The sequence below is a fragment of the Chondromyces apiculatus DSM 436 genome (assembly GCF_000601485.1).
Classification (GTDB): Bacteria; Myxococcota_A; Polyangia; order Polyangiales; family Polyangiaceae; genus Chondromyces; species Chondromyces apiculatus.
Genome location: NZ_ASRX01000017.1, coordinates 115,343 through 173,013 on the forward strand (window position 1 = coordinate 115,343; position 57,671 = coordinate 173,013).

A 57,671-nucleotide genomic window follows, 5' to 3' on the forward strand; every position below is an offset into this window, starting at 1 on the left:
CCTTCACGGCGGTCCGGGGCAAGCCTGCGGCAGCGCCCCTGGTCCTGCGAGGCAAGCGGAACCTCCTCGGCGGAGACGATCAAGAGCTCGACGACGTCCTGGATCTCGGCTCCCGGGTCTCCCCCGCCGACCTGGGCGCGCCCATCCTCGACGAGGAGGGGCGGGTCGTCGGCGTCCTTGGCCGGGGATGCGCTCCCAGCGACGGAGACAAGCCCTGCTCCCCGGTGGCCTTCGGCGCGCCCATCCACGCCATCCGCAACTTCCTGCGCACGGTCCCGCCGACCGCCGTCCAGCCCTCCGGGTGGCTCGGCATCCAGGGGGTTGGTGAGACTGGCACGCTCGCGAGGGGCGTCCGGGTCACGGGCGTCCACCCCGGCGGACCTGCCGACGAGGCCAAGCTCAGAGGCGGCGACAAGGGGATGGCCGACATGATCCTCGCGGTGAACGGCACCCCTGTCACCACACCGGAGGCGCTGTCGGAGGCCATCCGGATCCACGCGGTCGGAGAGAAATTGCCCCTCATCGTGTTCGGTAGCGATGGCCGTTACCGGCAGGTCACCGTTACTCTGCGCGCTGCACCCGATGCCAAGGCCGCTGCCGCCCAGAACCCGGCTCCTCCGGCCGACCCCCCTCCCGCGAGCGCCCCGCGCCGGAAGGCACCTGCCGCCCGACCGCGCTGACGCTGGCAAATTCTCTATCTGGCACTCACAGACAAAGGAGTTTTGCTCCCCGAGCGCGATCCCGTTGACACATTGGCGCTGTAACCTCCAGGATGACCGCTGGAGCCGCCGGCTCTAGCCGCGCTTTCAGGCGCGAATCTCCGGGCCCGCCGTGATGGGCTCGCTTCCGGGTGACTCGTGGCTCAACCGTTCCGCATCGAAGTCGCCGGCGAGACCAACGTCGGGCGCAAGCGCAACCACAACGAAGACAACTTCGGCATTCTGGTTGAGTATGGCCTGTTCATGGTGGCCGATGGGATGGGTGGCCACGCTTCCGGCGAGGTCGCCTCGAAGATGGCCGTCGACTCCATGCAGGAGTTCTTCGCGGCCACCCAGGAGGACCCGGAGCGCACCTGGCCATACAAAATGGACAGGACGAAGGGTTACGAGGAGAACCGGCTGATCACCGGAATCAAACTCGCGAACCTCCGGATCTACGAGACCGCCCAGCGTGAGGCGCGCAAGCGGGGCATGGGGACGACGTTCGTCGGCATCTTCACCGCCAACGACGGCATCTACATCGCCCACGTCGGTGACAGCCGGGTCTACCGCTTCCGCGACGGCAACCTGGAGATGCTCACCGAGGACCACTCGCTCCTCAACGACTACATCAAGATGAAGCGCCTCACGCCCGAGGAGATCGCGAACTTCCCTCACAAGAACGTGATCGTCAGGGCGCTCGGCATGAAGGACACCGTGAAGGTGGACACCCGCTTCGAGACCCCGAAGCTGAACGACGTCTACCTGCTCTGCTCCGACGGCCTCTCGGGCCCCGTCTCCGACGAGGAGATCGCCGAGATCCTCGGCAAGTACTCCGACATCCAGACCGCGACCTCGAAGCTCATCGAACGCGCCAACGAGAACGGCGGTCCGGACAACGTGACCAGCGTCCTCGTGCGCTGGACGCAGTAACTCCCCGCGTTCCCCTGAGGCGACCAGCGCCGGCCCTTGCCCGGTCAGCGCTTCAGGGGAGGGCGCCTCCGCCCCACGGGATCAGCACCAGCAGGACGAAGGCGATGAGCACCAGCATCAGGATGCTGGTCGTCAGGTAGACCGAGCGCGGCGAGCGCGTCGTGCTCCATCCATCCGCGTAGAACTTCCCGCGCGAGCGGTGACGGATCCGCCGCTGCACCCCGCGGAGCATGTCGCGCGGCACCTCTGCCGGAGGCTGCAGCGCGCCGCGCAGGAGCTCGCGCACGTCGACCTCGTCGAGCATCGGCTCCTCGTCCATCACCTGGTCCTCGGGCGAGGACTGCTCCTCCTCCATCGTCGGGGACGCGGGAGGCAGATCGCTGGAAGGCGGGTCCCCCATGTCGCCTCCCGATCGGCCGGGCCTGGGCTCATCCGTTGTGCTCATCTGCCGCCCTTCAGCTTCTCACCCATGGCCTTCTCGACAAGGGCCTTGAGCTGCGTACGCGCCCTGTGGATGCGGCTCTTGACCGTCCCTTCCGCCAGGCCGGTCACCGCCCCGATCTCCTCGTACGAGAGGTCCTCCACGTCGCGGAGGATCAACACCTCGCGGAACTCCGGATCCACCTGCGCGATGGCGCGCTTCACGACCATCTCGAGCTGCATGCCCTCCACCAGCTCGTCGGGGCGACTCACGTCGCCGACGCTCACCCCCTTCGCGGCGGAGAGGGGAGCCCGATCCACCATCGCGTCGAGGTCGTCGGTCGAGCTGGCGTAGCGGCGGGACAGGTACTTCGAGCGGTTCTTGCAGAGGTTGACGGCGATCCGGTAGATCCACGTCGACAGCTTCGAATCGCCCCGGAACTGGTCGATGGCCTTGAAGACCTGCACGAACACTTCCTGGGACAGATCCTCGGCCTCCTCGCGCCGACCGAGCATGCGAAACACCAGGCCGTACACACGGCGCTCGTAGAGGACCACGAGCTCGTTGAACGCGCTCTCGTCGCGCGCCACGAGCCGCGCGATGAACTGAGCCTCCTCCTCGTCGACCACGCCGTCCGTGCCTCCGGAGCCCGGTGCCCCCTGCTCAGAGAGCACCGTAAACAACCAGGGCTCGGGCGCGCTACTACCTCGTCGCTTCTCCTCTGGAAACCTCCGGCGCGCCTCGTCCCTGGACCCCGCACGCGGGGCAGGGTCGCCTGGTTTCCGGGGTGCTCCCCCCAGGCGAGCCAGCTCGCGGAAGAGCGGATGACGATCGCGCGGGTCCAAGACGACCGCTACGAGTCCGCGGGGGGCCTTCTGGTTCCGGCGCGTGGATTCGAACCACGATTAGGGGATTCAAAGTCCCCCGTCCTGCCCTTGAACGACGCCGGAGTAGTGCCGCTTGCCTGCGGTGCGCCGGCACCTTAGCGCGAGTCAGCGCGCTCCGCACCAGCCGCGTCGGCCCTCCGACCGCGGAACCGATCGGCGTGACCACGCCGCAGCCGGTGCTGACCACGCTCCGCGCAGCGCGGACCGCTCTGCGTCACCTGCTCCCCCGAAGGAGCCGCCTCGACCCCCACCACGTCGGCTGAAGCGCCGGAGTCTCCGCCGCTCACATCCTCTCCAGCAGGCGCCGAGGTTCCCGACGTCACATCGGGAGGCAGCGCCGCGGACACATCCAGGGCCAGCGCCTGCGGCGGCTCCCAGGTCTCTGCCAGGGCAGCGCCGATCGCCACGCCAGCGAGCGAGAACCCTGCAGCGACGAGCACTGCGTCCCGCCGACGCCCGAGCCGGGCCGCGAACCGCTGAAGCCTCGAGGCGCGCACCGGGGACAGCTCTTCCGGCAGCCGCGCCGCCCTGTCCACGTTCAGGGGCAGCTCCTCCTCTCCGCTCGCAGAGGCGGCTCCCACCTCTCGCTGGGCGCCGGAGGCGCGCGAGGTGGCAGGGGGAGGTGCCACCGGAAACGACGTCGGCAGCTCCAGAGAGATCGGATGTGACAGCGCCCGCTCGGACAGCTCCGGCGTCTCCGAAGGCGAAGGCTCTGGCGTGGACACCATGGTCGGCAGCACGGACCGCTCCTCGCGGCTCCCTCTGGAGACTTCGCCCTCGTACCCGTGCGCCGGATCGACCCCTGCCCAGTCCCGCACCGGGCCCAGCTCCGCGGGGGTCATCCCTGCGCTCACCAGCGCCGTCGCCGCGTCGCCACCGGCGGCCTCCTCGGACCTGTCCAGCCGCGACACCGTCCACCGCAGCTCCCGCACCTGACGGGCCTCGGTCCAGCACTCCAGGCCCTCGCGCCACACCCGCGTCTCGGGAGGCAGCGCGCCAGACTCCAGCGCCTGCCACAGCGCCCCCGAGCTCATCGCCTCGAGGGCTTGCCCCCGGTCGACGCACCACGGCATCGACCTCGGCCCTTCCCCGCACGCCTCCTCGACCGCGCTGTCCACGGCCGGCTTGACGCAGGGCATCGTCAGCGCCTCGGAGGACGAACCTGCCCGAGCCGTGCTGCTCCGCGGCAGCGTGCCCCCATCGCCATCCTCTCGCACCCTGTCGTACGCCGCGTATTCCATCGGCACTCCGCTCCGCGCCAGGGATGCTCGCCGCAGCGCGACGTCATCCCGAGCTTGATGCGCGCCCGCGAAGACCACCTGCGTCTCCTGGACGTGCCCCGGTGAGAGCGTCGTTAACCAAGGTCGCCCGATCGGGCCAAGAAACCACCACGGCCAGGCAGCCTGCACCGATGGTCAGGTGAGCCACAAACTGCCGCCCTATTTGCCTTGTTGTGGGCCCTTCGCTGCCCGGGCCAGGCGTCACTGCCCGTGGTTCGTCAGCGCGAGGCGTCACCGCCCGTGGCCCCTCAGCGCGAGGCGTCACCGCCCGTGGCCCCTCAGCGCGAGGCGTCACTGCGCGCAGAGCACTGCGTCACCGCGCATCGTCGAAGCACCAAAGCACCGCGTCAGGGTTCGCCAGAGCGCTGCGTCATCTGCTGAAAAGCCCCAATCGCGCCGCGGTTGCGCTGTCTCACCCGTGCGGGGGCCTGTGACCAATCTGTCGCGCGATCTGACGCGCATTCGCTCACAGCGCATGAATGGTTGGATCTGACGTGAAGCTGTCGCGGGGAGGGTGCTTATCTGTTGCTGCAACCGTCGAAATCCGGAACGTCTCGGAATACCGCTGCTTTGCCGGGCGTATCGCTGATCGTGGCGGGTGTGGACATCACCGAAGAGCTCTGTACGGGAGGACGTTCTCTGTCCCATCCGACGGCTAATTCAATGGGTTTGGAGTGCCATCCGTGTTAAGACCGGAACACCTAAAACGCAGGATTGAGCGGTCGCCACGTCGTGGCGCACCGCGACGCAGAGGAGCATCCCATGGACAAGATCTCGCTGACGTACTTCGTGGACTTCGTGCTCAAGGCCGGAACCCCCAAGCTGGCCGGTGTCCGTGAGTGGAAGGAGCGCAAAGACGATCTGAGCTTCGACTTCTACCGGCAGATCCGCGAGGCCATCGTGGACATGCACCGCAACGGCAAGCCCGACACGGTGCTCGACGAGTTCCTCGCGGCGCAGCGCGACGAGCGCCGGCGCCGGGTTTACCCCTCGATTGTCGAGGGGTATCGCAAGCTGCAGGCCTCGTCGAAGATGACCTGGTTCGAGCCCCCGGTCGGCTCCTGCAAGCTCGGTGACGTGGAGATCAACATCAACCCCGACCTGGGTCTGGTGATCGACGGCAAGCCGCACCTCATCAAGATCTACTTCCGGGGTGAGCCGCTCTCGGCCAAGCGCACCACGGTGGTGCTCAACCTGCTCGCGGGCGGCCTTGCCGAGAGCAACCCGGGCAAGGTCCTGGCGCTCCTCGACGTGCGCAATGCCAAGCTCCACACCTTCAAGGCGCCGAATCCCCGCCTCGGCGTGCTGCTCCGCGGCGAAGCTGCCGCATTCTCCACGATCTACGCCGCGCTATGACCTGATGACCCCCGGCGCTGCAGGGGCACACCCCCTGCAGCCCGGCGTCAAGGTCACGGCCAGATCACGTCGAATTCGCACGTCGTGGCGCCCTTGAACCGGCACGCCACGTGTGTCGAGCGGACGCCCAGCGCGCCTGCGCTCCGCAATGCCCGCTCCTGCCAAGCCGGCACCCCCACCGCGCAGGTCACCGGTCCAGGACCACGCTCCACGGAGCGCGGCGCCGTGAGCCGGAGCAAGAAATGACGGGGGCCACGCTCCACCGGCTCCATCACGCCCACATCGAAGTAACGCTCCCACAATGAGCTGGCACGGCGCAGCACCAGCGCCGGCGATCCCATCTTGAGCAGCACCTTGAAGAAGGTATTCAGGTCCGTCTCCGCAACCTGCTCGGCAACCTGCCGAAAGCTCTGCGGATCCCCTCCCCCGAACTGCGCAATGTAACGGTCGACCAGGTCATTCCAGAGTCGCACCGGATACCAGGAATTCGGCAGAATCAACCCGTGAATGGCCGCGCCCTGCTCGGCGTCGAGCCCCGAGGTCCAGCGCTTCATCCCGGAAGCGCCGTACCTCTGGCCCACGACCTCCTTGAGTTTCCCCAGCGCGCTACCCTTGACATTGCCCATGCGTGGCGGTCCCTGCAGCGCATCCTACCCGGAGGCGCTACGCGGAGGAGCCGGTCACGTGGGGAAGTTGTGCTTGAAGACCTCGGCGAGCACCGGGTGGGCCTCTGCCCGCTCCGCAGCCGCGACGGCCCGGGGTGCCACCGCACGGATCCGCGCGCGACCCGGCCTCCAGCGGGACATCGCCGACCCGTAGACATCGAGCATGGTGAGCTTGTCACCGAGCAGGTACTGGCCCGGGGAGAGGTTCTCCTCGATGTTCTTCCAGCAGCTCAGCGTCCGCTGCACCGTCGCCTCCTTGAGCCTGTTTCCGGCCTCCTCACCCTCGGCTCCCCACCGCGCCGGGTAATCACCGACGGTGTACATCGGGTAGATCGCCGCAACGAAGTAGATGAGCCAGCGCAGGAACACGGGGCGCCGCGGATCACCGGGCGGCGGCGCGAGATCGGAGCCCGGGTGCCGTTCGAGAAGCCACAGGATGATCGCTGCGCTCTCCGTCATCACGGTCCCGTCGGGGAGCACCACCGTCGGCACCTGCCCCAGCGGATTCAACCTGAGCAGCGCATCGAACGCTGGCCCCGGGGCCCCCGGCTCGACCTCGTGCAACGTGTACGGCTCGCCGACGAGCGCGCAGGCCGCTTCGACGATCACCGAGCCCCACCCTTTGAAACCATGAATCGCCAGCACCGGTTCGGTCATGAGCCGACCTTTCCTGCAGGCGTCCTCCCACGTCAACTGGACCCCCCGTACTCCGGGCGGCGTCACCCGGGATCACCCATTCACGCAGGCGCAACGGAGCCCAGAACCGAGAGCAGCTCGGTCGGCTCCACCGGCTTGGCCAGGTGCATGTCGAAGCCCGACAGGAGGGCCCGCGTCCGGTCCTCCACCCGCGCGTAGGCGGTCAGCGCCACCGCGGGCGTGCGCCCACCCTGCTCCGGCGGCAACGCGCGCACCTGCTCGATCAGGCTGTAGCCATCCTGGCCCGGCATCCCGATGTCGGAGACGAGGATGTCCGGACGCACCTTCTGCAGGGTCTCCAGCGCCTCGGCCGCGGAGCTGGCGCAGGTGACCGCCATCCCGTGCTCCCCGAGCACCGCGGCGATCAGGTCGCGCGCATCCGGCTCGTCGTCGACCACCAGCACCCGCAGCCCTGAGACGCCGTGTTCGCTGCTCGCGAGGGGCTCCACCGCCGTCCCCTCCGGCTTTGCCCGCAAGAGGGGCGCCTCCGTGAGCAGCGCCAGAGACAGCGGGAGCTGCACCTGGAACTGCGCCCCCTGCCCTGCGCCTCCACTGAGCGCGGCCACCGTCCCGCCGTGCAGCTCGACCAGATGCTTGACGATGGTGAGCCCCAGGCCGAGCCCCCCGTGGTGGCGCGTCGTGCTGGTGTCGGCCTGCCGGAAGCGCTCGAACACGAAGGGCAAGAAGAGCGGATCGATGCCCTTGCCCGTGTCCTCCACGGCGATCTCGGCGGCGGATGCGGTCTGGCGCAGCACGATCCGCACCCGGCCCTCCCGCTCGGTGAACTTCACCGCGTTCGACAGGAGGTTCCACACCACCTGCTGCAGGCGCTCCGCGTCTCCCAGCACGCGCCCCATCGCCGGATCGATCTCCGCCTCGAGCCGCACGCCCTTGGCCTCCGCCGCGGGCCTCACCGCGTCGAGCGACGCCTCCACCACACGCGCGAGATCCACCGGCTTCACCTGCAGCCGCAGCTTGCCGGTGGTGATCCGGGTGATGTCGAGCAGGTCCTCGATGAGCTGGGTCTGCATCCGCGCGTTGCGCTCGATGGTCTCCAGCCCTCGCTGCCGCATCTCGTCCGAGAGCTGCCGGTGCCGCAGCATCGACGCCCACCCCAGGATGGAGGTCAGCGGCGTGCGCAGCTCGTGGCTCACCACCCCCAGGAACTCGTCCTTCGCCCGGTTCGCCTCCTCCACCCGCCGCCGCTCCGCCTGCGCCATCTCGAAGAGCATCGAGCTCTCCACGGCCACCCCCACCCGGCGCCCCAGCTCCTCGGCCAGGGCGAGGTCCACCTCGTCGAGCAGGTGCCGCGAGGCGAGCGTGAGCACGCCCAGCGAGCGCCCGCGCGCCAGGAGCGGTGTCACGATCGCCGAGCACAGCCCCAGCCCTTCGAGCAGCCCGAGCACCTCGCTCCCCGCCCCCAGGCTCGCGTCGACCTCCCGCCGCTCCTGCACGATGAACGGCCTGCGAGAGCGGTGCGCCCTCGTGATCGGGTGCTCCTCGGTGAGCGCGCGGAGGCGGCGCTCCTCGCGGAGCCTGACCTCGACCACCTCGTCTTCGCAGGCCACGTGCAGCTCGGGAGAGAGCGCTTCCTCGCTCGCCGCGAGATCGATCAGCGCGACCGTCGCCAGGTCCGGCAAGAGGAGCCGCAGCACCCCGGCGAGCATCCCCCCCATCTCCGACGACGCCGTGAGCACCTTCCCGGCCGCCGCCAGGATCTCCATCCCCCGCTGGCGCCTCCGCTCCTCGGTCACCTCCTGGCTGACCACGTTGATGCCGATCACCTGCCGGTTGCCGTCGAACAGCGGGTAGAAGCTCTCCACCCACGTGCGCTGCACCCCCGGGCGGGCCAGCGTCTCCCCCCGCAGCTCGATGTCCAGCACCGGCTCCCCGGTCGCGAGCAGGTGGCGCAGCTCCGGCTCGGCGCGCTCCACCACCGTGGGGAGCAGCTCGCGGATGCTGCGGCCGATGTGTGCCGCGGAGGGCAAGCCGTTGTTCTCGGCGAGCCGGTGGTTGATGCGCACCCACCGCAGCTCGGTGTCGAGCACGCACAGCCCCACGGGCGCGTGATCGTAGACCGACTGTAGCTCCACCATCTGCCGCAGTGCCAGCGCCTCGCTCGCGCGCAGCGCCGCGATCGTCGCGAGCTGGCTCTCTGCGAGCTCCTCGGCGCGCTGCCGCGCCTTGACCATCTCGGTCACCTCGTGGCCGATGTACACGAGCCCGCGGACCTGCCCGGTGTCGTCGCGCAGCGGCTGGTAAATGAAGTTGTGGTAGCCGACGCGCCGCGACCCATCGGCGCTCCGGAACGAGGTCGGCGCCTCTCGCGCCGAGTAAGGCTCACCCGTCTGGTAGACCCGATCGAGCAGCAGGAGGTATCCCTGCTCGACGAGCTCGGGTAACCCCTCGGCCACCACGCGGCCCACCATGTCGCGGCCCACCGCCAGCCGGTGCGCCTCGTTCTGCAGCACGATGCGGTGCGAGGGTCCCAGCGACACCGCGATGGACGCCGGCGCCTGCATGAAGAGCGCCTGCATCTGCGGCGAGATCACCGACGTCTCCTGCTCGGCCCACGCCGCAGCCAGGACACCGGAGAGGTCACGAGACAGGTCCTTCGGAGTGGGTGGCAGCTCGGCTGGCATGACACCTTGGCTTTACCTCCGCCAGGCCCCTTCGGCCAGCGCCGACGGCTCACGATGCAGCGGTCATCACGCGCGCGATCAGCCGTCGCGCTGCGCCGTCGACCAGCACGCCGAGAGCGACGCACCGGACGCATCGCTCACCACGCCGCGCGCCGCCGCCCAGGCCGCCATCGCGCGTCCCAGCTCGCCCATCGTCGCCCAGCGCGCCCCGGGCATCTTCGCCATCCCGCGCTCCAGGATCGCCCACAACGCAGGTTCCCCGGCGAGCACCTCGGGCCGCACCGCGGGCGCGTGCAAGATCGCCGTCACCGTCTCGGGCATGCTCCCTCCCTCGAAGGGCCGCCGCCCGGCCATCGCCTCGTAGAGCGTCACGCACACACCCCACACGTCGGTGCGCTCGTCGGGCTCACCGTGCACCGGCCGGATCTGCTCCGGCGCCATGTACACCGGGCTGCCCAGCACCATCCCTTGCAGCGTCAGCCGCGGCGACGCGGTCCCCGTCGTCATCCCCACGATGCCGAAGTCGATGAGCTTCGGCGTGAGCCGCTCGCTCTCCTGCACCAGCACCACGTTGGCCGGCTTCACGTCGCGGTGCACGATCCCCTCCCGGTGCGCCGCCGCGAGCGCGCCCACGATCGGCAGGAGCATCCGCACCGCCTCCACCGGCTGCATCCGGCGCCCCTCCGCGACCCACTCCGACAGCGACACCCCGTCGAGCAGCTCCATCACCAGGAACGGCTCCCCCGCCTCCGACTGGCAGAAGTCGATCATCCGCACCGCCGCCGGGTGCGTGACCCGCGCCGCCGCCCGCGCCTCCTTCATCAGCCGCTCCGCCGCCCGCGGCACCTCCGTGTCCGGCCGGATCAGCTTCAGCGCCACGTCCACGTCGAGCCCCAGGCTCCGCGCGCGCCACACCGACCCCATGCCTCCCTCCCCGATCGGCTCGATCAGGCGGTAGCGCATGGCCAGCACGTCGCCCGGCAGGTAGCAGCCCGTCAGCGGAGGCGCCGAGTCACGCCGCCGCGAGCGCGGCTGCACCAGCGTCGCCTCCAGATCGCACGACGCCCGCTGCTCCCTCGTCTCCTCCTCCGCAACGAGCACCGGCCTGCGCAGTTCCTGCGCCTGTCGACCTTCCCCCACCCGTCGACCTTCCCCCACCCGTCGACCCTCCCCCGTCTGCTGCTTCTCCCCCACCCGTCGACCCTCCCCCGTCCGCGGCTGGAAGATCAAGCTGTAGCCCGTCGACGAGCCGGTCCTCTCTCTGTCGCTCTCCTCGGGGGTCGCAGGCTTCTCGGCCCCGACGCGCGGAACGCGGAGCCCTCCGGGCGTCTGGCGGTCATCCTTCATGCGGCGCACCATCACGGGGGGATGCGGCTGCAAGATGCAGGCCCTGCACCCGCTCGGGCATCTCGCGTCTCGGAAGCCCCATCCCGCACACCGACGGAGGTGAGCGCTCTCGCCAGCGGCAGCCCAAGCCCGCGTACCGCTGTCCGTTCCGTGGTCCGAGCCACCTCTCCACGGCCCCTTCACTGCCGCAGGGCCGCGCGGATCTCGGGACCTCTGGCCGGACTGGCTGACCACTGGCCGGCCACCGGCCAGCCGCGCCGGCCAGCCCCACACCCTGCGTCCCTGGCCGCATCCCCCCGCTCCTCGCTGCGTCAGAATTTGAAGCGCAGGTGTCCGCCCAAGGCCGCCAGAAACATCCCGTACGTTCCGTTGCCCAGATCGTGGTCCGACTCGGTCACGGTGCGCGGCAGGATGCCCTGCAGCCGCGCCTCTCCGAGGAGCGAGAAGCCATCCGTCACCTCCAGCTCCCCGCCCACGCCGCCGATCAACCGGTGGCCGTCCGGCGAGGCCACGTCGATGGTGCTGTCCGGCGACGCGGGCGACTGGTACCCCGCCGTCACCCAGGCCTTCATCCACGACGTCGCCCGGTACTGCGCGCGCGCCTCCACCCAGATCGTGTCGCTCCAGTCGCGCGGCAGCCGCACCTTCACCCGGTCACCGATCCCGAGCTTCGGCTGGGCGAGATCCGGCGAGCGCGTCTCCACCACGAACGCGTCCACGTCCGAGTAGGTCACGTACTGCACGAAGCCATCCACCCGGAACGCGTCCGACGCCTGGAAGCCCGCGCCCAGCGTGATCCGGCGCGGCAGCCGGAACGTCAGCTCCGCGTCCCCCTGGAGCAGCGGCTTGTACTGCAGCCCCTGCGACACCAGGTCCTGGGTGAAGAGCGGGTCGTTCATGTCGATGGCGAAGTCGCCCACGTAGCGCATCCGGCTGCCGTGCTGGTACGCCGCGGCGAGCGTGAGCGCGTCCGTCGTCTGCCAGGTCAGCCCCACGTTGAACGTCGCCCCGTGCGACAGCGCCCGCTTCACCGAGATGGGGCGCGACAGCACGTCGAGCTCCCGCACCTCCGTCGGCGCGTCGGGACCGAAGTCGTTGGGCTGGTTGATGGGATCGTTCGCGAACGCCCCCCGGAACTCGTCGAGCGAGGCGAAGTCCTGCAGCTTCGACAGCTCCGCCACGCCCGTCACGTACGAGATCCCGAGCCCCGCCGCGAGCCTGTCGGTCAGGCGCACCCCGGCGCTCGCCGTGATGAACGAGGCCACGATGAACGCCTCCCGGAGCTGCCACGCCTGCGCCCCGTCCGCGGGAAAGCTCAGCGCCGCAGCGTGGGGGACGTAGACCCCGAGCCCCACCGTCAGCCGCTCGTGCACCGGCACCGCCAGGAACGCGTCGCCCGTCGGCGCGATCGGCGTCGCCCCCACCTCCTCCGTGAAGCCCGTCTTGCTCGCGTCGATGTTCGCCGGATCGAGGGGCGTCTTGAACTGGAAGGTGTCGGGCGTCTGGTAGCGCCCGATGCGCTCCCTCTGGTAGGTCACCCGTCCCAGAATGAGCCCCGCCCCGAGGAGGAGCTGGGGGCGCTTCACGAACGCGAGCCCCGCCGGGTTCCACTGCACGGACGCGGCGTCGGCCGTGGTCGGGCCGGCGTCACCCGGCCCCACGATGGGCGCGTCGAGGCCGGAGGCGCGCGCCGCCGCTGGCGCGAAGGTGACTCCGCCGAGGAGGGCGGCGGCCATTGCGACGAGATTCCTGCGGCGAGCTCTCATTGCGTCAAACATCCTCCCGTGACCCTCTTCCGCGCGAGCGCGCGCGCCCTGCAATGCGTGGTGGGCGAATGGCGTGGATTCAGCGAATGCGCGTCAGCGTCAGCGCCGCCTTGTGCAGGCTCGGCTTCTCACCCGCATCCACGCGGTAGACCGCGCCCCCGTCGTCCTCGAAGAACAGCGAAGTCCCCACCGGAATCGCCACCTTCTCGTGCGCCCTGTCGCCGTCCACCTCCTCGCGCGAGGAGATCTTCTCCGCGAGATCCGCGTCGGCATAGAACCCGGGGTGCTGATAGCCATACTCCCGGACGGGGTTCCCCTCCGCGTCGAGCCGCAGATCCTCCGGCGCAATGAAGTAGAGGAAGTCCTCCCCCTCCGCCGTCTGGTAATAATAGAAATCGGCGTCCCCCGCGGTGTTGTCATTGAGCTGCTCCGCCACCCCGCGCAGCGCGCTCGGATTGCCCTGGATGTTGTCGCGGATGCTGGTGACCAAGGTCTCGGTGCTCACCCCCACCGGCACGTCGCGCACCGTGATCTCCACGTCGGCCGCGCCCTCCGCGAGCTCCCCGTCGTGGAGCCTCACCTGCGCCACCTCCAGCAGCACGTCCCAGAAGTACGACGGCGGCGGCGGCGGCTCATCGAGGACCACGCTGGGATCCACCTGGATGTCCACCCACCCCGTCCCGTCCACGCAGACGTTCACCGCCTCGAACGGCTCCTCCACCGTGCCCTGCGGCGCATAGACCGAGCAGTGCTCGGTCAGCGCCTGCGCGCGCGCGAACCCCGCCGACGCGAGCAGGTGCTCCATCTCCCACCGCGGCGTCTCCCACACCGGCGAGTTGCCGTACGGCAGCGGATCCCGCGCGTCTCCGCTCGGCAGGAACCCGTCGTTCTCGCCGATGGCCATGGTCAGCTCCCCGATCTTCAGGTCCTCGGCGAGCCCCTCCAGCGACAGCCAGTCGGGCCTGTCGAAATCGAAGATGTTCTCGATCTGACCGCCGGTGCTGTTCACGCTCGCCACCGTGGCGTTCGTCGCGTCCACCCCCTTGTAGGGCAGGGCGTTGAGGTTCACCTTCACCTTCATCCGGAAGGCGTCCGTGGCCGCCGACACCGGCGACGAGGCCACCACGAACCCCGGGTGCGCCGGCGCTCCCTCTTCCCACGCGGGCGCGGGCCCGAACCTCTCCGCCAGGCTCGCGAAGCTGTCGACGACGTCGGCGAGGTACACGGGGATCGACCCAGGCGTCACCAGGTAGAGCCCATCGGGATGGTCCACGTTCACCGGCCCGCGCCGGAATTGCGCGTTCGGGTGCGTCGCCACCACGTTGCTGAGCACCGCCTGGGCCGTGGTCTCGGTGGAGATGAGCGGGTCGTTCTCGCCCACCTGGGCGAGGTCCGCGAGGATCAGCGAGGGCGGCAGGCCCACCGCCTTGCCCACCCCGAGCAGCGGTTCGAGCCGCGTCCCGCGCAGGTCGGTGCTCTCGGCGGTGAGGTTGAGGAGCTTCCAGAGGTTCCGCGCGGGCTGGGCAAGCGCGTGCGCCTCGGCCGGCGGCAGGTACGCCACCTGCTGGAGCGCGTTCTGCACCAGCGTCGACATGTCGAGGTCGAGCAGCCACGTGTCCTGAAGCACCCGCGTCGGCAGGGCCTTGAGGTCCGTGAGCGTCAGCGACTGCTGGAACTGCTCCACGTCGAACCGCAGGAACCGCAGCTCCACCGTGCGGCTCTCGCCCACGGCGAGCGTCGACGTGGGCGGCGTCTCGTCGAGGGTGACCTCGGTGACGCAGCCGGACAGCGTGGCCGCGAGGAGCGGCGCAGCGAAGAGGCAAAGTGCACGTCGCATCATCGTTCTCCCTGACGCGCTCACAGTTCCACGCGGTGGACGTCGGCCGTGATCTCCAGCGACCCGGCCTCGGGGACGAAGAAGCGCACCTCGTACCGCGCGCCCTCGTCGTCCTGCATGTAGAGGACCGTCTCGCCCTGGGGCAGCAGGAGCTTCTCGTGCTCCGTGTCCTCCACCCCGTCGATGTTCTTCGCCGAGAGCCGGCCCTCCTCGCCGAGATCCACGTCCTTGAAGAACCCCGGGCGCTCGTAGGTGTACGCGCGCGGCGCGTCGGGGTTACTCGGGTCGGGACGCAGGTCGGACTCGGCGACGAAGTAGAGGTACGGCTGACCGCCTTCGTCGGCGCGCCGGTAGAAGAAGTCGAGCGCGTCGTTGTTCTTCCAGAACCGCCCCAGGATGACCTCGGCGATGTAGTCCTCCTGGCTCTGCAGCGCCGGCCGCATCTGCGCGACCAGATCGGGCCCGGTCAGGCCGATGGGCACCTCGTGCAGCGCGAAGACGGGCGCCGCCGCACCCTCGTCGATGTCGGGCACACCGTCGCCATCGGGATCGTGCACCGCCACCTGCGCCACCTCCGACAGGAGTTCCCAGAGGAACTGCGGCGCCGGCACCTCGAGCGGCGGCTCCCCGCTGAACTGGAACTGGTTCATGAAGACTGTCCAGCCGGTGGGGTCGGGAGCCTGTCCGATCTCCACCCCGGTCCGGCACACACCGCCGTAGGTGAAGTAGCACTTCTCGAACATCCGCTGCTCGTAGGTGAGCAGCCCGGCCCTTCCCACGATGGACTCCAGCAGGAAGGGGCGCAGCGTCCACAGCGTGTCGTTTCCTACGGGCGTGCTGGGATAGTTCCCCTTGCACGCCTCCGTCTCCACGCACGACGGCACGATCCCCACCTGCTCGCGCAGCGAGAAGCGCATGTCCATCGTCGGCGCCTCGGCCACCCCCTGAATGTCCAGCCGCTCTGGATCGAGGAAGTCGAACGCGAGCGCCGCGTCCCCCTCACGCAGGAACATGTCCCCGGCCCCCTCCGACAGATCGACGCCCGAGACCCAGCGCAGGTTCGACTCCGCCACCACGCGCATCGTGAAGGCAGGCGTGAGCGCGTCGCTGCGCGTCGTGAACCCATCGCTGTCGGGCACCAGCACCCCCGGGTGCTCCCCGTTCCCACTCCAGGGGGCCGCGCCGACCGGACCGAGCTTCGTCGCGAGCGGCGTCATGTCGTTCAGCGCATCGAACATGGTGATCGGCAGCAATCCCTCCGCATTCCCGATGGCCGGGTGCGTCCCCATGAGCTGCTGCTTCAGCACCGCCACGAGCTGATCGAGCGGCACGAACGGCGCCGTCTTCGGGATGCCCATGCTCTCCGCCAGCACGCCCCCGAAGGTGATCGAGAACGTCGAGGGGTTCTCGCTGATGAGCTTCTCGAAGTCCTCCAGCGAGGTCCCGGTCACGTCGGCGTTGGCCGGCGTCATGCTGAGCAGCCGCACCATCGCGAACTCCGGCGTCGTCTGCCACGCAGCCCCGAAGCTCTGCCCGAGCGCCGTCGCCGCGCAGTCGTGGCCCGGATTCAGGCTATCGGCCTGCCACCCCGTCCCGCAGGCGTTCTGGATCCGCGTGAGCACGTTGCCGAGCATCGCCGTCGAGTCCACGTCGAGGAGCCGGATCTCCCGCGCCGCCTCCTCGCCGAACACCTCGAGCGCCTTCTGCTTGTCCAGCTCCAGCACGATGGGTGGCGGCGGCCCGTCCTCGATGCGCAGGAAGAACCGCGTCGGCGCCTCCGTGACGCCGCTCGACGTGCTCGCCGTGCCGCCTCCCGCACCTCCCGCACCGCCCACGTCTCCCGCGCCTCCTGCACCACCGCCCGCGCCTCCCACCCCGTCGTCACCGCCGTCGCACGCGACGAGCGGGCCGCCGAGGAGCAACACGAGCGGGAGCGAAGCGAGGACCGACCAGCATTTCATCGCAAGCGACTCCCTTCGACGCGAGACCCTCGTGGCTGCGCCGACCGTTCCCCGGATGGTACTGGACTTCGCGGCGCGCGAGCCACGACCTTCGCGTCAGGCAGCCGCGTCAGGCAGCCGCGCCGGGCCCGTCACGCGGCTCGTCACCGTCCGCAGCGTTCACGGCCTCTTCGTGGGGTGCTCGCGGTGCTCGCGGTGCTTGCGGTGCGTGCGGTGCGTGCTCGGCGCCCGCCGTGCTCACCACGTCCGAGGCACTCTCCGCAGACGCCGCGCTCTCCGCATCCTCACCCTCACCCGCCGGAGCGGATGCGCTGGCCACCACCGCGCTCACCGGGACCTGGGCCCCTGCGGCGAGGTCGCGCGTCCGGTCGAACAGCGCGCGCGCGTACTCCATCCCGGGGCGATGACGCCCGGCCGCGACGGTCAGCACCTCGTCCCGGATGGCCGCGTTGATCGGCGTGGGGATCCCGAGATCGCTGCCGCGGCTGATCACCTCGCCGTTCAGGAACTCCACGGCTGGTGTCCGACCCCGCTCGATCGCCGACAGCATCGACGACCGCATCCTGCGGAAGCGCGCCCCCACCGCGAGGAGCAGCGCGTGCTTGGCGACGAGCCCCGCCGACCCGGCCACCTGCCGCTCGGCCTCGGTGAGGGCGATCCAGTCGAGATCGAGCGTGCCCGACACCTTCTCCAGCCGCACCCGCGTGGCACGCGCCACGGCCACCACCTCCGTCATGATCTCCAGCGCCAGCCTGCGGATGAAGCGGTGGCGCATCAGCACCCCCAGCCTGTCGCCGGCGATGGTCCCGAGCGACGAGATCGCGCAGTTGATGGCGAGCTTCGACCAGCGCGCGCCGGCGAGGTTGTCCGTCACCGTGGTGGGGCCGATCGCCTCCAGGATCCGCCCCAGCTCGTCGAGCCGCGGATCACGCGCGCCGTCGTGCCGGCCGAGCACGAACCCCCCGGGGCTCGTGCGCTCGTACACGCCCGGCTCCAGCATCGACGCGCCCCACGCCACGATCCCCCCGAGCACGCGTCCCTCCCCCGCGATGCGCGCCACCCGCTCCTCGCAGAGGCCGTTCTGGAAGCACACCATCGCCCCGTCCGGCGCCAGGTGCCCCAGCACGTTGCGCGCGGCCTCCTCCACCTGCGGGGGCTGGGTCGCGAGCAGGACGTAGTCGAACGGCCTGTCCTTCGCCCCCAGCGACCGCACCACGTTCCCGCGCACGGTGCCGGGCCCCGTCTCGCCGCGCACCCGGAAGCCGTGCAGGTGGATGGCGTCGGCGATGCCCACGTTGGTGGTCAGCGCCGTGACGTCGTGTCCCTGTTCGAGGAGGTGCGCCGCGACGACACCCCCGATGCCCCCGCAGCCAACCACCAGCAGGCGCGGCGGCGCGCGCCGCACCCCGTCGGAGCGTCCAGAGGTCGAATCAGCGGCGGGCACGTGGGCGTCGGGGTCGCTCATGACCCCACCCATCTACCACCCTCCCGCGGAGGATCCGAAGGACGTTCGTGGTAGCGCGATGCGTCGTACACCGCGTTCACGCCGGGACCATGACGTCGAGCGCGCGGGGCACGAGCGACACCTCGATCGGAAGGCGTCCGAGCGGCTCGCCGTCGACGTCGAGCAGGAAGCGATCGGCGACGTCCTTGTTGAGCAGCTCCATCTCGATGCGCTCGCAGCGGTGGTGCTGCACGTCGGCGCTGCGCAGGTGGCGCCCGGAGTAGACGCCCACCGAGACGGCCACGAACCGCGGCAGCGGCGAGGACCCGAGGTCGACCACCTCGAAGACGCCATCGTCGACCTCGGCCATCGGCGCGATCTGCATCCCGCCCCCGAACACCCGGCCGTTGCAGATCGCGAGCTGGCGGGTCTCCACGTCCATCTCGCGCGTCTCGCCCTTCAGGGTGAGGCGACAGCGCACCCGGCCGATGCGGCTCCCGAGCAGCCCCCGCACCGACGCGGCGAAGTACGCGAGCCCGCCGCCCGCCGTCTTCGGCATGCGCGCGACGTGCTGGTCCACGAGCCCGCCGAGGCCCACGGAGAGGATGTTCATGAAGTACGTCTCGGCGGGGCGTCCCTCGTGGTCGTGGTAGCGCACGTGCCCGACGTCGATGGTGCGGATGCGCCCGTGCTTGAGGGCGGCGCAGTACTGATCGAGCCGGTGCTCGATGCCCAGCGTGCGGCGGAAGTCGCCGCCCGTCCCTTGCCCGATGAGGCCGAGGCGCGTGCGCGCGTCTCCGCTCTTCCGCGCCTGCATCAGCCCGTTGACGACCTCGTGAATGCACCCGTCTCCGCCGACGGCGACGACCAGCTCGCGCCCTGCGAGCGCCGCCTCGCGCGCCAGGTCCACCGCATGGCGCGGGTGCTCGGTCCGCTGGACATCGAAGTCCCCGAGCGAGCGGCGAATGGGATCAGCGAGGCCATCGAAGAGCTGGCCGGTCTTGCCGCCTGCAGAGCGGGGGTTGACGATGAGGAGCGGGCGCACGCTGCATTACCTAGCGCATCCTCCGTCCTGCATGGACCGGAACCAGCACGCATCCCAAGCGCAGCCACATGCGACCCAGCAGACCGGACTGCCCAGCCTTTCCACCGCAATTTCCGCGTTACCAGACGGGGTCCCTCGACCTATCGGACGGGGTCCCTCGACCCATCGAGCAGGATCCCTCGACCTATCGGACGGGGTCACTCGACCCAACGAGCAGGATCCCTCGACCTATCGGACGGGGTTCTTCGACCCATCGGACGGGGTCCTGCGACCTATCGGACGGGGTCCCTCGACCCCTCAAGCAGGGTCCTTCGACCCATCGAGCAGGGTCCCTCGACCCATCGGACGGGGTCCTGCGACCCATCGAGCAGGGTCACTCGTCCCATCGGACGGGGTCCCTCGACCCATCGGACAGGGTCCTGCGACCCATCGGACGGGGTCCTGCGACCCATCGAGCAGGGTCACTCGTCCCATCGAGCAGGGTCCCTCGACCCATCGGACGGGGTCCTGCGACCCATCGGACGGGGTCCCTCGACCCATCGGACGGGGTCCTGCGACCCATCGGACAGGGTCATCCAGCACCCTGAGAGGAGCAAGATCGCCCTCACTGACTACGGCTGACCTGCACTTACCAGGGTGCTGCCTTACCTTCCGCGCATGACGTATGTCCGTCCTGCTGCGGTGGCTGGGTTGTTCTACCCGGGTACCTCCGCCGAGCTTTCTCAAAGCGTCGATGCGCTCCTCGGCGCCGTCAGCACGCCCCGAGAGTCCGTCACGCCCAAGGCGCTGATCGTCCCGCACGCGGGTTACATCTACTCGGGGCCGGTGGCCGCGAGCGCGTACGCCACGCTCCGCAACGCGGCAGGCCGCATCCGCCGCGTGGTCCTGCTCGGGCCCGCGCACCGGGTGTACGTGCAAGGGCTCGTGCTGCCGGAAGCCGACGCGCTGGAGACGCCGCTCGGCAACGTGCGCGTGGACAGGGAGGCGCTCGCGGCCATCCCCTGGGTGAAGCGCAGCGCGGCGGCGCACCTGAAGGAGCACTCGCTGGAGGTGCAGCTTCCCTTCTTGATCCGCGCGCTCGGGGACTTTGCCCTGGTGCCGCTCTGCGTGGGGGACGCCGCACCCGAAGAGGTGGCGCGGACCATCGAGGCGCTGTGGGGCGGGGACGAGACGCTCGTCGTCGTCAGCTCGGACCTGTCGCACTACCTGCCTTACGCAGTCGCGCGCGCCCTCGATGGCGCAACGGCGGAGGCGATCGTGAACCTCACCGAGGCGCCCCTGCAGCACGAGCAGGCCTGCGGGGCGACGCCGGTGAACGGGCTGCTCGTGGTGGCCCGCAAGAAGGGGATGCGCCCGGAGATGCTCGACCTGCGCAGCTCCGGGGACACGGCTGGAGGCAGGGCGGAGGTGGTCGGGTACGGCGCCTTCGCATTCTACGCGGCTGGATCCAGAGAGACACAACGAGGAGGCGAGGAGGCGCATGCAGACGCTGAGTAAAGAACGAGGAGTCCGGCTCGTGGAGCTTGCCAGGAGCGCCATCGCGACCGGGCTCGGGATCCCCGATGTCGAGGAGCCGCGGCCCGATCCGGAGCGCGACGGATGGCTGCTCGAACCCGCCGCCACCTTCGTGACCCTGCACCGCAACGGCGAGCTGCACGGGTGTATCGGGAGCATCGAGCCGCGCCGCCGGCTCTTCGACGACGTGCGCCAGAACGCCTCGTCGGCGGCGTTCATCGACCCGCGGGCGACGCGGCTCGACGCTGGCGACCTCGACGAGCTGGAGATCGAGGTGTCGCTGCTCGGGCCCCTGGAGCGCATCACCTTCACGAGCGAGGAGGACGCCCTCACCCAGCTCAGGCCCGGCGTGGACGGGGTGGTCTTCGAGGCGGTGGGGAGGCGCGCGACGTACCTGCCCACGGTGTGGAACTCGCTGCCGGACCGGCGGGACTTCCTGTGCAGCCTGAAGATGAAGGCCGGGTTGCCTCCGAGCTACTGGTCGCCGGAGGTGTCGCTGTACCGCTACGCGCTCCAGAAGTGGAGCGATGAGGACCTGGACCGGCCGCGACGCCGCGCTGCCGCGTCCCCCTGGAGCTGACCATGAATCCTGGGACCGAACACCCTGCGCGCCACTGGCACGCGCTCGACGACGGGCGCATCCAGTGCGACGTGTGTCCGCGCGACTGCTCGCTCAAGGAGGGCCAGCGGGGGTTCTGCTTCGTGCGTCAGCGGGTGGGCGACCAGATGGTGCTCACGACCTACGGGCGCTCGTCCGGCTTCTGCGTGGACCCCATCGAGAAGAAGCCGCTCAACCACTTCTACCCGGGGTCGAGCGTGCTCTCGTTCGGCACCGCGGGCTGCAACCTGTCGTGCAAGTTCTGTCAGAACTGGGACATCTCCAAGTCCCGGGAGATGGAGCGGATCGCGGACGAGGCGAGCCCCGAGGGGATCGCCCGCGCCGCGCATCGGAACGGCTGCCGGAGCGTGGCGTTCACCTACAACGACCCGGTGATCTTCATGGAGTACGCGATGGACACGGCCGACGCCTGCCACGCGCTCGGGGTGAAGACGGTGGCGGTGACGGCCGGGTACATGCACGACGCCGCGCGGCGAGACTTCTACGCGAAGATGGACGCCGCGAACGTGGACCTGAAGGGGTTCACGGAAGAGTTTTACCACCGGCTGACCGGCGCCCACCTGGAGGCCGTGAAGGAGACGCTCCAGTACCTCGTGCACGAGACGAAGGTCTGGACGGAGATCACGACGCTGCTCATCCCCGGTCAGAACGACTCGGAGCGCGAGGTGGGCGAGCTGTCGGCGTGGGTGGCGAGCGCGCTGGGACCCGACGTGCCGCTGCACTTCACGGCGTTCCACCCCGACTACAAGATGGTCGACCTGCCCCCCACGCCAGCCTCGACGCTGACCCGGGCCCGCGATCGGGCGCAGAAGGAAGGGCTGCGGTACGTGTACACCGGCAACGTGCACGACACGCAGGGCGGGAGCACGCTGTGCCCCGGGTGCGGCGAGGCGGTGCTGGTGCGCGACTGGTACCGCATCCTCGACCAGCGGCTCGACGCGCAAGGAAACTGCGCGGGGTGCGGTCACCCCATCGCCGGACGCTTCGACCACACCCGCGAGCGCTTCGGCGCCCGGCGCATGCGGGTCATCATGTGAGTACTGCGTACCCTGGAGCAGGGGCCTTCGGCCCCTACGCTGTACTACGTACCCTGGAGCAGGGGCCTTCGGCCCCTACGCTCCCGATGGTCGCTACCCCCGGTGCCCGCGGAACCTGGTAACGAGGGCCTGAGAGGTGCGGGGCCTCTGAGGAAAACCCAAGGCGCGACGCTTTGCCAAGGGGCACGGTGTGGCGACTGGCGAGAGCGGTTCGCGGGGAGTGGGGCCCCGACGGGATTCACTCCCGGCGGGGCAAGGGGACGCGAGTCCCCTCGTGGGGACTTAAACGGTGGGCCAGGAGAGGCCGCGGGCGCGCAGGTCGTCGATGGTGTCAGCGAGGGTCGCGAGAGGATCGCGAGAGGTCCAGCCGAGCTCGCGGCGGGCCTTGGCCGAGTCGACGTACCAGTAGTGCTGGCCCATCTCGGCCGAGACCGGGTCGAGGGGGAGGTCGACGGGAAGGTGCTTCTGGAGGCGCTCCAGGATCTGGGCGCCGGCCTTGGCGAGGCCGATGCTCCGGGGGAGGCGGAGCTTCGGGGCCTGGACGCCAGAGATGCGCGCGAGGCGGCCGAAGAAGGCTTCGAGCGTCATGTTCGCGGCGCCGAGGAGGTAGCGCTCTCCCGCGCGCCCCTTCTCCATGGCCAGGATCATCCCGGCGGCGGCGTCGCGGGCGTCGACGAAGGAGAGGCCACCCGCAGGAACGACGGGGACCTTCTGCTCCAGGAACTGGGTGACGTCACCGGTCGACGAGCCGTGCACGTCGCCAGGGCCGAGCAGGAGCGAGGGGCCCACGGCGATGACCTCGAAGCCAGGGCCGCTCCGGTCGAGGCCCGCGCGCTCGGCGTAGAGCTTGGAGCGGTAGTAAGGCCACGAGGCGATGATCTCCATCGGAGGATCGGCGGTCTCGTCGATGACCGAGGGGTCGCGGCTCACGGCGGAGACGCCGCTCGTGCTGGCGAGGACGGCGCGGCGCACCCCGGCTTCGCGGCAGGCGTCGAGGGTGATCTTCGTGCCCTCGACGTGGACCCGGTAGAGCTCCGCGGCGTCCTCACGGCGACGGGAGACCTTGCCGGCGCAGTGGAAGACGCCGGCGCAGGCAGGGGTGTCGCCCGCGCCGGCCGCAGCAGCGCGCACGCTCGCGCCGTCGAGGATGTCGCCACGAGCGACGGTGACGCCGCGCCCGGCGAGCGCGCGCGCCTCGGAGGAGTCGCTCCGGCACAGGGCGACGACCTCGTGGCCCCCGGCGAGGAGCTGATCGACGAGGTGGGTGCCCAGGAAGCCCGTGGCTCCGGTGACGAGGTAGCGGCTCATCCCTGCACCCCGACCGCGCTGCCCGTCGCGGCGTCTGACGTTGGAGACGCCTCGCCCACCCCATCGGTGTGGCGCACGCCGCCGCCGAGATCAAAGACCCTCGGGAAGAGGAGGAGCAGCGAGGCGTCGTTCGATTTGACCTGACCGGACATGATCTCCACGGGGCCGGGAACATACCCCTCGCGGATCATCTTCGTGAAGATCTCCGGCGAGGTCTTGAGGACGCAGTCGGCCTGTCCGCTGGGCGGTTTGCCGAGGTGGGCGCCGCAGCCGTCGGGGTCGACGCGCAGGGTCCACTTGTCGTCGGCCTCGGGGCCGAGGGTGATGTAGTAGGTGACCGACTGCTCGACGCGGCCGGGCACGTAGCGCGCGGTGACCTCGCGGAAGAGGGCGACGAGCGGGTGCTCCTTCTTCGAGGCGGCGTCGTCGAGGTGCTCGATGCGGCTCAGGTCGAGGACGCCGCCGTCGCGCAGGGCCGTGACCGCCCTCTGGGTCAGCTCGGCGACCTTGCGGTAGGCCGCCGCGGGCTTCATGCCGGCGGTGAGGCGGCGCAGGTCGGTGACGTTGAGGGGCGGGCCGATGCGCGCCACCACGTCGCGGCGGGTGGGGAGAGAGCGCCCCTTGGGGAGGGCCTCGAAGGTGCCGCCGAGGTAGACGGGGAGGATGTCGACGTCGTGCGAGAGCGCGAGGTGGCCGATCACCGACTTGAACTCGTGCACGGCGCCGTCGGGGCTCCTGGTGCCCTCGGGGAAGATGAGCACGGTGCGGCCGCGTTCGAGGAGGTCACCCGCCTGGCGCAGCGCCTGGCGGAGGCCGCCCTTCCTGTCGAAGGGCGCGAGGTTGGTGAGGTTCTCGAAGTAGGCGCGGCGCCAGCGGTCCTCGAAGAAGTAGTCCTGCGCAGCCAGCGAGACCAGCTCCTCGCCGTAGCTGCCGAGCGCGTACTTCACGAGGCCCATGTCGAGGTGGCTGGCGTGGTTCGAGGCGACGATGGTGCTCCGGTTGTGGGGGATGTACGCGCGGCCGTAGACGGTCGGGCGCATCACCTTGCCGTAGAAGCCCATCTGGCCCGCGGTGAGGACCTTCTTGGCGGCGTCGGCGATCACCGGCGGGACGCGGATCGGCTCCTCCTCGGGCGCGGCCTCCTCGATGATCCGGGTGTCCACGGCCGCGGCCCCGGACTCCGCCATCAAGGTCTCGACGTCACCCACGGTCTCGCAGCGGGCGAGGCGGTTCACGTCGAGGGGACGGGAGAGCTGCGCTTCGAGGGCGACCGACAGCTCCATGGCCATCAGCGAGTCGAAGCCGAGGTCACCCTTGAGGGACATGGCAGCCGAGATCTCGGTGGGCTTCCTGCTGGCGATGGCGGCGAGCGCGTGGCGCGTCGCGCTCGCGGAGCCCCCCTCGGCCGAGAGGGGGACGACGGCGGAGGAGAGGCGGCTCAGGATGGCCTTCACCTCGGTGCGCTTGATCTTGCGGGTGACCGTGCGCGGGAGGTCGGCGTCGTAGAGGTGCACGACGGCGGGCTGGGCGACCCGGGGAAGCTTCTGGATGGCGTCGCGCAGGGCGGTGAGCGCCTTCTCGCGCCGCTCGGCGCGGGAGGAGAGGGCCTCGCCCTGCTCGGGCGACCCGGGCAGCGACCCGGGCAGGCCGGGAATGCCGGCGGGCACCTCGGGCACGGCGAGGCAGGCGACCCGCTCGCCGCCGCGGCCGTCGTCGATGCCGACGATGCTCAGCTCCTTCACGTGGTCGATCTTGCCGAGGAGGTTCTCGACGTCGTCGGGGTAGACGTTCTCGCCGCTCGCCGCGACGATGACCTCCTTGGCGCGGCCGACGATGACGAGCTGGCCGCGCTTGTCGAGCTTGCCGAGGTCCCCGGTGTGCAGCCAGCCCTCGTCGTCGAGGGCCTGGGAGGTGGCCTCGGTGTTGCCGAAGTACCCCTTCATGACGTTGGGGCCGCGGGCGAGGACCTCGCCGACGCCGCCCGCGTCGGGGCTCTGGATCTTGATCGTCACCCCGGGGATGGGCTTGCCCACGTGGCCGGCGCGGGCGCGGGGCGAGGCCTTGGCGACGGTGAGCACCGGCGCGGCCTCGGTGAGGCCGTAGCCCTCGCTGAGGTGCAGGCCGAGGCCGGAGAAGACCTCGGCGGTGTCCTTGGGGAGCGCGGCGCCGCCCGAGATGAGGTAGCGGACGCTGCCGCCGAGACCCGCGTGGACGCTGCCGAAGAAGAGGCGGCCGGCGTTGACGCCGAGGCGCTTGCCGAGGAGGCGGTTCAGCTCCATCGCCCAGCCCACGGCGGTCTCGGTGGCCTTCCCCTGCTCCTTGACGCGGCTCATGATGCGGCGTTCGAGCATCTGCCAGAGCGCCGGGACGCCCACCATCGCGGTGACGCGGCCCTGCTTCAGGCCCTCGGAGAGGCGGTCGGCGTGCAGCTCGTCGAGGTAGATGATGCGCGCGCCCTGCGAGAGCGGCAGGAGCAGGCCGCAGGTGAACTCGAAGGTGTGGTGGAGCGGCAGGACGCTGAGCACCCGGTCGCGCTCGCCGAGCGGGAAGACGGGGATCAGGGAGGCGATGAGGGCGGTGAAATTGCTGTGGGTGAGCATCACCCCCTTGGGCTCGCCGGTGGTGCCGCTCGTGTAGATGACGCTGGCGAGGTCCTCGGAGTGGGGGCGGTGCGCCGGCAGGGCGAGGCCCTCCTCGGGGGCGAGGGGCTCGGTGAAGGCCGCGAGGTCGAAGATGCGCAAGGCGGGGATGGCATCGCGGGCGGCACCACCGATCTTCTCCTCCACGCTCTCGTCCCAGAGGGCGATGGTGGCGGTGGACGAGCGGGCGATGTTGGCGAGCTGCAGGGCTTCGAGGCCGGGGTCCACCGGGACCACGACGCCGCCTGCGCAGAGGATGCCGAAGTAGGCGATGGGCCACGCGGGCTGGTTCTGGCCGGTGAGGATCACCCGGTCGCCAGGGGCGAGGCCGAGGGCGCGCAGGCGAGAGGCCGTGGCGAGCGCCGCCTCGCGCATCTCGCGGTAGCTCGTGCGGGTGAGGCCAACGCCCGTGAGCTGCTGCAGGGCGAGGGCGTGGTCGTGGCGCTCGGCCAGCTCGTCGAGCATGTCGATGAGGTTGTCGTAGGGCCGGAGCGCCTTGAGCTCGCGCTTGAAGCGGGCGTCGATCTCGGGGAACACCCAGCGTTCGAGGCCGGGCAGGTGCACCTCGAACATCCAGTGGCGCCAGTCGATCTTCTCCGGATACCAGACGAAGGCGGCGCGCTCCTCGGGGGGCATGCGGTCGAAGGCGGCGCGGGTGTTGGCGCAGGAGAAGACCCAGTCGCCCTCGGCGGTGAAGGGCTTGAAGACCTCGTTGATCATCGCCGTCTGCTCCTCGGCGCGGGCCGCCGCTTCGAGCGCCTTCGCGGCGGGCTTGAAGAGGGCGGCGGCGGGGCCGACGCCCGCCTTGTGGAGCAGGCCGCCGAGGCCCTTCAGGGTGTTGGCGATGCGGCGCGAGCCGTGGGTCTCGTACTCCTTGAGGGTGATCCCTCGGGGCTCGAAGTACTGCGAGATCATGTCGAAGACGGTGGTGCGCTTGCCGATCTGGACCTGGTGGCGCTTGTAGAGGCCCATCAGCTCCAGGTAGCGGGTGATGCGGCAGCCGTTGCCGTCGGTCGATCCGTACTGGTAGACGGCCGGGGCGCGGCCCTCGATCAGCTCGCAGAGCGAGGCGATCATGCCGCTGCACACCATGTCGACGGGGATGAGGTCGAGGCGGACGTCGTGGTCGCCGAGGATCTGCACCTGGCCTTTGCTCATCAGGTAGAGCAGCGGCGCCGAGGTGTTGATGCCCTCGTTCCAGCCGGGGCAAGGGAACTCGGAGGACGACTCGATGACCGCCGGGCGGACGATGGTGAAGGGAACGCCGGAGGCCGCGAGGACCTGCTCACCGATGCTCTTCGTGTAGGTGTAGATGTTGGTCCACCCCCAGAAGAGGGCGCGCTCCTGGCCAGCCTCGGTGAGGTGATCCTTGATGAACTTGCGCTTCACCTTGGCGAGCTCGTTGTCGAGGGCGCTGCCGCGGCACGGCTCGCCGCGCTTCTCCAGGTTGTGCTTGGCCTGGTCGAGGAAGGCGCTCTGGCGGAAGGCGTCGTCGCAGCGCTGGCGGGCCTGCTTGATGAGGTCGAGGCACTCGTCGATCTCGCGCTGCGGGTCCCAGTGCGAGCGGTCGAGGGGGCGCTTGGGGCAGGAGGCGCCATACCAGGTGGTGCCCTTGGCCCGAGGGAACGGGACCTCGGCGGGGTTCACCTCCTCGATGAGGCCAGAGCGGTAGCCGGCGACGTAGCAGGTGCTGGTGTGCATCACCGGGGCGCCGAGGGCGCGCGCCAGCTCGGCGAGGTTGTTGACACCGAAGGCGTTGACGTCGAGCGCCTCGTCAAGCGGCGGGTTGAAGTCGACGACGCCGGCGACGTTGACCACCGCAGCGGTCTTGCCGGTCAGCTCGGGGACGAGGGGCGCGAGGCCGAGGAGGGGCTCGACGACATCCCCGGCGACGGGGGTGATCTTCTTGCGGATGAAGTCCTCGAACGCGGCGCCGGGGTGCTGCTCGCGGACGGGGTCGAAGACCGGGGAGGTGATGATCTGGGACCAGAAGCGCTCCTCGGGCGACTGATCGGCCTTGGGGCGCACCAGCAGGTAGAGGTGCTCGACCTCGGGGAACCGGGTGAGCAGCATGGAGAGCCAGACCTTGCCGAGGAAGCCCGTCCCTCCGACGACGACCAGCCGCTTGCCTGCGAGGACCTGGGAGGGCACGAGCGGCGGCGCGTCCTGCCCGGCCTGCGCGTTCTGCGCGGCCTGCGTGGCCTGCGCGGCAGGCGCACCGAGGGTCAGGGCGGCATGGTTGCCTTGCCCGTTTTCGTGGGCGCCGGTGCTGCTGGTGTTGAGGCGATCGGTCATCATGACTCCGCGAATCGGCGTCAATTCGCGCCTGGGGGTGGGTGCGTCAAGGAGCAGTTGACGCGAAGATGCCTACGCGCTGGCTGACGTCCTCGCCGCCGTCCTCATCAACGGCGTGATGCGTTGGTTCGCTCGGCGCACGCACGGCATGGGCGTGGATTACCATGGTGGTCGAGATCCCGTCCGGGATCCTGAAGGAGCGCGCCATGGACCAAGCCGGCTCACGAGCGGAGGTCACAGGAGTCGAGGGAGACGAGGCTCCGGCCGTCGAGGAGACGGAGGAGATGCTGCTGGAGGCGGAGGGTGGATCCGCGGCAGATCCCGCAGACGAGGCAGGGGCCGAGACGCTGCTCGAGCTGGTGCTCGCCGAGCACGCGGCGCGCTCCGAGGCCGCGCGCGCGGCGCGTACCGAGGCGGCGCGGGCCGAGGCAGCGGCAGCGGTGGTGCTCCCCGAGCGGGTCGAGGGGATCATGGTGGGGCGCGTCGAGGAGGTCACGGCCTCGGGCGCACGGGTGGTGTTCCCGGGCAGCGGCGCGGAAGGGGTGGCCGCGCGGGCGATGGTGCAGCTCGGGAGCGGCGACGTGGGCGTCGAGGTGGCGCTGATGTTCGAGGGCGGGGATCCCGGGCGGCCGGTGGTGATGGGGCGGATGTTCACGCCGGGCGGCGCGGAGCGCGCGGGACGCGCCGGACGTGCGGAGAGCGCTGGGGGCGCGCTGCAGGCGCGGGTCGACGAGGAGCGGGTGGAGATCGCGGCGGAGAAGGAGATCGTGCTGCGCTGCGGGAAGTCGAGCATCACGCTCACCCGCGCGGGCAAGATCCTCATCCGGGGTGCTTACGTGCTGACGCGCTCGTCGGGGGTGAACCGGATCCAGGGAGGCTCGGTCCAGATCAACTAGTGCTGCGCACCCTGAAGCAGGGGCCTACCGGCCCCCTACGCTCCCGGTGGTCGCTACCCCTGTTTCTTCGCGCGAGCGTCGAACCAGAGACCGGCACGAACCTGGGAAAGTGGAGTGCGTGGCGGGGGGAGATCAGCCGCGGTGGGGGACGTGGACGCCGGCCCTGTCGGCGACCTCGATGGCCGTCTCGTAGCCGGCGTCGGCGTGGCGGATGATGCCCATGCCCGGGTCGGAGGTGAGCACCCGTTCGAGCCTGCGCGCTGCGGCCTCGGTGCCGTCGGCGACGACGACCATGCCGGCGTGCAGGGAGTTGCCGATGCCGACGCCACCGCCGTGGTGGAAGCTGACCCAGGAGGCGCCGGCCGCGGTGTTGACGAGGGCGTTCAGGATCGCCCAGTCGGCGATGGCGTCGGAGCCGTCCTTCATGCCCTCGGTCTCGCGGAAGGGGGAGGCGACGGAGCCGCAGTCGAGGTGGTCCCGGCCGATGACGATGGGGGCCTTGACCTTGCCGGCGCGGACCAGCTCGTTGAAGGCGAGGCCGACCCTGGCGCGGTCGCCGTAGCCGAGCCAGCAGATGCGCGAGGGGAGCCCCTGGAAGGCGATGCGCTGCTGGGCAGTCTCGATCCAGCGGCGGAGGTCGGGGTCGTGCGGCACGGCGTCGAGCACGGCGCGGTCGGTGACGGCGATGTCGTCGGGGTCGCCAGAGAGCGCCACCCAGCGGAAGGGGCCCTTGCCCTGGCAGAAGAGCTCGCGGATGTAGGCCGGGACGAAGCCGTGGATCTCGAAGGCGCGGTCGCAGCCCGCCTCCATGGCGCAGGTGCGGATGTTGTTGCCGTAGTCGAAGACCTCGGCGCCGCGGGCCTTCATCTCCAGCATGGCCTCGACCTCGACGCGCATGCCCTCCTTGGCGCGCGCGATGTAGGCGGCGGGGTCGCTCGCGCGGAGCGCCGCGGCTTGCTCCAGAGAGAGACCCTGGGGGATGTAGCCGATGAGGGGGTCGTGGGCCGCGGTCTGCTCGGTGACGAGGTCGGGGGTGACGCCACGCCGGACCAGCTCGGGGAAGATGTCGGCGGCGTTGGCGCAGAGCGCGATGGAGCGGGGGCGGCCCTCGCGCGCGCTCTCCTCGACGGCGGCGAGGGCCTTGTCGAGGTCGTCGATGCGCTCGTCGACGTAGCGGGTGCGGAGGCGCTTGTCGATGCGGGCAGGGTCGATCTCGATGCCGAGGCAGGACAGGCCGGCCATGGTGGCGGCGAGCGGCTGCGCGCCGCCCATGCCGCCGAGGCCCGCGGTGAGGAGCCAGCGCCCACCCTGGCGGGGGACGCGCGCTTCGTGCGCCTTGCGGGCCGCGACGAAGGTCTCGTAGGTGCCCTGCACGATGCCCTGCGATCCGATGTAGATCCAGGAGCCCGCGGTCATCTGGCCGTACATGATGAGGCCGAGGCCTTCGAGCCTCCGGAACTCGTCCCAGGTGGCCCAGCGGCCCACGAGGTTGGAGTTGGCGAGGAGCACGCGGGGCGCGTCGGGGTGGGTGCGGAAGCGGCCCACGGCCTTGCCCGACTGCACGAGCAGGGTCTCGTCGTCGGCGAGATCCCGCAGCTCCCGGGCGATGACGTCGAAGGCCTCCCAGGAGCGGGCAGCCTTGCCCGTGCCGCCGTAGACCACCAGGTCCTCGGGGCGCTCGGCGACCTCGGGGTCCAGGTTGTTGTGGAGCATGCGGAGGGCCGCCTCCTGGATCCACCCGCGACAGCTCAGCTCCGCCCCGCGCGCCGCGCGCACCGCGCCACGATGTTCTCTGTGTCCTGCCGACATGGGCGAGGTGCTACCGCAACCGGCCTCGGACGGCCACTGCCCGCGGCGCGATCCACAGGGGAAGCGCAGGGGAAGCGCAAGGGAAGCGCAGGGGAAGCGCAAGGGAAGCGCAAGGGAAGCGCAAGGGAAGCGGGGGTCGCGGCGTCCGGCGTGCTCCCCTGCACCCTCGGCGGGACTCCGGGGTATCATGGCAGGCGGTGGCGGGCGTACTCCCGTCGCGTCCGAGGAGATCCTTCGTCATGGCTTCGTTCAACCACCACGTCCGCGCCTTCGTGCTCGTCGCCGTCGCTGCGATTTCCCTGAGCGCCAGCGGGTGCTCCAGGTACGGCTGCTTCGACTACTCGGAGGCGGAGTACGAGGCCTTCGACGGGTGCCCGTCGCAGGAGGAGGCGATCGATTTCTTCGGATCGCCGAGCTGCGGTGGCGAGGTGGCGTCGGTCGACAGCGGGCCCGAGTACCGGGACGGGTACTGCTGCTACGAGATCACCGAGACCGATTACGACGACTACTACTACGACAGCACGACCTGCCTGTAGCGCCGGACCGAGGGTGCGACGCGCTGCCAGGATTGAAGTAGGCCGACGAGGCGCAACGAAGCGATGCGCCGAAAATCGGCCGGGCAGCGACGGGAGCTCCAGGGGGATACGCTCTTAAAGGCGGGGGGCGAGGGTCGCGTGCTCGTGCACGGCCACGAGGAGGAGCCGGAAGGACTCGGCGAACGAGCGGCTGGCTGCCGCTTGCGGGGGAGTTTCCTGGAGCAGGCGCTCGCCGTGACAGGTGCGGCAGAGCGGGCCTGATTCCCACATGTGCGTGCTCTTGATCGGCACAACGTTGCTGCACCCGGCGCAGGCGGTGTGGTTCTTGATGGCCGGCTCCGTGGGCGCGCTGCGGTAGGCGCCGCCCCGGGACGTGTTCACGGTGGATGCCTTGGTGGCGTTCAGGGAGACCATCTCGGCGTGCTCGTCGCCGTCGAACCAGACGCCCGAGCAGCCGATGCAGAAATCGAGGGGGACCTCGATGATGTCGAGTTCGAAGGGGACCAGATCACAGCGAGGGCAGCGGGAGATGCCGGCCCCCTGACGGCCGAGGACCGCCACCTCGAAGCGGCGCTCGGCGAGGTGGGAGACGGTCGGGCACATGGCGGGGATCGCGGGGCCGTCGAGCCAGAGGCCCTGGCAGGTGTCGCAACGCTCCAGCTCGACCCGCGCGCCGCTCGCAGCAGCCACGGTGTGCACGGGTTTCAGGGGGATCTGGCACCGGGGGCAGGAGAGGGGCACGGGGTGACGATACCGCGAGCACCGGGAGGCCGTCACAGGAGAGGAGGCCGTCAGCGGGAGGGGCGACCGTCAGCGAAGGGGCGATCGTCGCGCTTGGCGCCTTCGAGATGCCGCAAGCCTTCGAGGTCGTGCTCCGCTGCGGGCGCGCCTTCGTGGGCAGGGAGAGTGCCCCGCGGGTAGGCGAGGGTGACGTCGCCGTCGTGGAGGTAGATGTGCTCGGGGTCCACGTGCCCGTGCGCGCCGCCGGCTGCGTGGAGGGCGGTGAGCGCGGCGGCGAGCCGGGCGTGATGGTCGGGGGAGAGTGGCGCGGGGTCGTCGGCGAGGGCGCGGCCAGAAGGCGGCGCGACCCAGATCTCGCTGGCAGCTTGATCGATGCGCAGGACCACGGGGAGTGCCGGGTGGGCTGCCCGGGCGAAGGCGCGGGCGCGCGCGAGCTCGTCGGCCGTGAGAGGGACGATGAGCACGTCACGGGCGAGCCAGCGGTCGTGGCGGCGCGCGGCCGCGTCACGTCCGTCGCCGAGCGTGGTGCTGTCGTGGAGGCGTCTCTGGTCCGCGGCGCCGTCCGCAGCGCCGGGACGCGCGCTCGGCCGGGTGCTCTGCCGGCGGGGGCGCGCGGGGCGCAGGCGCGTCGGCCAGCGCAGCGAGAGGAGCAAGCGCCTCGCTTCGAAGGCGCTCTCGGGGCGCGCGTCGGGTTCGCTCGCGAGGAGGTGGGCGAGCACGGTGTCGTGGGCCCCGGAGAGATCGGGGTTCACCGTGCTGGGGGCGAGGTCGAGCTGGCCGTCCTCGGCAGCCGAGAGCACCTCGCCGGTGAGCAGCTCGGAGAGGACCGCGCCGACGCCGAACAGGTCGCTCGCGAGGGTGGCAGGTTTGCCGAGGCGCTGCTCGGGGGACATGTACGCGAAGGAGCCGATCGCGCCCGCGGTCGCGGTGCTCGAGAGGTCGCCGAGGTGGGCCGCGCCGAAGTCGGAGAGGCGGGCCGCGCCCACGCCGTCGAAGAGCACGTTGCTCGGCTTGACGTCGCGGTGGAGGATGCCGAGGCGGTGGGCCTCGCCGAGGGCGCCGAGGAGCGCGCTGGCGATCTCCACGGCGCGCGCGGGGGCGACGGCCTCGTGGCGCAGCCGATCGGCGAGGGAGCCGCCGGTCATCCACATGAGCACCATGGCCGGGCCCTCCGGGTGATAGCCGCGCAGCTCGACCACGTGGGGGTGGCGGAGCTGCGACAGCGCGCGGGCTTCGCGCTCGAAGCGGAGGAGGGCGTCGCGGCCAGTGCCGAGGGCGACGCTGGCGAAGATCTTCACGGCGACCGGCTCGCCGGTGACGCGGTCGCGGGCCTCGATGACCCGAGCGTGCGGGGTGACGGCGACCTCGCGCTGCGCGTCGTACCTCCCGAAGAGGAGCTGCCCGACGCCGCCGGGTGACGCGCCGCTGCGCGAGGAGGGTGCCGCCCCGGAGGGAGGGGTTGGGGAGGGAGGGGTGGGCACGTCCGCCGGGGCCTCGGGTGGTTCGTCAGGCACGCCGCGGCGCCTGGCTTCGTCGCGCACGGTGCGCGCGGCGTCGTCGAGGCCGAGCGCGACGAGGCTCCGCGCGAGCAGCGGCAAGGCGCGGTCGCGCTCGGGGGTGTCCGGAGGGAGCTGCTGCAGGACGCGCACCGCGGCCTCGGTGCGGCCGTGGCGCGCGAGGAGCTGTCCGAGGGCGAGGCGCACGGGGTGGTCGTCCGCGTGCTGGCGGAGCGCGGCCTCCAGGGCGCGGGCGCCGTCGGCAGGCCGGCCGCCGCGATCGAAGCAGGCGGCAGCCTCGCAGGACGCGCGCGCTGCAAGGTAGGCCTCCGCGGCTTCGAGGTGCTCGCCGAGGTCGTCGAGGAGGCGGGCGGCGTGGCGCGCGTGACCACGCGCGAGCAGGTCACGCCCGAGGTGGAGCAGGATCTCCCGGGGCGAGGTCTCGCGCATCTGCGCCGTCGCGCGCTGCACCAGCGCATCGTCGCCGCCGAGCGCGGCGAGGAGCACGGCGCGGCGGGGCTCGGCGGCAGCCAGCGCCTCTCTCGCGGCGCCGCTGAAGTCGCAGGCCTCTTCGAGGAGCAGCGAAGCGCCTGCGTGGTCTCCGGCGGCGACGAGGAGCTCCGCGCCCTCGTGCACCTGGCCCGCAGCGACGAGCTCCGCGGCCTTCCGGCGCAGGTCGTCGCGCGCCACGCGGGTCAGGGTGAGACCAGCCGGGCCTTGCCGAGCACGGAGAGGTCGAAGCGGACCTCACCGAAGTCGATGCCGTGGGCGGCGAAGGGAACCTCTCGCACCCGCCGCACCGCCACGGTCACCGACGTGGGCTGGCCCTCGGAGGCACGTACGTGGAGCGCCGACGCGGGGAGCACGCCGCGCCCGGTGTCCTCGAAGCCGCAGCGGACCGCGGCGCCGCTCGCGGCGATCACGTCGACGTAGATGCGGTCGTCCACGTGCGCCGTGTCCAGCGCGCGCCAGGTCAAGAGCACGCTCTTGCCCTCCTCGATCACGGCCTCGTCGGAGAGGTCCACGTCGCCGAGGCGCACGTCCTCGGGGCTCGCGGGCGCGTCGGCGTCGAACGAGAACCGCTCGAGCAGCGCCGAGCCGGAGCTGTCGATCGTGTAGCGCGCCGGCGCGGGCAGCTCGCTGCTCGTGTCCCTGGAGGTGTAGAAGACGCCGAAGACGAGGTCGCCCACGTCGGGGAAAGCGCGCGCAGCAAGGGCGAGCGGGGCTTCGCGGGTGCGCACGGTCACGTCGCCCACGTCGAGCAGCTCGATGGGACCGGTGCCGCTGAAGCTCGGCGCAGGCTCCTCCGTCGCGCCCCGCGCCCCGCCCACAGGGAGACACGTGCCTACGGGCGGACGATCGAACGGAGAGCCGACGATGCGCTCGGCGAGATCTGCGTCGGCCGTGGCAGGGAGGCGCATGAACTTGGCAGAGACGTTGGTCTGCGCCGAGGCGCCCTCCACCGCCGAGCGCTCGACGAGCACGAGCCCCTGGGTCACCACCCCGTTCGCGTCAGCCATGTCGACGACGGGCGTCGAGCAACCCGTCGCCGCGAGTGCGCTGGAAGCAACGATCAGGACGGCTTCACGGGCCGCGACGAGACGCATGACGATCAGTCTAGGCTTGCACTCTCGGGCGGGCAAGCCGGAGGCGCTCGGCCAGGATCTGCCGGAATTTGGTGTGGTTTCCGGGTGAGGTGGGACAGGGCGTCAGGATCGGTCAGAAGGAGAGGATCAGGCCACCGCCGGGGGCGAGCGCGGCCTGTTCGAGCGACAGGTCGGTGCCGTCCAGCTCACCGTCGGCGCGGTGGTAGGCAGCTCCGACCTCGACGGCGACATGGAGGTGGCGGAACCCGGCTCGGAGGCCGAGGACGAAGCCGAGCTGGAGGTGCCTGGCAGACACCTCGGCCACGTCGGGGCTGTCGTTGGGATCGGCGGCATCTCCACGCTGGAGGCTGCCTCGGAGCAGGGAGAAGCCAACCCGCGGACCCAGCCAGAGCGCGTACACGTCGGCCGAGGAACGGAAGCCGAGGAGGATGGGAACGTCGACGCCCCCCCCATACACGCTGCTTGCATCGGCGCCGCTGCCGGGGCGACGCGCCAGGATGGCGGAGGCGCCGAGGCCCACGGAGAGGGTCGGGGCTCCGAGGTTGAAGGCGTGACGTCCGTCGAGGCGCAGCGTCCGGCCCGTGTAGGTGAGCCCCGCCTCGTTGTCTCCAGCGATGCCTACCCGGCCGGCGACCCAGGGGGCGACTCCCGAGGCCACCGTGAGATCTTCGAGATCGACCTGACCGCCGGTCGCCGCGGTGGGCTCCGTGGAGGAGGAGGAGGGCTGCGCGCGCGGCGTGAGGAGGAGCGTGCCCGAGAGGCCTCCGCCCACACTCACCTCTCCCTCGGGGAGGACATGGGCGGGGTGGAGCAGTGGCGCGCCCCCTGCGCAGCCCGAGGCGAGGCCGAGCAAGGCGCCCGCGAGGATGAGCCCGGGGATGCGTCGGGATGCGCGTCGGGAGGCGAGGGGCTGGAGGCGCCGCACGAAGAGGACGTTCCTGTCAGAGCGACTCAGCTTCGGGGTCGGACGATCGGGGCAGACGCGCCGGTGTCGGCCAGCGCCCGATCCCGCCGACGAAGCCGCTTACTTGCGGAACCGGGAGAGGAAGTTGTTCGCGGCCGCTTTCTTCTTGAGCTCTTCATCGTCGGGATGAAGCTTCAAGGCGCGGGAGATCAGCGCGTCTTCCGCCTCCACGATCTGGGGGTTCGGCAGGCAGCATTCGACCGGACACACCGCCTGGCAGGCCTCGTGGTCGTAGAACCCGACACACTCGGTGCACAGCTCGGGGTCGATCACGTAGATCTCGTCGCCCTCGCTGATGGCTTCGTTGGGGCACTCGGGCTCGCAGGCGCCGCAGTTGATGCAGTCTTCGGTGATGTAGGTCGACATAGGTTCGTCGTTCCTGGGTGAACCCGGCTCCCCTCCGGGTTTCCGCGTTGTAGGGTCCGCGGGGGAAGCTGTCAATTCACACGCCTGGGACTCCCGGAAAGAGCCATGCCAAGTATTGAATTTCGGGAGGAAGCCGGTCATCCGACCCTGGTGCGCCGGGGACGCGCTGCTTGCGCGCTGGCGCCTGGACGAGTAGGAACGCCCGCGTTGAATCCCTGGCTTCCTGCGCTCGCTCCCTTCTTCCTGGTCGCCGCCGTGGCCCTCACGGGTTGCTCGCCCGAGATCGGCAGTGACTGCCAGACGTCCGTCGATTGTTCGCAGCAGGGAGATCGGCTGTGCGACACGACGCAGCCTGGTGGGTACTGCACCATCTTCAATTGCGAACCGGATTCGTGCCCCGAAGACGACGGGGTCTGCGTCTCCTTCGATCCGATGCTGGATGCCGCGTGCGGCACCACAGACGATGGGCGATGGCCTCGCTTCGAGCGGACCTTCTGCATGAAGGAGTGCGATGACGACGACGATTGCCGCGATGGCTACACGTGCGTCGCCCCCGTGGATCGTCAGGCGTTGATCATCGATCTGGAGCCGATCGCGTCGAAGGTCTGCATGGTGCGCACGGAGATCCCGACGCCCGCGTGCACTTGCGGTGACGGGAGCTGCGACAGCCTGTGTGGGGAGACGGAGACGAGCTGCGTGGAGGATTGCCCCGCAGCCGTCTGTCTGCCCAACCCGGAGCAGCCGTCCTACACCCCGTACGAGCCAGGCGCGGGTGGCGCGGGTGGCGCGGGTGGCGCGGGTGGCGCGGGTGGCGCGGGTGGCGCGGGTGGCGCGGGTGGCACTGGCGGGGCGGGGGGCGCGGGTGGCTCCGGAGGGGACGGGGCCGGAGGGATGGGGGGCGCAGGTGGAGCGGGCGGCGCCGGCGGCGGTTAACCCGTGCTGTCCCTCGCACCCCTCCGACGGAACCTGGAAGCTGCGGTCCGCGATCTCGGGTCGCGTCGCCCGGCGATCCGTGCGGAAGCCGTCCGGGATCTCGTGGAACACGCCGAGGCCGCGCGTGAGCGGGTGATCCAGGCGCTGCAGGGAGCCCTCCAGCGTGACGGGGAAGGCTCGGTGCGGGCCGAGGCCGCGCTCGCGCTGGCGGACATCCATGCGGTGGAGGCGCTCCCGGCGCTGCTGGTCGCGGTGGAGGACGAGGATGCCTACGTGCGCCAGATGTCCGTGGCAGCGCTCGGCGAGGTCGGTGATCCGAGGGCGACGGTCCGGCTCACGCGCGCGCTCAAGGATCAGCGCCCCGAGATCCGCTTCCAGGCGGTGATCGCCTTTCCGCGGGTCTGCAGGGAACGGGAGGAGATCTTCGAGGCACTCCTCGAGGCCACGCGCGACGAGGATGCGCTCGTGTGCCACATCGCGCTGCGCATGATCGAGGAGGTGGGATCCCGGAGCGCCCCCGAGGAGACCCCAGCGAGCCAGCAGGATGTGAGGACGGGGCTCGCCGACCTCCCTGCAGAGGCGCTGGAGCGGGCGCACGCTTTGCTCCAGCACGCATCCGCGCGTGTCCGCACGGCGGCGGCAGTGCTGCTGGCGCGTGCGGGCGAGGGCGAGGACGCCAAGGTGTGCGCGGGCCTCGCGGAGGTCGCGTCGGGGAAGCTTGAGGGAGCGGACCGGGAAGACGAGGCGGCGGCCATCGAGCTGTGTGGCGAGCTGGGTGTGAAGGGGGCGCGCCGGGCGCTGGAGAGGCGCGCGTTCGGGGGGGTGCTCGGCTTCGGGCGAGATCCGCTGTTCTGGCATGCACGCGTCGCCCTCGCGCGCATGGGGGATGCGCGCGCAGAGAAGGAGATCTTGCGCGAGCTTCGCGCCGGAGATCGGGATCGCCGCACGCTCGCGGTGGCTGCGGCCAGTCGGGCGCGGCTCCTCTCGGCGAAGCCAGTGCTCCTCTCCATGCGAGGCGACGCGCGGCTCGCTGATCCGGAAGCCGTCGAGGAGGCGCTCGGCGTGCTCTCCTCGACGGCAGGCTCCTCGACGGCAGGCAGCGTGCCAGAGTAGGGTCGAGGGTAGGGTCGCAGAGAGCGGCCGAGGCACAGGTCACTGGAGGAGGGCAGGAGTCAGCCATGCAGCCCATGGGCGAGGAGGAGCACCGCTTCACGGAGGCCGATCTGGAGCCGAGCCCCGAGGAGAGGAGCGCGGCCAGGAGGATGCTGGTCGAACGCGCGGCCACGACGGCCGGGGTGCTCGCCGCCGGGGTGTGGGCCGGGGGGCTGGTGGCGCTCGGCTTCTGCGCAGCGCCCTTCGTGTTTCGCATGACCCCCGCCCCGTTCTCGGGGGACGCGATGGGCGCGGCGTTCGCGCGCTTCGATCAGATCGCGCTCGGTTCTGCCGTGGTGCTGCTCGGCGCCGAGGTGGTGCGTACCTGGGCTGCACGTCGCCACGGCCGCACGGTGACCGCGCGGGTCCGTCGCTTCGCGGCGATGCTGCTCGCGGCGATGGCCGCGTACATGGGTCTGATCCTCACCCCTCGCATCAACGATCTGCACCGCGCGGGCGCTCAGCGCGGGCAAGGAGCGATGGGGGCAGAACTCGAGCAGCTCCACCAGCGCGCAGAGAAGGTCAGCCAGATGGAGCTTCTGCTCCTCACGGCCGCCGTGGCGCTGCATGTCTTCACGCTCGGCGCGCGTCGGCCCGAGGACGAGGAGGAAGACGAGGTGTCCGCGCCGCTGCCGCCCGGACCTCGGGGCGAGCCTTGATCGCGCGCAGGGCCCTGCATTCCGCGGAGCGGGCGCCGCTACTTCCGCGATAGCTGCTTTTCGCGCTATGGTCGGCGGACATGAACGCGGCTGATACTGCGGGCCACCCTCCGACCACCTCCGACGAGCGCGACGCTTCGATGTCGGGAGGCGATGCGCCGGGAATGCGCACGGCTCCGACCGAGGGGAGCGCCACGGCGCCGGATCTGGGGCTGTTCACCGTGCTGCAGGACGACGGCACGGCGGCTCCTGGCGTCGACCACGGGATGAGCCTCGACCTCGCGATGCGCGCGTACCGCGAGATCAAGCGGCTGCGCCTCCTCGATGCACGGATGATCCTGCTTCAGAGGCAGGGGCGCGTCGGGTTCTACGGCGCCTGCACCGGACAGGAGGCCACGCCGATTGCCACGGCGCTGGCGCTGGCGCCAACCGACTGGGTGTTCCCGGCGCTGCGGGAGAGCGTGATGATGCTCGTCCGAGGGTTCCCGCTCCGGACCTACATCGCGCAGGTGTTCGGCAACTCGGGGGACAACCAGAAGGGGCGCCAGCAGCCCTCACACATGAGCGGCCGAGCTGCCAATCAGGTGTCCTGGTCGAGCTGTATCGGCACCCAGCTCCCGCAGGCCGTCGGTGCCGCATGGGCTTCCAAGCTGCGCGGGGACAAGGCGGCAGTCATCGGCTTCCTGGGTGACGGCGCCACGAGTGAGCCCGATTTCCACATCGCGCTGAATTTCGCGGGCGTCTACCGGGTGCCTTGCGTGGTCATCTGCCAGAACAATCACTGGGCGATCAGCGTCCCGACGTCGCGGCAGACCGCGTCGGCGACGCTCGCTGTCAAAGGGCGTGCCTATGGCATTCCCTCGGTCCGGGTGGACGGCAATGACGTCCTCGCGATCTACAGCGTCGTCTCCGCTGCAGTCGCCAGGGCACGCGCGGGTGGGGGCCCGACGTTCATCGAGGCGCTCACCTACCGGATCGGCGCGCACTCCACGAGCGACGACCCGACCCGCTACCGCTCTCAGGAAGAGGTCGATCGTTGGATGCAGCGCGACCCACTGCTGCGGCTGCGCCGGTACCTGGTCGCCCAGGGCACCCTCGACGACGGGCTGGATGCCGATCTGGAAAAGACCATGAACGCGGAGATCGCGGCCGCAATCTCCGAGGTGGAAGCGCTGCCGCCTCCGGCCAGAGAGTCCATTTTCGACGACGTCTACGCCGAGCTTCCCTGGCATCTGCGCGAGCAGCGCGAGGAATTGCTCCGTTCCCAGCCTGCCCCCGGTCATAGCGGGGGCTGAGCGACGGGGTGGGCCGGCGGCGTTGTTGACCGCGCGCACGGCAGCGGAGCACAGCGCCAACGTGATCTGCCCCTGGTGCCAGTCACGGCTGGAGCACTATTCTCTACATTCGGATCTAGCCTTGGCCCTTTGCCTTGGGTAAAACCCGTCGTCTGAACAGCAGGCGCTCAACGCACGCCCGGCTAGCCGGGCTCCTTAAGCCTGAGGAGACACGTAAGATGAAATTTGAGCGGATGTCGGTTGTACTGCTCGCAGGAAGCGTGTTCGCAGCAGGCTTCTGGGGGTGTGGCGGCGACGACGGCAACAACAACGAGGGGGGCGGGGGCGGCAGCCCGACGACGACCGGCCCCACCACGACGACCACGAGCACCGGTGGCGCGCTCGATCCCAACATCGGGGCGCCCTGCACCTCCGATGCGACCTGCGGCGAGGGCAACCGCTGCGTCACGCCCGACGGGAACGATCCCTCGCTGGGCGGCGTCGCGGGTGGCTACTGCACCCGTAGCTGCGCGGATGACGCAGATTGCGGCGGCCACACCTGCCTCGCCGACCTGTGCTTCGAGGCATGCGAGGTGGGGTCCGAGAGCGGCTTCCAGCTCAACCCCGACAAGTGCCACGGGCGCAGCGATGTGGCCTGCAACGAGCTGACCACGGATGGCGTCAACGCCTTCATGGTCTGCTTCCCGGCGTGCGGCACCGATGCGCAATGTGGCGCCGGCCGCTTCTGCGATGGGTTCTCGGCCGGCGGCCTGTGCGCCCCCTCGGATGAAGGCGGCCTCCCGGATGGCCGGGCCTGCAATCCCGCGGCGGATCCGGATCCCTGCGATGGCGTGTGCCTGGCCTTCAGCGCTACCGCTGGCCAGTGCTCATCCGTGTGCGTGCTGGGCGGCAACCCTGCCACGCAGTGCGGCGGCGCCGGGGTGGGGGATTGCCTCCTGGTCCCCCAGGGCAGCGCAGCGGGCGACGGCGGCTTCTGCGCTCAGCCCTGCAGCGAGCACAGCCAGTGCGACAACCCCAGCGTCTGGTGCCAGACGCCTCAGGGTGGCAGCCCGCCGGAAGGCTTCTGCAGCCTCCCCGCGGCCTGCGGTGCGAACGACACCTGCAGCGCGGGCTTCACCTGCAGGACCTTCGGGACGACCAAGGTCTGCACCGAGGATGCGTATGATGGCGCCGGTACCGGCGGTGGCGGTGGCGCGGGTGGCGCGGGTGGCGCGGGTGGCGCTGGCGGTGCCGGCGGTGCCGGCGGTGCCGGTGGCGCTGGTGGTGACGGCGGCAACTGATCCGCTGACATCCCTGTCGTGATCATGTGGACGGCGCCTCGATGGCGCCGTCTGCCTTTTTGTGGGTGAGGTGTTTCCGCTGGAAGCGAGGTCGTGTAAGCCGGCCTCGAGCTGGACGCCCTTGAACCGTCCGGCTTGTCCTGCCGGGGTACGCTCCCCACGTTCTTGATGTGCGGGAGCGCTCTCGATGAGCGCCCTGGTGAGAGTCATCGAGCGGAGATCAGGATGAAGACCTACGACGCCATCGTCATCGGCGCGGGCCCCGGCGGATACCCCTGTGCGATCCGCCTCGCCCAGCTCAAGCAGAAGACCGTCTGCATCGAGAAGGAGTCACCGGGCGGGGTGTGCCTCAACTGGGGGTGCATCCCGTCGAAAGCGCTGATCGGGGCGGCCCACTTCTACCACAAGGCCAAGGATGCCGACTCCATGGGCATCCGCATCGGCAGCGTCGAGGTCGATCCCGGCAAGCTGCAGGACTGGAAGGAAGGCATCGTCAAGCGGCTCACCGGTGGTGTGCGCGGCCTGCTCAAGGGCAACGGCGCCGACCTCGTCATGGGCAACGCGCGTATCGTCGGGCCCCGCCAGGTGGAGGTGACGCAGGCCGACGGGACCGTGGAGAAGCTCGAGGCCACCAAGGCCATCGTCATCGCCACGGGTTCGAGCACCATCGAGCTGCCGTCGTTCAAGTTCGACGGCAAGCAGATCATCGGCGCGAAGGACGCGGTGAGCCTGCGCGAGATCCCGAAGCGCCTCCTGGTGATCGGCGGCGGGATCATCGGGCTCGAGCTGGGGATGGTGTACCAGGGCTTCGGCTCCGAGCTGACGGTGGTCGAGGCGCTGCCCGACCTGCTCACCGGCACCGATCCGGAGTGCACCAAGATCGTCGAGCGGCGCCTCCTCAAGCGAGGTGCGACGATCCACAAGAACGCGAAGGCGGCGGGGTACGAGAGGCTGGCCGATGGCTCGATCTCGGTGAAGATCGATCAGGACGGCAAGCAGATCACCGCCAACGTCGATGTGGTCCTCGTGGCGATCGGGATGAGGCCGAACTCGAAGAACCTGGGGCTCGAGCAGGTCGGGGTGACCATCGACCAGCGCGGGTTCGTCCCCACGGACCGGTCGTGCCGCACCAACGTGCCGTCCATCTATGCCGTAGGCGACGTGAGCGGCGTGCCGATGCTCGCCCACAAGGCCACGAAGGAAGGTGAGATCGCGGCCGAGGTGATCGCGGGACACCATGCCGAGAAGGACTGGGTGGCCATTCCTGGCGCGGTCTTCACCGACCCGGAAATCGCCAGCGTCGGCCTGACGGAGGCCGAAGCCAAGGCAAAGGGCATCGAGATCTCGGTGGGGAAATTCCCATTCGCGGCGCTCGGGAAGGCCATGGCCATGAACGAGACCGAGGGCTTCGTGAAGGTGATCGCCGACAAGAAGACGAAGCAGGTGCTCGGCGTGCACATGGTCGGCCCCGACGTGAGCACGATGATCAGCGAAGCGGCGCTCTCCCTGGAGATGGCCGCGTTCCTGGAGGACATCACGCTGACGGTGCACCCCCACCCGACGCTGGGCGAGTCCTTCATGGAAGCGGCGGCGCACGCGATGGGCGCCGCGGTTCACATCATGAACCGGTAGCTCGGACGCGACGCCGGGCTCCCAGAGGGGGCTCGGCGCTGCGGCGCTCGAAGCAGTCGTCGGGGATGCCGCGCCCCTCGCGCACGAGGCGGGTGGCCGCGACGAACGAGGCGGTCACCGGGTCGTGGTAACCGCTCGCGCTGGCGAGCCCTTCCACCTCGCGCTGGTAGTGCCGCACGACGCGCGCCATCAGCACTTCTCTCACGTACTTCCCCACCATCGACGCCAGGGCAACGCACAGGTCCGAAGCGTCGCCATCGCGCACGAAGGCGATCTCGCCGAGATCCGGGAAGCGGTAGGCGCTGCGGGCGCGGCTCTCCTCCAGAACTGCGTGCAGGCGCCCCGCGAGGGGGCCGAACGCGCCCGAGTACTTTCCGAAGCCGCCGACCTTGCCGCAGACCGCGGAGACCTCCGCACCGGCCACGTCGCGAAGGTCGAGGAAGAGGCGTTCCATGGCGTGCAGGTCGAGGACGAAGCGGTTCTTCCCGGCGAGGAGGCCGTCGTTCAGGCGACGTGTGCAGAGAATGACGGAGCGGACCGCGACGATCTCGACACCGCGGGCGGCGAGCCGGTCGAGGTCGTTGTGGATCGAGCGCAGGAGCGGAGCTTCCGCCTCGAACGCCTCGCCCTCGTTCGACCAGCACTGGGACGTCACGTGGTTGGGACAGGGTGACCTGAGCGTGCTCTGGTCATCCGCCGAGATTGCGTGGATCAGCGCGTCGGGCGAGGTAGCGTCCGTGGTGCGACCCGCCCCGCGCTGGACCAGCACCCGGGCCCACGCCTCCCCGAGCGCGACGTCGCCGTGGGCCACGAACTGCTTGGAATCGCCGAGACGCTTCGCCAGTGCCCCCTGCGGCGCACGGCCGGCGATCGACCAGCCATCTTCGTTGACCCGTGCGAGCACGGCCGTGACGATCATGGGACCCAGCCGAGGGCCGAGGCCATTCTCATCCGCGCCGACGCGGTAGCGATACGCGGGCCCCTCTGCCTGCATGACGTCCTCTTGCCACACGCACCGGCACGTGTCTCCTGTCAAACAGGCGCTTCCGGTGATGCAACCCGTGTTGCCTGTGTCCCCGTGCTGACAGAGGAATTGCACGTGCCGCAGCCCTCATGTGGGTCGCGGCGGGTTCTTCTGCTCACCCATTGGTCCCGACAGGATTGTGCGCCATCATGAGGGAAAGCGGGTCCGAGCCCGCAAGGCGGTCATCGTGGCACCTGGGATGCGGTGGGTACAAAGGACAGCGCTGGGGTGCCTCCTCGCATCGCTGACGAGCTGCTCGACGCCCGTGCTGACCCGTGACGGGAAGCTCGTCTTCGCCGAGGGGGGAGTCCGCGGCGCCTCGGTACTGACCGCGAATGGCGTGGAATTCCTGGACGCGGCCGAGACACCCAGCCCAGTCATTCGGAGGAGCGCCGACGAGCCCTGGCAGCCGGCGACCGGGTTTCTGCTCCCCCGCAGCGGCGTCTGGCGCGAGACCTCGCGGCCCGTGGCAATGAGTGGTCCTGGCCTGGCCGTGGTGCTCCGCACGAGTGACCACCTGGTGCCCTCGTGGGGCGGCGAGATCCTGGTGCGCATCGACGCGCTGGTCCCCACGGAAGCCTTCCCCGAAGCGAACACCAGACCGCCGCGGTTCCTCGCCGTCGTGCTGGATGGCCACGCCGCAGCCATCGCCTCGCTCGCAGAGGTGGCACTCGACAACGTCGGCCAGCGAGACAGGGTGACGATCCTCGACGCCACGCCTGCGCGCATGGTTCTCCCCCTCCTCCCCGGCTCGCACCGGACGTTGCTGGGCGCCGCGGTGCAGCGCGTGCTCTCCCACCGTCGCCGGGCACCCTCGCCGACGAAGGGTGCTCTCCCGCAGGCCCAACCGGCCTCTGGACAGGCAAGCCTCGCCGCGGCCCTCGCGCTCGCGCGAGCGCAGCTCGTCAAGCGCGCGACCGCCCAGGCCTCGACGGTCGAGCGTCAGGTGCTCGTGGTGACGGATGGCGCGGGCCTCGCTGTCGACGACGCGCGTCTCCGACGCGAAGTGGAGGCGATGCAAGCCCAAGGCATCCGCGTCACCGCCGTGGGAGCTTCCGACCAGCTCGACGACGACGCGCTGCGCCCACTCGGTGACGACACCTACGTGGGTGGTTCCCAGGAAGAGCGCGAGGATGCGGTCGCCGAGATGATCCCTCCGCCAGGTGACGTGGTCCTCCAGGACGTGGAGCTCACGCTGGCTTCCGCTCCTGCCCCCCTGCGCGTGCTCGAGCTGTCGGGGGGCACCAGCGCGCTCACTCCGGAACTCGATCGCATCTTCCTCGACGAGCTCTACGCAGGCGAGGCGCGCACGGAGGTGGCCCGTGTCGTCGTCCCTGTCTGGGTTCCCGGAGAGACCCTGGACATCCAGGTGGGCGCCACGTACCGCGACGCGCGGAGCGGGGAGCGGCTGACCTCGCAGAACACGATCCGCTGTCGTTACTCCTCCAACGTGGAGCGCATCGCTGACGCACGCCACGGCGATGTGATCGCATACGCGTCGGCGTTGGCCATGGTGCGGAGGCTGCACCGCGCCTTCCTGGGCAGCCAGCTCGATCGCGTCGGTGGGCTCCGCCCCATCGTGATGTGGCAGGCGCGCTCACTGGCAGCACTGTCGAGGGCACAGAGCGACCCTGTGCTCGGCTCTCAGGCGGAAATCCTCCACAGCCTGCTCAATGCGCTCGAGGACTGAGCCTCGCGCCGCTGGTGCGTCGTGATCAGGAGCGCCGCGCCTCTCACGCGGCTCAGACGCCGAACGCTCTCCGTATCGCTTCGGCCACGCCTCCCCCCACGTCACCGTGCGCTTCGAGCCTGTCCGTTGCCTCGTCCTTGACCGCTTCCGGCGCTTGCACCATCGCGAAGGAGCGCCCGGCAGTCCGGAACATCGGCACGTCGTTGAGCCAGTCTCCCACGACCACGACATCGCTCGGCGTGCACCCGTGGTGCTCGGCCAGCCAGGTGACAGCAGTTCCTTTGGTCGGTCCAGCAGCGCGCACCACGAGCCCGTAGACGTCCTGTTTACGGCTCACCGGGAACGAGGTCACGAACGCCGCCTCGCCCAGCCCTCCCTCGATCTCGGTGTGGGCATCGCGAATGTGCCCCTCCAGGCCGACCATCACCAGCGCCATGACTCCCTGCGCGTGCTCCCACGAATGATGCCTGGCGACGCGCTCCACCCTCTCGATGGAGGGGGACCACGTGCTCACGTAGGGCGCAAACGCGTCTCCGGCGTTGTCGTGGATGATCATGTCCTGTGCGAACAGGAAGCTGGCGGCCAGGTTGCCCGCGGCAATGCGCTGCAATGAGGCCGCCGCCGCTCCGGAGAGGGTCTGCAGGTAGTGGTGCTCTCCGCCCTCCGCGTCAGCGATAAGGCTGCCATCCACGCAGGCGATGGGCCCCGAGATCCCTGCACGCCGTGCGACGTCGCGCGTGCCCGAATAGAGCCTTCCGGTCGCGATGGTGACCGGCACCCCCGACGCTCGTAGTCGCTGGATCGCGCTCAGGTCCTCGGCGTGGATGCTGCCATCGCGACGGACCAGCGTGCCATCGACGTCGAGGGCGAGGAGCTTGTACGCCATCGTTCCTTGATCCTCAGAGAGAAGCTGCATGTGCAGCCTGGGGAGCGCCCCGGACTGCGGACAGCCGTGGTCCAGAAACGACTCAGGGGCGCAGCCAGCATTGCTGACAGCGCCCCTGGGGGTTCGACGAGGATTCGCTCAGGGAGAGAGCGGGTAGATCGACACCTGCTTCTTGGTGTTCGACTTCCACTCGTACTTCACGATGCCATCCACGAGCGCGAACAGCGTGTAGTCACGGCCCGTTCCCACGTTGCGGCCCGCGTGGATGGAGGAACCCACCTGGCGCACCAGGATGTTGCCCGCGCGGACTTCCTGCCCGGCGTAGATCTTCACGCCTCGCTTCTGCGAGCTCGAATCGCGGCCGTTTCTGGAGGAGCCGCCACCTTTTTTGTGAGCCATCGCTTGTCCTGCCTCTGTGAATTAACCGGTGATTCCGGTGATCTTGAGCTCGGTGTACGGCTGGCGGTGGCCGGCCTTGCGGCGGTAGTTCTTCCGCCGCCGGAACTTGAAGATCACGATCTTCTTGCCGCGATCCTGCCCCGTGATCTCTGCCGCGACCGACGCCCCGCTCACGAGCGGCTGGCCGATCTTCGGACTGTCTCCGCCAACGAGGAGGACCTCGCTGAAGGTGATCTTGTCGCCTGCGTTGCCGGGAAGCTTCTCGACCCGGAGCCTCTGTCCCTCGGCGACCCGGTATTGCTTGCCGCCCGTCCTGATGACCGCGTACATGATTTCGCTTCCTGGAACATGATCACGGCGGTGTTGCCGTGTCATGGCTTCGAACAAGGTTCAGTGGAGTGGGGCACGTGGCGCGTCCTCACGGACGTACCGGAATCGAGCACCCGGAACACAGGGGAGCGGGAGTATACGGACCGGCATCCCGTTGGCAAGACTCCGCGAGCGCGGATCGCGCCTTCCGGGGTGACTGGATCGCCACTCGCCCTCCAGGGGCGAGAGACCGCACCTTCGCAGAATCCCGGCATCTGAGGGCTCCCGGGCAGTACCATATGCTGGGGGGAGCGTTCAGCCTCTTCTGAACTCCGCACGCTTGGCGTTCTTTCGGAGGGACCATGCCGGTTCGGGTCTCCTTGTATCAATGGCTCTGGCTCGTGGTTGCGGCTTCCGTCGCCCTGCCCTGGATCGGGTGCGGTTCGGAGGATAGCCCTCCCATCCCCACGGGCACGGGCACGACAGGAGGACCTGGAGGGACGGGTGGCTCCGGCGGTTCGGGAGGAGCGGGTGGCCCTGGAGGAGGGGGCGGAGCAGGCGGGATCGGAGGCGGCATCGGGGGCTCCGGTGGCAACGTGACCTGCGACGCGGGAGAGAAGGACTGCGAAGGGCAGTGCGTCCCGGTGGACGATCCGCAGTACGGCTGCTCCGACACGGGGTGTACCCCCTGCGACCTGCCGGGCGCCGAGGCGCTGTGCACGAACGGTACCTGTCAGATCGCCACGTGCGATGCAGGCTTCGAGAACTGCGACGGTGACGACACCACGGGCTGCGAGACCGACATCAACGGCGATCCCGACAACTGCGCCGCATGTGGCGCCGCGTGCGTGACGCCGCACGGCGATCCGCTGTGCAACGCCGGGACATGCGTGATCGATGCCTGCCAGGCGCCCTACGAGGACTGCGACGGCGCCGCGCAGAACGGCTGCGAGACGATCGTCGGCTCCGATCCTCAACACTGCGCCGGATGCAACATGCCCTGCGCTGCCGGCGAACAGTGTCAGGGCGGGGTGTGCGGGGTCTTCTGTGACCCCGGGCTCGCCAACTGCGACAACGACCCGCAGAACGGCTGCGAGACGCCGCTCGACACGATCGACAACTGCGGGTTCTGCGGAGATGCGTGCGATCTCGCCAACGCGGAAGCGGCATGCGTGGGCGGCGCCTGCCAAGTGGACACCTGCAACGCAGGCTACGCAGATTGCGACGGGCTGGCCGACAATGGCTGTGAGACCAGCATCGACGGCTCGGCGCTCGACTGCGGGGCCTGCGGCGTCATCTGCCCGGGCGGCCCCCACTCGACGCCCGTTTGCGTGCAGGGCTCGTGCGAGCTCGCATGCAACGGCGGGTTCGAGGACTGCGATGGCATTGCCTCCACGGGCTGCGAGAGCGCCGTCACCGTCGACACGCAGAACTGCGGGACCTGCGGCGTGGTGTGCACGGCTCCGAACGGGACACCTGTCTGCGTGGCCGGTCAATGCGACGTGTCGGCCTGCGCCCCTGGCCATGCCGACTGCAACGGGGCACCGGGGGACGGCTGCGAGATCAACACCCAGACGACCGTCGCCCACTGCGGTTCTTGCGGCAACGCTTGCCCCGCCATCGCCAACGGCACCTCGACGTGCACGGGCGGCACCTGCGGCCTCACCTGCCAGCCTGGCTTCGCGGACTGCAATGGCAACCTCGCGGACGGTTGCGAGGTCAATCTGCAGGGCAACACGGCGAACTGCGGGGCCTGCGGCACGACCTGCGGCATCGCGAACGGTACGAGCGCCTGCACCGGTGGCGTGTGCACGGTCGGCGCTTGCAACCCTGGCTTCGCAGACTGCAACGGCGCCGTGGCGGACGGCTGCGAGACCAGCACCAACACCAGCCTCAACGACTGCGGGGGCTGCGGGTTGACCTGCCTCACCGCCAACGGCACCCCGGTGTGTGTCGGGGGGAGCTGCCAGATCGGTTCCTGCAATCCGGGCGCTGGGGACTGCAACGCCAATCCGGCGGACGGCTGCGAGGTCAACATCTCTGGCAACGCCAACCACTGCGGCGCCTGTGGCACCCAGTGCACCGTCGCCAATGGCAGCCCTCTCTGCTCGAACGGTACCTGCCAGGTGGGGGCGTGCGCTCAGGGCTACGCGAACTGCGACAACAACCCCGCCAACGGCTGCGAGATCCACGTCGCGAACAATCCGGGGAACTGCGGGGCGTGCGGCGCCACCTGCACTGTCGCGAACAGCACCCCGGCCTGCGTGGGCGGGACCTGCCAGGTGGGCACCTGCAACGCCGGCTACGGCGACTGCGACGGCTCTGCAGCCACGGGTTGCGAGACGAACCTCCAGAACAACGTCGCGAGCTGCGGGGCGTGCGGCAACACCTGCACCGCCGCCAACGGCACTCCGGCCTGCACGAATGGCGCCTGCACCATCGCCTCCTGCAATGCCGGCTGGGGCAACTGCGATGGCAACGCCGCGAACGGCTGCGAGACCAACCTCCAGAACAGCCTCGGTAGCTGTGGCACCTGCGGGAATGCCTGCACTGCTGCCAATGGATCTCCCGTGTGCTCGAGCGGCACCTGCGGCATTGCTTCCTGCAACGCAGGCTTCGGGAACTGTGATGGCAGCACTGCGAATGGCTGCGAGACCAACCTCCAGAACAACCTCAACAACTGCGGCACCTGCTCCACCGTGTGCACCGCCGCGAACGGCTCGCCATCCTGCTCTGGCGGCGCTTGCGCCGTCTCGTCGTGCAACACGGGCTGGGGCAACTGCGACGGCCAGGTCGCGAACGGCTGCGAGACCAACCTCCAGAACAACCTCGGCAACTGCGGCACCTGCGGCAATACCTGCAGCACGGCCAACGGCACGGCAGCGTGCACCTCTGGCACCTGCGCCGTCGCCTCGTGCAACGGCGGTTTCGGCAACTGCGACGGCCAGGTCGCGAACGGCTGCGAGACCAACCTCCAGAACAACCTCAACAACTGCGGCACCTGCGGCAACGTCTGCTCCGTGAGCAACGGCTCCCCCACGTGCGCAGGGGGTGGTTGCGGCATCGCGGCCTGCAACGCTGGCTGGGGCAACTGCGACGGCCAGACCGCGAACGGCTGCGAGACCAACCTCCTCTCGAACACCAGCCACTGCGGTGCCTGCGGCACGGCCTGCGTCATGCCCAACGCGGTCGGCGCTTGCGCCGCTGGCGGCTGCGTCATCGCGGCCTGCAACCCCGGCTATGCCGACTGCGATGGGCTGGTCGCCAACGGCTGCGAGGTGAACACCCAGACCAGCACCAACCACTGCGGCGTCTGCGGCAACACCTGCTCGGCCCAGAACGGCACCGCGGCGTGCCTCTCAGGCGCCTGCACCGTGGCGAGCTGCAACCCCGGCTTCGGCAACTGCGATGGCGTGGTCGCCAATGGCTGCGAGACCAACCTCCAGAACAGCACCGGCAACTGCGGCACTTGCGGGAACGCCTGCTCCGCCGCCAACGGCACTCCGGCCTGCACGAGCGGTAGCTGCACGGTGTCGTCCTGCAATGGCGGCTTCCAGAACTGCGACGGCATCGCCTCGAACGGCTGCGAGGTGAACATCAACACGAACGCCGCCAACTGCGGCGGCTGCGGCAACGCCTGCACGTCGGTCTGCGCGGGCAACGTGAGCGCGACGACCTGCTCCGCAGGCTCCTGCGACATCACTGCCTGCAGCGGCAGCTACCAGAACGTCGATGGCATCTGCACCACGGGTTGCGAGTGCCTGTCCTCCAACGTCAGCGCGACCTGCAGCCTGCCGGCGAGCCTCGGGACGGTGAACGTCGGAGGCCAGACCACGACTTCTTCCAACCTGGTCCCTGCCGGCAAGGAGAACTGGTACGTGATCAATTTCACCGGCAACACCAACGCCAACTACCACCCTCGCGTGCGCTTCACCTCGAACCCCGGGAACGCATTCCGGTTCGACGTCCGCACCAACTGCGCGGGTGGAACGATGGCATGCGGTGTCGAGGGAGGCGTCAGCAACGGCCTCACGGACTGGGAGACGTACCACCCCGCGGCGAACGGCTTCAACCAGCCCGTCCCCCCGGCGGGGAACAACGGGCAGGTCCTGATCCGCGTCTACCGCGTGGCGGGCGCACCGGTGAACTGCACGGACTTCACCCTCGCCATCTCCAACTGACGAGAAAAGCGCCGCATCGATCATCCCATCGGTGCGGCGCTCTCTTCCTGCACGGCGTCTTTGATCGGCTGACGCACCAGCGCCGCACCGATCAGCCGATCGATGCGGCGCTTTCACGCGCGCGAACGCGCGGCAGTTTCTCCATCCACGCTCCGCCGACGCAGAGCCCAACGCTGCTTCCGCGGAGGCGCAATGTGCACCTCCGCCCGCGACCGGCCTCCCATCCCCCCGAGTGCGGGGCTACCAGCTTGACGGGGCTACCAGCTGCCGTGGCTGCCGTGGCTGCCGTGGCTGCCATGGCTGCCGTGGCTGCCGTGGCTGCCGTGGCTGCCGTGGGAACAGTGCTGTGCCGGGATCACACCACCCTCGGGATCGCCCATAGAGCCCATCTTGTCGGCATCCCCGGTCGCTTTCTCGGCCATGTCTGCCTCGACCCGCGACAGCATCCCGCCTGGTTTTGCCGAGAAGCTCGGCAACTTGCCGTTTCCACCGTTGTTCGACATCTCGCGCCTCCCAGTCTGCGCTGCGCGCTTTCCTCAAACCTGGCTACGACGCTGCGGGTGTATGGAGGAAGTGTGAACGCTCCCGCACGGTCGTCCACCGTCGGAGCGTCTCGACCGTCTGCGGATCATCCTCCCGCAGTTTCCCGAAGATGTAATCCTGTATTCCCTTGTGCACGGAGCACAGCGTGCTCTCTCGCATCCGCCCGAAGATTGTTCCCTGCGTCCTGTAGCTGTGCTCCGGCTGGATACCGCAGTACGGAGCGTAGGTGCAATTCACGCAGTCTGGCTGCACCTCCCGGATCGAGGCCATCACCAGAGCCCGCACCGTCTCGTGCTTCATGAGCCCCCGGTAGGTCGCCGTCCGCACGTCCCCGATCAGGAAGGCGTCGTCGCCGGTCTCGTGCAGCATCCTTCCCTCGTCACTCGTGAACACCTTCCCATCGTAGTTGTAGGCAAGGGCGCCGATCCCAGAACCGCTCGGTGAGCGGATGTCGAGGAAGTTCGGGTCGTCGTCGCCGAGGATCTTGGTCAGGAAGATGGCCGCATAGCGCTCCAGCACCTGCACGCCCTTCCGGTTGAGATCCAGGATGTGCTCCACGGCGGTCCGGTAGAACTCGTGGAACGCCGCGCGATCGTACTCCACGATCTGCGCCGTCTTCCCTGCGAAGCCGAACGGGTCGACGGGCCGGAGGAAGATCGCGCGGCAGCCGAGGTTCACGTATGCGTCGACGATCTCGCGCGGGTACTTCAGCGCCTCCCGGGTCGTCGTGAGCAGCGCCTCCACGTGGTACAGCGTCGGGTCGAGCCCGAGCTCCTCGTAGCGCTTGTTGATCCGCTCGATCCAGCGCACCGCTTGCGCGTGTGCGTTGCCCCCGACGAGCTTCCGCTGCTTGTTGTGGAGGATCTCGGGCCCGTCCACGCTCGTGCAGATCTGCACCCGCTTCTCGACGAGGTACGAGAGCTTCTCCTCATCCATCATCGCGAGGTTGGACACCATCGTGAAGCCCAGGTCCTTGCCGTAGGCGCGGTTCCTGGCGAGCGCGTACTCGATCACGTGACGCATCACGGGGAAGTTCACGAGCGGCTCCCCGCCCTGGAACTCGATCGTCACCGAAGGCGACGTCGACTGCAGCGCCAGGTCGACGCATTTCTCGCCGATCTCGGGCGTCATGTCGGTGTGCACCGCATCCATGTTCGCCCGGCTCGCGTGGCAATAGACGCATGTCTCGTTGCAGCGAAGCGTCACCACGAAGATGTGCAGGTTCGGCCCGTAGTCGAGGAAGCGACGCTTGTGGCGCATGCGGCTCCCGAGCGCCTCCACATCGATGGCGGAGCGGAGGAAGTTCCTCTTCGCGAGGCGCTCCTTCATCTCCTCGGGGATCTGTCCGCGCACGAGCCCCTCGAGCTGGGGACGGCTCACAAACACCCAGTCTCCCCACTCGTTCGTGAGCAGCACGTCCTCCCCGACCTGCCGGAAGCGGATGGGGACGAGATCCGCTGGCGGCGCAGGCCGCGCGCCGAGCTTGACGAGATCGATGTTCACGCTTCCTCCCCGCCTGACGCGAGGGCCAGCGCGTCCTCGGGCATGCGGCTTCGCTCGATGGTCTTGCCGAGCGCGTAGTTGGCCAGCTCGGACGCCAGGGTCCAGGCGTCGATGCCCTCTTCGATCGCGTGCGGCGCAGGCGTGAACCGCACGATCCACGCCTGCTCCTCTCGCGCGAGCTCGGCGCTCAGGAAGTCTCCGTAGGCCTTCACGGCCTCGTCGACCGCGAAGCCGTCATAGAGGTCTTCGTGGAACCTGACCTCGATCACGGCGTCTCCCGGTCGACCGCCGTGCCGTCCGCCACGCCACTGGAGGCGTTACCGTCGGCGGTGCCACCGTCTGCAGCTTGGCCCTCGCTGCTCTTGTTCTTCTTCTTGCCGTACTTGTCTTCCCAGCTCATCGCGATGCCGAGCGGGTCGTCGAATGCCGTGTCGTCGCTGATGTCCATCGCGAGCAGCTCGTCGAGCCCGGGCGGACCTGCCGCACCGCCGAGCGCGCGGGCCGTGACCGACTCGATGAGCTTCCGGTTCTGCGCGGCGATCTCCTGGCGCCACGCCTGGCCAAGCAGCTCGTTCTGCAGCTCGCCCGCGAGCGCCTCGCTCAGCGCTGGCCCCCCGCGCTTCGCGCGTAGCGACACCTTCACGCGCCCGTCCCCGACGCGGTCGAGGTGAACGTAGCAACGGTCGATGAAGACGTATGCCGCGCCGTAGATCACGTCCTTCGGATAGAGCTGCTCATCCAGCTCGATCTCGATGACGTGCGGCTTCGCGGGGGCGGCGGGTTCTCCCTTCTCGCCCTCCGAAGGCTCCGTGGTGGCTGTCGCGGCGCTGGTGCTGCTCATGAACGGGATCCCCGGCCTAGTTGGTGTTGGTGGCGGTCACGGTGTAGTTCGTGCACGTCGGAACCCCGCTGGCGCGGTAGACACGCACCCGCACCGTCGACTGACGCGGCGTGTAGTCCGTGCAGCAGTTGGGCCCGCCGGTGTAGCCACCGTAGTTCTGTTCCCAGGTCGACACGTTGATGCCGTTCTCGTTGTTACCGCCACCCGTGGTCGAGCAACCTGCGGCCTGACCAGCGCAGTTCACCATCACGTCCATCCGGTACTGACCGCCGCCCGAGTCGGTGAGCTGGACCTTGGGTCGGTAGGGCTGGCCCACGTTCGGCACGGTGAAGTTGAACGTGAGCCAGTCGCTCCCGGAGGCTGTCTCCACCTTGCCGCTCATCGTCGTCGTCCCGCCGAGAGGGACGGCCACGGAGCCCGCCACGCTGCAGCTCGTCGCCCACGAGTCGGTCACGCACTCGCAGCCATCCGCCGACGCGCCGTTGATGTTCGCGTAACCGCCGTTGCAGGTGGTGATCTGGCACGTGCCCGTGGTGCACGCCCAGGCCTGCACGTTCCCCGCGCCCGGGAGCTGCGCGGCGCAGGCGTTCGTCGCGTTCATCTCGTCGACCTGCCCGTTGCAGTTGTCGTCGAGGCTGTTGCACAGCTCGGCCTGCGAGCCGGGGGCTACCACGGGATTGCAGCTCATCGCCCCGTTCGCGCAGAGCGTCGCGCCAGTCGCACACACGCCGGGCGCACCGCTCTGGCAGGGCTGGTTGTTCAGCAGAGACGGGTCGTCGATGGTCCCGTTGCAGTCATCGTCCTGCCCGTTGCACGTCTCCTGGATCGTCCCTGGCAGCGGGCCGCTGCAGGCGAGCTGGAAGGGAGCCGACGTCGGGCACACGTTGGTCCCGAACTGGCAGATGCCCAGGTATCCCGGCCGCGTGCACGCCTGGCCCACCTGCGGGATCCCCTCGTCCGCCACCCCATCGCAGTCGTCGTCGAGGCCGTTGCACGCCTCCGTGAGCTGCCCTGGCGCGATGATCGGCGTGCAGACCACGCCGTTCACGCCGTTGCAGGCGGTCACCCCGTTCGCGCAGAGCCCCATCAGGCCCGACTGGCACTGGTTGCCGCCCCCGGGATTGCCCTCATCGACGTTGCCATCGCAGTTGTTGTCGAGACCATCGCAGCTCTCGGGCACGGGCGACCCTGCCACACACTGGATGTTCCCGTTCACGCACTGCTCGGTGCCGTGCCCGCACTCGCCGAGCGCTGGCGCCTGACAGCTCGCGCCGCCCTCGGGGTTGCCCTCATCGACCTGACCGTCGCAGTCGTCGTCGAGACCGTTGCACGTCTCCGGGAGCTGAGCGGGCGTGGTGACGACCTCGCAGGTCGACCCGTTCGCGCCGTCGCACGCCGTCACGCCGCTCGAGCAGATCCCCGACAGACCCGTCGGACAGGGGAGCCCGTCGAGGGCCTCGTCGACATCGCCATCGCAGTCGTTGTCCACGCCATCGCAGACCTCGGGCGTCGCCGCGCACCCGCCGCCCGCGCCGCCCACACCAGGAGCGCCGCCTGCCCCGCCGGCACCGCCGAGCCCCCCTGCACCGCCAAAGCCACCCGACGCTCCGGAGCCTCCTCCCGAGGTCGTGGTGGAGGTCGTGGGAGTCGACCCGCCCACCCCCGGTCCGCTCGTGGTGGTTCCCGTGGGCGTCGTCACCGTGTCGCTCTCGGCGCACGCCATGAGCACCGTGCCCGTCAGGAGGCACGAGAGCGCGGCGAGCACGAGGGTGCCGGGGCGACGTTGCCGAGTGATGACCTTGCCTTCGAGATTCATCTCCTCACCTCGTCAACCTTCCCCCGCGAGCACGCGGCGGATGATGGGCTCTTTCGGCACGAACACGGGGGCAAGCTCGTCGAGGTCATACCAGTCTCCCAGCTCGAAGAGCCCTCCGCAGATATCGTTGAGGGTGCACTGCTGACACGCCTTCGCCTTGGGGTGGCGGAAGTCCGTCTGACGGACGGTCCCCTTGTCGTCCAGGAAATGGACGATGCGCTCCTCCCCCTTGATGATCTTGCGGGTCTCCGTCGAACAGTGCGCGAACTCGGCCATGAAGCAGAGCGGCACGCGCTCCACCCTGAAGGTGCGCTTCTCCTTTGCGAGGAAGCGCATCGCCCCGTCCAGCGAGACCTCGAAGTCACGGAGCCGGTGCGCCGTGTCCCGGTTCGTCTCGGCGCGCCCCATGGACGGGTCGAGGTTGTTCCACACGAAGTGGCGCAGGAACGGGAAGCGGCCCACGAAGTACCGCACGTTCTCGTCCAGGTGATCGCAGTTGAAGGCGTTGATCACCGTGTTGATGTTCACGGTCACCCCGGGCCCTCCTGCCGCGCGGTCCTCGGCGTCGAGCGCACCGAGGTTCTCAAGCGCGCGCATCGCCAGCGCGAACGACCCCTTCACGCCCGTGAGAAAATCCTCGACCTCTGCACGGCACGAGTGGATCGAGACGTGGTAGTGACGCAGCCCCGCCTCGACGAAGCGCCTCGCCGTCGCCTCGTCCG

46 protein-coding genes and 1 tRNA gene (2 of these 47 running past the window's edge) are annotated in these 57,671 nt (G+C 69.9%); 16 read left to right on the plus strand and 31 right to left on the minus strand.

Features of this window, described 5'->3' with window-relative positions:
* Positions 1-680, plus strand: the 3' portion of a protein-coding gene (locus CAP_RS12910) for a S1C family serine protease (protein ID WP_081864836.1). The gene continues 664 nt to the left of window position 1, outside the view; only the last 680 of its 1,344 coding nucleotides appear in the window; its start codon lies beyond the left edge, outside the window; its stop codon occupies positions 678-680.
* Positions 681-857: 177 nt separating this feature from the next.
* On the plus strand, positions 858-1,631 hold the full coding sequence (locus CAP_RS12915; protein WP_044240394.1) for a Stp1/IreP family PP2C-type Ser/Thr phosphatase: 774 nt from the start codon (positions 858-860) through the stop codon (positions 1,629-1,631).
* 52 nt (positions 1,632-1,683) lie between these two features.
* Here CAP_RS12915 and CAP_RS12920 read toward each other — a convergent pair whose 3' ends face one another.
* From CAP_RS12920 to CAP_RS12935, 4 genes are all read right to left on the minus strand, one after another.
* A complete protein-coding gene (locus CAP_RS12920) occupies positions 1,684-2,076 on the minus strand; it encodes a hypothetical protein (protein ID WP_044240397.1) in 393 nt (130 codons plus the stop codon).
* Positions 2,073-2,726, minus strand: coding sequence for a sigma-70 family RNA polymerase sigma factor (locus CAP_RS12925; RefSeq protein ID WP_044240400.1), 654 nt, complete (start codon positions 2,724-2,726; stop codon positions 2,073-2,075). The genes CAP_RS12920 and CAP_RS12925 overlap by 4 nt, the downstream gene beginning before the upstream one ends.
* Before the next feature lie 202 nt (positions 2,727-2,928).
* Positions 2,929-3,002 (minus strand) — tRNA-Gln (locus CAP_RS12930).
* Between the two features lie 32 nt (positions 3,003-3,034).
* Entirely contained in the window at positions 3,035-4,180 is a 1,146-nt protein-coding gene (locus tag CAP_RS12935) for a DUF4339 domain-containing protein (RefSeq protein ID WP_197041150.1), read from the minus strand.
* Between the two features lie 801 nt (positions 4,181-4,981).
* Between CAP_RS12935 and CAP_RS12940 the strand changes: the two genes are divergently transcribed.
* Positions 4,982-5,575 carry a hypothetical protein gene (locus CAP_RS12940; RefSeq protein ID WP_044240599.1) on the plus strand — a complete coding sequence of 198 codons (594 nt, stop codon included), beginning with the start codon at positions 4,982-4,984 and terminating at the stop codon, positions 5,573-5,575.
* A gap of 53 nt (positions 5,576-5,628) precedes the next feature.
* Here CAP_RS12940 and CAP_RS12945 read toward each other — a convergent pair whose 3' ends face one another.
* The 9 genes from CAP_RS12945 to CAP_RS12985 all read right to left on the minus strand — a co-directional run bounded on the left by CAP_RS12945 (position 5,629) and on the right by CAP_RS12985 (position 18,978).
* The gene (locus CAP_RS12945) at positions 5,629-6,201 is read right to left on the minus strand and encodes a hypothetical protein (protein WP_044240406.1); all 573 of its coding nucleotides are present in this window, start codon (positions 6,199-6,201) and stop codon (positions 5,629-5,631) included.
* Between the two features lie 54 nt (positions 6,202-6,255).
* On the minus strand, positions 6,256-6,897 hold the full coding sequence (locus CAP_RS12950) for a glutathione S-transferase family protein (RefSeq protein WP_044240407.1): 642 nt from the start codon (positions 6,895-6,897) through the stop codon (positions 6,256-6,258).
* An 80-nt stretch (positions 6,898-6,977) separates the two neighbouring features.
* The gene (locus CAP_RS12955; RefSeq protein ID WP_052374990.1) at positions 6,978-9,578 is read right to left on the minus strand and encodes a hybrid sensor histidine kinase/response regulator; all 2,601 of its coding nucleotides are present in this window, start codon (positions 9,576-9,578) and stop codon (positions 6,978-6,980) included.
* 78 nt (positions 9,579-9,656) lie between these two features.
* The gene (locus CAP_RS12960) at positions 9,657-10,925 is read right to left on the minus strand and encodes a serine/threonine-protein kinase (protein ID WP_269324271.1); all 1,269 of its coding nucleotides are present in this window, start codon (positions 10,923-10,925) and stop codon (positions 9,657-9,659) included.
* 311 nt (positions 10,926-11,236) lie between these two features.
* Complete coding sequence (locus CAP_RS12965) at positions 11,237-12,661, minus strand: OmpP1/FadL family transporter (RefSeq protein WP_081864837.1); 1,425 nt, start codon at positions 12,659-12,661, stop codon at positions 11,237-11,239.
* 109 nt (positions 12,662-12,770) lie between these two features.
* Positions 12,771-14,528 carry an acetyltransferase gene (locus CAP_RS12970; protein ID WP_197041151.1) on the minus strand — a complete coding sequence of 586 codons (1,758 nt, stop codon included), beginning with the start codon at positions 14,526-14,528 and terminating at the stop codon, positions 12,771-12,773.
* A gap of 20 nt (positions 14,529-14,548) precedes the next feature.
* The gene (locus CAP_RS12975; RefSeq protein WP_044240412.1) at positions 14,549-16,489 is read right to left on the minus strand and encodes a hypothetical protein; all 1,941 of its coding nucleotides are present in this window, start codon (positions 16,487-16,489) and stop codon (positions 14,549-14,551) included.
* A 109-nt stretch (positions 16,490-16,598) separates the two neighbouring features.
* A complete protein-coding gene (locus tag CAP_RS12980; protein WP_081864846.1) occupies positions 16,599-17,954 on the minus strand; it encodes a ketopantoate reductase family protein in 1,356 nt (451 codons plus the stop codon).
* 76 nt (positions 17,955-18,030) lie between these two features.
* Positions 18,031-18,978: a diacylglycerol/lipid kinase family protein gene (locus CAP_RS12985; protein WP_044240415.1), complete on the minus strand. Its 948-nt coding sequence runs from the start codon at positions 18,976-18,978 to the stop codon at positions 18,031-18,033.
* Between the two features lie 657 nt (positions 18,979-19,635).
* On the opposite strand from CAP_RS12985, the gene amrB reads away from it, so the two are divergent.
* Genes amrB through amrS form a run of 3 tightly spaced genes read left to right on the plus strand, consistent with a single transcriptional unit; the run spans position 19,636 to position 22,149 of the window.
* Positions 19,636-20,475: an AmmeMemoRadiSam system protein B gene (amrB, locus tag CAP_RS12990; protein WP_044240418.1), complete on the plus strand. Its 840-nt coding sequence runs from the start codon at positions 19,636-19,638 to the stop codon at positions 20,473-20,475.
* Between the two features lie 19 nt (positions 20,476-20,494).
* Positions 20,495-21,073 carry an AmmeMemoRadiSam system protein A gene (amrA, locus tag CAP_RS12995; RefSeq protein ID WP_052374994.1) on the plus strand — a complete coding sequence of 193 codons (579 nt, stop codon included), beginning with the start codon at positions 20,495-20,497 and terminating at the stop codon, positions 21,071-21,073.
* Positions 21,074-21,075: 2 nt separating this feature from the next.
* Positions 21,076-22,149: an AmmeMemoRadiSam system radical SAM enzyme gene (amrS, locus tag CAP_RS13000; RefSeq protein ID WP_044240421.1), complete on the plus strand. Its 1,074-nt coding sequence runs from the start codon at positions 21,076-21,078 to the stop codon at positions 22,147-22,149.
* 282 nt (positions 22,150-22,431) lie between these two features.
* Here the strand turns inward: amrS and CAP_RS13005 are convergent, their stop codons facing one another.
* Together CAP_RS13005 and CAP_RS13010 are read right to left on the minus strand one after the other, a co-directional pair.
* Positions 22,432-23,457 carry an NAD-dependent epimerase/dehydratase family protein gene (locus tag CAP_RS13005; protein WP_044240424.1) on the minus strand — a complete coding sequence of 342 codons (1,026 nt, stop codon included), beginning with the start codon at positions 23,455-23,457 and terminating at the stop codon, positions 22,432-22,434.
* Positions 23,454-28,394 (minus strand): AMP-binding protein, encoded by a 4,941-nt coding sequence (locus CAP_RS13010; RefSeq protein WP_052374997.1) that lies wholly within the window; start codon positions 28,392-28,394, stop codon positions 23,454-23,456. Before CAP_RS13010 ends, CAP_RS13005 begins: the two co-directional genes overlap by 4 nt.
* Positions 28,395-28,861: 467 nt before the next feature.
* Here CAP_RS13010 and CAP_RS55700 point away from each other — a divergent pair, with 467 nt between their 5' ends.
* Positions 28,862-29,287, plus strand: coding sequence for a DUF6484 domain-containing protein (locus tag CAP_RS55700; RefSeq protein WP_052375026.1), 426 nt, complete (start codon positions 28,862-28,864; stop codon positions 29,285-29,287).
* 132 nt (positions 29,288-29,419) lie between these two features.
* Here CAP_RS55700 and hutU read toward each other — a convergent pair whose 3' ends face one another.
* Positions 29,420-31,096: a urocanate hydratase gene (hutU, locus tag CAP_RS13020; RefSeq protein ID WP_044240426.1), complete on the minus strand. Its 1,677-nt coding sequence runs from the start codon at positions 31,094-31,096 to the stop codon at positions 29,420-29,422.
* Between the two features lie 239 nt (positions 31,097-31,335).
* Here hutU and CAP_RS13025 point away from each other — a divergent pair, with 239 nt between their 5' ends.
* Entirely contained in the window at positions 31,336-31,632 is a 297-nt protein-coding gene (locus CAP_RS13025) for a hypothetical protein (protein WP_044240428.1), read from the plus strand.
* Positions 31,633-31,746: 114 nt separating this feature from the next.
* Here CAP_RS13025 and CAP_RS13030 read toward each other — a convergent pair whose 3' ends face one another.
* The 5 genes from CAP_RS13030 to CAP_RS13050 form a co-directional block, all read right to left on the minus strand.
* Complete coding sequence (locus tag CAP_RS13030) at positions 31,747-32,409, minus strand: zf-TFIIB domain-containing protein (RefSeq protein WP_306413876.1); 663 nt, start codon at positions 32,407-32,409, stop codon at positions 31,747-31,749.
* 14 nt (positions 32,410-32,423) lie between these two features.
* Positions 32,424-34,559, minus strand: a complete 2,136-nt coding sequence (locus tag CAP_RS13035) for a protein kinase domain-containing protein (protein WP_044240433.1) — start codon at positions 34,557-34,559, stop codon at positions 32,424-32,426.
* A 5-nt stretch (positions 34,560-34,564) separates the two neighbouring features.
* Positions 34,565-35,476, minus strand: coding sequence for a hypothetical protein (locus tag CAP_RS13040; protein WP_044240436.1), 912 nt, complete (start codon positions 35,474-35,476; stop codon positions 34,565-34,567).
* Between the two features lie 112 nt (positions 35,477-35,588).
* Positions 35,589-36,401, minus strand: a complete 813-nt coding sequence (locus CAP_RS13045; protein ID WP_231511419.1) for a hypothetical protein — start codon at positions 36,399-36,401, stop codon at positions 35,589-35,591.
* Positions 36,402-36,500: 99 nt separating this feature from the next.
* Positions 36,501-36,806, minus strand: coding sequence for a YfhL family 4Fe-4S dicluster ferredoxin (locus tag CAP_RS13050; protein ID WP_044240439.1), 306 nt, complete (start codon positions 36,804-36,806; stop codon positions 36,501-36,503).
* A 207-nt stretch (positions 36,807-37,013) separates the two neighbouring features.
* Here CAP_RS13050 and CAP_RS50285 point away from each other — a divergent pair, with 207 nt between their 5' ends.
* The 6 genes from CAP_RS50285 (at position 37,014) to lpdA (ending at position 43,757) form a co-directional block, all read left to right on the plus strand.
* Positions 37,014-37,739: a hypothetical protein gene (locus CAP_RS50285; RefSeq protein ID WP_044240441.1), complete on the plus strand. Its 726-nt coding sequence runs from the start codon at positions 37,014-37,016 to the stop codon at positions 37,737-37,739.
* Between the two features lie 3 nt (positions 37,740-37,742).
* Complete coding sequence (locus tag CAP_RS13060) at positions 37,743-38,852, plus strand: HEAT repeat domain-containing protein (RefSeq protein WP_044240443.1); 1,110 nt, start codon at positions 37,743-37,745, stop codon at positions 38,850-38,852.
* Between the two features lie 65 nt (positions 38,853-38,917).
* On the plus strand, positions 38,918-39,550 hold the full coding sequence (locus CAP_RS13065; RefSeq protein WP_231511421.1) for a DUF4149 domain-containing protein: 633 nt from the start codon (positions 38,918-38,920) through the stop codon (positions 39,548-39,550).
* An 80-nt stretch (positions 39,551-39,630) separates the two neighbouring features.
* A complete protein-coding gene (locus CAP_RS13070) occupies positions 39,631-40,845 on the plus strand; it encodes a thiamine pyrophosphate-dependent dehydrogenase E1 component subunit alpha (protein WP_231511423.1) in 1,215 nt (404 codons plus the stop codon).
* 218 nt (positions 40,846-41,063) lie between these two features.
* A complete protein-coding gene (locus tag CAP_RS50290; RefSeq protein WP_156040746.1) occupies positions 41,064-42,125 on the plus strand; it encodes a hypothetical protein in 1,062 nt (353 codons plus the stop codon).
* Between the two features lie 225 nt (positions 42,126-42,350).
* On the plus strand, positions 42,351-43,757 hold the full coding sequence (lpdA, locus tag CAP_RS13080; protein ID WP_044240448.1) for a dihydrolipoyl dehydrogenase: 1,407 nt from the start codon (positions 42,351-42,353) through the stop codon (positions 43,755-43,757).
* Here lpdA and CAP_RS13085 read toward each other — a convergent pair.
* Positions 43,744-44,751 carry a hypothetical protein gene (locus CAP_RS13085; protein WP_044240624.1) on the minus strand — a complete coding sequence of 336 codons (1,008 nt, stop codon included), beginning with the start codon at positions 44,749-44,751 and terminating at the stop codon, positions 43,744-43,746. The genes lpdA and CAP_RS13085 overlap by 14 nt on opposite strands.
* A 295-nt stretch (positions 44,752-45,046) precedes the next feature.
* Here CAP_RS13085 and CAP_RS13090 point away from each other — a divergent pair, with 295 nt between their 5' ends.
* Positions 45,047-46,471, plus strand: coding sequence for a vWA domain-containing protein (locus tag CAP_RS13090; protein WP_044240450.1), 1,425 nt, complete (start codon positions 45,047-45,049; stop codon positions 46,469-46,471).
* A gap of 52 nt (positions 46,472-46,523) precedes the next feature.
* On the opposite strand, the gene CAP_RS13095 is transcribed toward CAP_RS13090, so the two are convergent.
* The 3 genes from CAP_RS13095 to rplU all read right to left on the minus strand — a co-directional run bounded on the left by CAP_RS13095 (position 46,524) and on the right by rplU (position 48,086).
* Positions 46,524-47,357, minus strand: a complete 834-nt coding sequence (locus CAP_RS13095) for an HAD family hydrolase (protein ID WP_044240454.1) — start codon at positions 47,355-47,357, stop codon at positions 46,524-46,526.
* 138 nt (positions 47,358-47,495) lie between these two features.
* The gene (gene rpmA / locus CAP_RS13100) at positions 47,496-47,756 is read right to left on the minus strand and encodes a 50S ribosomal protein L27 (protein WP_044240457.1); all 261 of its coding nucleotides are present in this window, start codon (positions 47,754-47,756) and stop codon (positions 47,496-47,498) included.
* Positions 47,757-47,777: 21 nt separating this feature from the next.
* On the minus strand, positions 47,778-48,086 hold the full coding sequence (gene rplU / locus CAP_RS13105) for a 50S ribosomal protein L21 (RefSeq protein WP_044240460.1): 309 nt from the start codon (positions 48,084-48,086) through the stop codon (positions 47,778-47,780).
* 341 nt (positions 48,087-48,427) lie between these two features.
* Between rplU and CAP_RS52240 the strand changes: the two genes are divergently transcribed.
* Positions 48,428-52,246 (plus strand): hypothetical protein, encoded by a 3,819-nt coding sequence (locus tag CAP_RS52240; RefSeq protein WP_197041153.1) that lies wholly within the window; start codon positions 48,428-48,430, stop codon positions 52,244-52,246.
* A gap of 257 nt (positions 52,247-52,503) precedes the next feature.
* Here the strand turns inward: CAP_RS52240 and hxsA4 are convergent, their stop codons facing one another.
* The 6 genes in view from hxsA4 to CAP_RS13140 are tightly spaced (at most 43 nt apart) and all read right to left on the minus strand, a layout consistent with a single transcriptional unit that may run on beyond the window.
* On the minus strand, positions 52,504-52,749 hold the full coding sequence (gene hxsA4 / locus CAP_RS50300) for a His-Xaa-Ser repeat protein HxsA4 (protein ID WP_044240473.1): 246 nt from the start codon (positions 52,747-52,749) through the stop codon (positions 52,504-52,506).
* A 43-nt stretch (positions 52,750-52,792) separates the two neighbouring features.
* The gene (gene hxsB / locus CAP_RS13120; protein ID WP_052375002.1) at positions 52,793-54,292 is read right to left on the minus strand and encodes a His-Xaa-Ser system radical SAM maturase HxsB; all 1,500 of its coding nucleotides are present in this window, start codon (positions 54,290-54,292) and stop codon (positions 52,793-52,795) included.
* Entirely contained in the window at positions 54,289-54,561 is a 273-nt protein-coding gene (locus CAP_RS52245; protein WP_044240476.1) for an HxsD-like protein, read from the minus strand. The genes hxsB and CAP_RS52245 overlap by 4 nt, the downstream gene beginning before the upstream one ends.
* A complete protein-coding gene (hxsD, locus tag CAP_RS13130; RefSeq protein ID WP_044240479.1) occupies positions 54,558-55,133 on the minus strand; it encodes a His-Xaa-Ser system protein HxsD in 576 nt (191 codons plus the stop codon). The genes CAP_RS52245 and hxsD overlap by 4 nt, the downstream gene beginning before the upstream one ends.
* Before the next feature lie 16 nt (positions 55,134-55,149).
* Positions 55,150-56,949, minus strand: a complete 1,800-nt coding sequence (locus CAP_RS13135; RefSeq protein WP_044240481.1) for a MopE-related protein — start codon at positions 56,947-56,949, stop codon at positions 55,150-55,152.
* Positions 56,950-56,961: 12 nt separating this feature from the next.
* Positions 56,962-57,671 carry the 3' portion of a radical SAM protein gene (locus CAP_RS13140; RefSeq protein WP_044240483.1) on the minus strand. Its footprint extends 256 nt past the window's final position, so only the last 710 of its 966 coding nucleotides appear in the window; the start codon falls outside the window, past its right edge — the gene reads right to left on this strand; the stop codon is at positions 56,962-56,964.

Bases quoted from the DNA above. Each gene is read 5' to 3' on its own strand.
- CAP_RS12955 (WP_052374990.1), bottom strand. From the start codon at position 9,578: ATGCCAGCCGAGCTGCCACCCACTCCGAAGGACCTGTCTCGTGACCTC.
- rplU (WP_044240460.1), bottom strand. From the start codon at position 48,086: ATGTACGCGGTCATCAGGACGGGCGGCAAGCAATACCGGGTCGCCGAG.
- CAP_RS12940 (WP_044240599.1), top strand. From the start codon at position 4,982: ATGGACAAGATCTCGCTGACGTACTTCGTGGACTTCGTGCTCAAGGCC.
- CAP_RS12965 (WP_081864837.1), bottom strand. From the start codon at position 12,661: ATGGCCGCCGCCCTCCTCGGCGGAGTCACCTTCGCGCCAGCGGCGGCG.
- hxsD (WP_044240479.1), bottom strand. From the start codon at position 55,133: ATGAGCAGCACCAGCGCCGCGACAGCCACCACGGAGCCTTCGGAGGGC.
- CAP_RS55700 (WP_052375026.1), top strand. From the start codon at position 28,862: ATGGTGGGGCGCGTCGAGGAGGTCACGGCCTCGGGCGCACGGGTGGTG.
- CAP_RS12920 (WP_044240397.1), bottom strand. From the start codon at position 2,076: ATGAGCACAACGGATGAGCCCAGGCCCGGCCGATCGGGAGGCGACATG.
- CAP_RS12960 (WP_269324271.1), bottom strand. From the start codon at position 10,925: ATGAAGGATGACCGCCAGACGCCCGGAGGGCTCCGCGTTCCGCGCGTC.
- CAP_RS13025 (WP_044240428.1), top strand. From the start codon at position 31,336: ATGGCTTCGTTCAACCACCACGTCCGCGCCTTCGTGCTCGTCGCCGTC.
- CAP_RS52240 (WP_197041153.1), top strand. From the start codon at position 48,428: ATGCCGGTTCGGGTCTCCTTGTATCAATGGCTCTGGCTCGTGGTTGCG.
- CAP_RS13040 (WP_044240436.1), bottom strand. From the start codon at position 35,476: ATGCGTCTCGTCGCGGCCCGTGAAGCCGTCCTGATCGTTGCTTCCAGC.
- hutU (WP_044240426.1), bottom strand. From the start codon at position 31,096: ATGTCGGCAGGACACAGAGAACATCGTGGCGCGGTGCGCGCGGCGCGC.
- CAP_RS13050 (WP_044240439.1), bottom strand. From the start codon at position 36,806: ATGTCGACCTACATCACCGAAGACTGCATCAACTGCGGCGCCTGCGAG.
- CAP_RS13085 (WP_044240624.1), bottom strand. From the start codon at position 44,751: ATGCAGGCAGAGGGGCCCGCGTATCGCTACCGCGTCGGCGCGGATGAG.
- CAP_RS13005 (WP_044240424.1), bottom strand. From the start codon at position 23,457: ATGAGCCGCTACCTCGTCACCGGAGCCACGGGCTTCCTGGGCACCCAC.
- CAP_RS12970 (WP_197041151.1), bottom strand. From the start codon at position 14,528: ATGCGACGTGCACTTTGCCTCTTCGCTGCGCCGCTCCTCGCGGCCACG.
- CAP_RS12945 (WP_044240406.1), bottom strand. From the start codon at position 6,201: ATGGGCAATGTCAAGGGTAGCGCGCTGGGGAAACTCAAGGAGGTCGTG.
- CAP_RS12980 (WP_081864846.1), bottom strand. From the start codon at position 17,954: ATGAGCGACCCCGACGCCCACGTGCCCGCCGCTGATTCGACCTCTGGA.
- CAP_RS13070 (WP_231511423.1), top strand. From the start codon at position 39,631: ATGAACGCGGCTGATACTGCGGGCCACCCTCCGACCACCTCCGACGAG.
- CAP_RS12935 (WP_197041150.1), bottom strand. From the start codon at position 4,180: ATGGAATACGCGGCGTACGACAGGGTGCGAGAGGATGGCGATGGGGGC.
- CAP_RS13065 (WP_231511421.1), top strand. From the start codon at position 38,918: ATGCAGCCCATGGGCGAGGAGGAGCACCGCTTCACGGAGGCCGATCTG.
- CAP_RS50290 (WP_156040746.1), top strand. From the start codon at position 41,064: ATGAAATTTGAGCGGATGTCGGTTGTACTGCTCGCAGGAAGCGTGTTC.
- CAP_RS12975 (WP_044240412.1), bottom strand. From the start codon at position 16,489: ATGAAATGCTGGTCGGTCCTCGCTTCGCTCCCGCTCGTGTTGCTCCTC.
- amrS (WP_044240421.1), top strand. From the start codon at position 21,076: ATGAATCCTGGGACCGAACACCCTGCGCGCCACTGGCACGCGCTCGAC.
- CAP_RS12950 (WP_044240407.1), bottom strand. From the start codon at position 6,897: ATGACCGAACCGGTGCTGGCGATTCATGGTTTCAAAGGGTGGGGCTCG.
- CAP_RS13010 (WP_052374997.1), bottom strand. From the start codon at position 28,394: ATGATGACCGATCGCCTCAACACCAGCAGCACCGGCGCCCACGAAAAC.
- CAP_RS13135 (WP_044240481.1), bottom strand. From the start codon at position 56,949: ATGAATCTCGAAGGCAAGGTCATCACTCGGCAACGTCGCCCCGGCACC.
- amrB (WP_044240418.1), top strand. From the start codon at position 19,636: ATGACGTATGTCCGTCCTGCTGCGGTGGCTGGGTTGTTCTACCCGGGT.
- hxsA4 (WP_044240473.1), bottom strand. From the start codon at position 52,749: ATGTCGAACAACGGTGGAAACGGCAAGTTGCCGAGCTTCTCGGCAAAA.
- lpdA (WP_044240448.1), top strand. From the start codon at position 42,351: ATGAAGACCTACGACGCCATCGTCATCGGCGCGGGCCCCGGCGGATAC.
- CAP_RS13095 (WP_044240454.1), bottom strand. From the start codon at position 47,357: ATGGCGTACAAGCTCCTCGCCCTCGACGTCGATGGCACGCTGGTCCGT.
- rpmA (WP_044240457.1), bottom strand. From the start codon at position 47,756: ATGGCTCACAAAAAAGGTGGCGGCTCCTCCAGAAACGGCCGCGATTCG.